Annotated in this window: 37 protein-coding genes (1 of these 37 only partly in view); 28 read left to right on the forward strand and 9 right to left on the reverse strand. The window is 42.8% G+C overall.

Going from position 1 to position 43,286, the window contains the following annotated elements; genetic code table 11:
* The 4 genes from ACWNM1_RS09330 to ACWNM1_RS09345 all read left to right on the forward strand — a co-directional run.
* A protein-coding gene (locus ACWNM1_RS09330) for an ABC transporter ATP-binding protein (RefSeq protein ID WP_283910668.1) crosses the window boundary here: on the forward strand, positions 1-1,367 show its 3' portion. It extends 172 nt beyond the left edge of the window; 1,367 of the gene's 1,539 nt are visible here — the last part of the coding sequence; its start codon lies off the left edge, out of view; the stop codon is at positions 1,365-1,367.
* The gene (locus tag ACWNM1_RS09335; RefSeq protein WP_042125082.1) at positions 1,360-2,433 is read left to right on the forward strand and encodes an ABC transporter permease; all 1,074 of its coding nucleotides are present in this window, start codon (positions 1,360-1,362) and stop codon (positions 2,431-2,433) included. Before ACWNM1_RS09330 ends, ACWNM1_RS09335 begins: the two co-directional genes overlap by 8 nt.
* Complete coding sequence (locus ACWNM1_RS09340; protein WP_449600774.1) at positions 2,434-3,390, forward strand: ABC transporter permease; 957 nt, start codon at positions 2,434-2,436, stop codon at positions 3,388-3,390.
* Positions 3,391-3,589: 199 nt separating this feature from the next.
* Positions 3,590-3,943: a hypothetical protein gene (locus ACWNM1_RS09345; RefSeq protein ID WP_042125087.1), complete on the forward strand. Its 354-nt coding sequence runs from the start codon at positions 3,590-3,592 to the stop codon at positions 3,941-3,943.
* A gap of 22 nt (positions 3,944-3,965) precedes the next feature.
* Here ACWNM1_RS09345 and ACWNM1_RS09350 read toward each other — a convergent pair whose 3' ends face one another.
* Positions 3,966-4,412: a GNAT family N-acetyltransferase gene (locus ACWNM1_RS09350; RefSeq protein WP_042125089.1), complete on the reverse strand. Its 447-nt coding sequence runs from the start codon at positions 4,410-4,412 to the stop codon at positions 3,966-3,968.
* Positions 4,413-5,002: 590 nt separating this feature from the next.
* Between ACWNM1_RS09350 and ilvB the strand changes: the two genes are divergently transcribed.
* The 14 genes from ilvB (at position 5,003) to ACWNM1_RS09420 (ending at position 27,065) form a co-directional block, all read left to right on the forward strand.
* Positions 5,003-6,745 (forward strand): biosynthetic-type acetolactate synthase large subunit, encoded by a 1,743-nt coding sequence (gene ilvB, locus ACWNM1_RS09355; RefSeq protein WP_042125091.1) that lies wholly within the window; start codon positions 5,003-5,005, stop codon positions 6,743-6,745.
* A complete protein-coding gene (ilvN, locus tag ACWNM1_RS09360) occupies positions 6,742-7,230 on the forward strand; it encodes an acetolactate synthase small subunit (protein ID WP_170880323.1) in 489 nt (162 codons plus the stop codon). The genes ilvB and ilvN overlap by 4 nt, the downstream gene beginning before the upstream one ends.
* A 179-nt stretch (positions 7,231-7,409) precedes the next feature.
* The gene (gene ilvC, locus ACWNM1_RS09365; protein ID WP_036679485.1) at positions 7,410-8,402 is read left to right on the forward strand and encodes a ketol-acid reductoisomerase; all 993 of its coding nucleotides are present in this window, start codon (positions 7,410-7,412) and stop codon (positions 8,400-8,402) included.
* Between the two features lie 102 nt (positions 8,403-8,504).
* Positions 8,505-10,046 (forward strand): 2-isopropylmalate synthase, encoded by a 1,542-nt coding sequence (locus tag ACWNM1_RS09370; RefSeq protein ID WP_042125095.1) that lies wholly within the window; start codon positions 8,505-8,507, stop codon positions 10,044-10,046.
* Positions 10,047-10,296: 250 nt separating this feature from the next.
* Positions 10,297-14,214 carry a collagen binding domain-containing protein gene (locus ACWNM1_RS09375; protein ID WP_449600775.1) on the forward strand — a complete coding sequence of 1,306 codons (3,918 nt, stop codon included), beginning with the start codon at positions 10,297-10,299 and terminating at the stop codon, positions 14,212-14,214.
* A 285-nt stretch (positions 14,215-14,499) separates the two neighbouring features.
* Positions 14,500-15,342: an MBL fold metallo-hydrolase gene (locus tag ACWNM1_RS09380; protein ID WP_449600776.1), complete on the forward strand. Its 843-nt coding sequence runs from the start codon at positions 14,500-14,502 to the stop codon at positions 15,340-15,342.
* A gap of 131 nt (positions 15,343-15,473) precedes the next feature.
* Complete coding sequence (locus tag ACWNM1_RS09385; protein ID WP_449600777.1) at positions 15,474-17,213, forward strand: sensor histidine kinase; 1,740 nt, start codon at positions 15,474-15,476, stop codon at positions 17,211-17,213.
* Between the two features lie 2 nt (positions 17,214-17,215).
* Positions 17,216-18,556: a response regulator transcription factor gene (locus ACWNM1_RS09390; RefSeq protein WP_449600778.1), complete on the forward strand. Its 1,341-nt coding sequence runs from the start codon at positions 17,216-17,218 to the stop codon at positions 18,554-18,556.
* Positions 18,557-18,681: 125 nt separating this feature from the next.
* Positions 18,682-20,415, forward strand: a complete 1,734-nt coding sequence (locus tag ACWNM1_RS09395; RefSeq protein WP_449600779.1) for an extracellular solute-binding protein — start codon at positions 18,682-18,684, stop codon at positions 20,413-20,415.
* Between the two features lie 83 nt (positions 20,416-20,498).
* Entirely contained in the window at positions 20,499-21,389 is an 891-nt protein-coding gene (locus tag ACWNM1_RS09400) for an ABC transporter permease (RefSeq protein WP_449600780.1), read from the forward strand.
* A 9-nt stretch (positions 21,390-21,398) separates the two neighbouring features.
* Positions 21,399-22,292 carry a carbohydrate ABC transporter permease gene (locus ACWNM1_RS09405; RefSeq protein WP_042125110.1) on the forward strand — a complete coding sequence of 298 codons (894 nt, stop codon included), beginning with the start codon at positions 21,399-21,401 and terminating at the stop codon, positions 22,290-22,292.
* A 52-nt stretch (positions 22,293-22,344) separates the two neighbouring features.
* The gene (locus ACWNM1_RS09410; protein ID WP_449600781.1) at positions 22,345-23,628 is read left to right on the forward strand and encodes a Gfo/Idh/MocA family protein; all 1,284 of its coding nucleotides are present in this window, start codon (positions 22,345-22,347) and stop codon (positions 23,626-23,628) included.
* Positions 23,625-25,286 (forward strand): DUF4091 domain-containing protein, encoded by a 1,662-nt coding sequence (locus ACWNM1_RS09415; protein ID WP_449600782.1) that lies wholly within the window; start codon positions 23,625-23,627, stop codon positions 25,284-25,286. Before ACWNM1_RS09410 ends, ACWNM1_RS09415 begins: the two co-directional genes overlap by 4 nt.
* 30 nt (positions 25,287-25,316) lie before the next feature.
* Entirely contained in the window at positions 25,317-27,065 is a 1,749-nt protein-coding gene (locus tag ACWNM1_RS09420; RefSeq protein ID WP_449600783.1) for a glycoside hydrolase family 35 protein, read from the forward strand.
* A gap of 194 nt (positions 27,066-27,259) precedes the next feature.
* Here ACWNM1_RS09420 and ACWNM1_RS09425 read toward each other — a convergent pair whose 3' ends face one another.
* The 3 genes from ACWNM1_RS09425 to ACWNM1_RS09435 all read right to left on the reverse strand — a co-directional run bounded on the left by ACWNM1_RS09425 (position 27,260) and on the right by ACWNM1_RS09435 (position 29,327).
* Positions 27,260-28,414 carry a response regulator gene (locus ACWNM1_RS09425; protein WP_449600784.1) on the reverse strand — a complete coding sequence of 385 codons (1,155 nt, stop codon included), beginning with the start codon at positions 28,412-28,414 and terminating at the stop codon, positions 27,260-27,262.
* A 165-nt stretch (positions 28,415-28,579) separates the two neighbouring features.
* Entirely contained in the window at positions 28,580-28,789 is a 210-nt protein-coding gene (locus ACWNM1_RS09430) for an ATP-binding protein (protein WP_449600796.1), read from the reverse strand.
* Positions 28,790-28,874: 85 nt separating this feature from the next.
* Positions 28,875-29,327: a histidine kinase gene (locus ACWNM1_RS09435; protein ID WP_449600785.1), complete on the reverse strand. Its 453-nt coding sequence runs from the start codon at positions 29,325-29,327 to the stop codon at positions 28,875-28,877.
* Between the two features lie 406 nt (positions 29,328-29,733).
* On the opposite strand from ACWNM1_RS09435, the gene ACWNM1_RS09440 reads away from it, so the two are divergent.
* The 4 genes from ACWNM1_RS09440 (at position 29,734) to ACWNM1_RS09455 (ending at position 32,431) form a co-directional block, all read left to right on the forward strand.
* Positions 29,734-30,294 carry an RNA polymerase sigma factor gene (locus tag ACWNM1_RS09440; protein ID WP_449600786.1) on the forward strand — a complete coding sequence of 187 codons (561 nt, stop codon included), beginning with the start codon at positions 29,734-29,736 and terminating at the stop codon, positions 30,292-30,294.
* Positions 30,291-30,743: an anti-sigma factor family protein gene (locus ACWNM1_RS09445; RefSeq protein WP_341147351.1), complete on the forward strand. Its 453-nt coding sequence runs from the start codon at positions 30,291-30,293 to the stop codon at positions 30,741-30,743. Before ACWNM1_RS09440 ends, ACWNM1_RS09445 begins: the two co-directional genes overlap by 4 nt.
* Positions 30,744-30,824: 81 nt before the next feature.
* Positions 30,825-31,322, forward strand: coding sequence for a hypothetical protein (locus ACWNM1_RS09450; protein WP_341147352.1), 498 nt, complete (start codon positions 30,825-30,827; stop codon positions 31,320-31,322).
* A 17-nt stretch (positions 31,323-31,339) separates the two neighbouring features.
* On the forward strand, positions 31,340-32,431 hold the full coding sequence (locus tag ACWNM1_RS09455) for a DUF4097 family beta strand repeat-containing protein (RefSeq protein ID WP_341147353.1): 1,092 nt from the start codon (positions 31,340-31,342) through the stop codon (positions 32,429-32,431).
* An 80-nt stretch (positions 32,432-32,511) separates the two neighbouring features.
* Here ACWNM1_RS09455 and ACWNM1_RS09460 read toward each other — a convergent pair whose 3' ends face one another.
* Positions 32,512-33,492: an aldo/keto reductase gene (locus ACWNM1_RS09460; RefSeq protein WP_042125126.1), complete on the reverse strand. Its 981-nt coding sequence runs from the start codon at positions 33,490-33,492 to the stop codon at positions 32,512-32,514.
* 228 nt (positions 33,493-33,720) lie between these two features.
* Here ACWNM1_RS09460 and leuB point away from each other — a divergent pair, with 228 nt between their 5' ends.
* From leuB to ACWNM1_RS09485, 5 genes are all read left to right on the forward strand, one after another.
* Positions 33,721-34,803, forward strand: a complete 1,083-nt coding sequence (leuB, locus tag ACWNM1_RS09465; protein WP_449600787.1) for a 3-isopropylmalate dehydrogenase — start codon at positions 33,721-33,723, stop codon at positions 34,801-34,803.
* Positions 34,804-34,964: 161 nt separating this feature from the next.
* On the forward strand, positions 34,965-35,504 hold the full coding sequence (locus ACWNM1_RS09470; RefSeq protein ID WP_449600788.1) for a peroxiredoxin: 540 nt from the start codon (positions 34,965-34,967) through the stop codon (positions 35,502-35,504).
* Between the two features lie 229 nt (positions 35,505-35,733).
* On the forward strand, positions 35,734-36,141 hold the full coding sequence (locus ACWNM1_RS09475) for a hypothetical protein (protein WP_042125131.1): 408 nt from the start codon (positions 35,734-35,736) through the stop codon (positions 36,139-36,141).
* A 367-nt stretch (positions 36,142-36,508) separates the two neighbouring features.
* A complete protein-coding gene (locus ACWNM1_RS09480) occupies positions 36,509-37,615 on the forward strand; it encodes an ATP-binding protein (RefSeq protein WP_449600789.1) in 1,107 nt (368 codons plus the stop codon).
* A 123-nt stretch (positions 37,616-37,738) separates the two neighbouring features.
* Positions 37,739-39,244, forward strand: coding sequence for a leucyl aminopeptidase (locus ACWNM1_RS09485; RefSeq protein ID WP_449600790.1), 1,506 nt, complete (start codon positions 37,739-37,741; stop codon positions 39,242-39,244).
* A 106-nt stretch (positions 39,245-39,350) separates the two neighbouring features.
* On the opposite strand, the gene ACWNM1_RS09490 is transcribed toward ACWNM1_RS09485, so the two are convergent.
* The 4 genes from ACWNM1_RS09490 to ACWNM1_RS09505 form a co-directional block, all read right to left on the reverse strand.
* Positions 39,351-39,497 carry a hypothetical protein gene (locus ACWNM1_RS09490; RefSeq protein ID WP_449600791.1) on the reverse strand — a complete coding sequence of 49 codons (147 nt, stop codon included), beginning with the start codon at positions 39,495-39,497 and terminating at the stop codon, positions 39,351-39,353.
* A gap of 103 nt (positions 39,498-39,600) precedes the next feature.
* Positions 39,601-39,780 (reverse strand): FeoB-associated Cys-rich membrane protein, encoded by a 180-nt coding sequence (locus ACWNM1_RS09495; RefSeq protein WP_076286329.1) that lies wholly within the window; start codon positions 39,778-39,780, stop codon positions 39,601-39,603.
* Positions 39,781-39,824: 44 nt separating this feature from the next.
* Positions 39,825-41,837: a ferrous iron transport protein B gene (gene feoB / locus ACWNM1_RS09500; protein ID WP_449600792.1), complete on the reverse strand. Its 2,013-nt coding sequence runs from the start codon at positions 41,835-41,837 to the stop codon at positions 39,825-39,827.
* Positions 41,834-42,055, reverse strand: coding sequence for a FeoA family protein (locus ACWNM1_RS09505; protein WP_042125136.1), 222 nt, complete (start codon positions 42,053-42,055; stop codon positions 41,834-41,836). The genes feoB and ACWNM1_RS09505 overlap by 4 nt, the downstream gene beginning before the upstream one ends.
* Before the next feature lie 285 nt (positions 42,056-42,340).
* Between ACWNM1_RS09505 and ACWNM1_RS09510 the strand changes: the two genes are divergently transcribed.
* Positions 42,341-43,286 (forward strand): aldolase catalytic domain-containing protein (locus ACWNM1_RS09510; RefSeq protein ID WP_449600793.1); only part of this gene is annotated, 946 nt, incomplete at its 3' end.

Here is a 43,286-nt window from a genome sequence, read left to right on the forward strand (position 1 = left end):
AACCAGATGAAGGAAGTATTGAAATCGACGGGAAACCGGTTATAATTGATAATCCCAATAAAGCAATTGAGCTTGGTATTGGTATGGTGCATCAGCATTTCAAGCTCGTGGAACCTTTTACGGTTACTGAGAATATCGTTCTTGGGATGGAGCCGAAGAAAGGTCTTAAAATTGACTATAAATCCGCTGCGGAACAGGTTCGGAAGCTATCGGAGCAATATGGCCTGCAAGTGAATCCTAATGCCGTTATTCATGACATTTCTGTAGGTATGCAGCAAAGGGTAGAAATTATGAAGACCCTGTACCGCGGAGCGGATATTCTCATATTTGATGAGCCGACTGCAGTGCTTACGCCTCAAGAAATTACGGAATTGATGGCGATTATGAAACGGCTTGTTGCAGAGGGGAAATCGATTATCCTGATTACGCATAAGCTTAAAGAAATTATGCAAATATCTGATCGGGTCACCATTATTAGACGCGGAAAAGTAATCGATACCGTAAATACGGCGGAGACTAATCCTAATGAACTAGCTGAGAAGATGGTTGGACGTGGCGTAACCTTCAAGGTAGATAAGAAGGCTCCTGAGGTTGGTGAAACTGTACTTGAGCTGAAGGATGTGAACAGCAAGAGTAAAGATGGTGTCTCAGTGCTGGACGGCCTTAGCTTTGATGTGAAAGCCGGAGAAATTCTCGGAATAGCTGGTGTAGATGGCAATGGACAGAGTGAACTGATTCAGGCCATTACAGGTCTGCGTAAAATTGATTCTGGTTCTATTCAGGTGTCCGGGAACGAGATAGCTAATTTATCCCCGCGTAAGATTACGGAGATGAATGTGTCTCATATTCCAGAGGACCGTCATAAGCATGGTTTGGTGCTTGATTTCTCAGTAAGTGAGAACATGGTTCTGGAAACTTACTATAAGAGTCCATATAACAAAAATGGCTTTATGCAAAATGATGTCATTGATAAATATGCTGAAGGTCTTGTGGAGCAATTTGATGTGCGTACACCTTCAATTCAGACCAAAGCACGTTCTCTATCCGGCGGAAATCAACAGAAAGCGATTATTGCTCGGGAAATAGATAAAGATCCGACATTACTTATTGCAGCACAACCAACACGCGGTTTAGATGTTGGGGCTATCGAGTTTGTTCAAAAGCAGCTTATCGCACAGCGTGACCAAGGAAAAGCTGTATTGCTCATTTCGTTTGAATTGGACGAGATTATGAATGTATCAGACAGAATTGCTGTTATCTATGAAGGCAAAATTGTCGGTGAAGTGTTCCCGCAGGATACGAATGACCAGGAACTGGGTCTTATGATGGCAGGCAGCTTGAAGCGGGGAGGTAAGGCAGTTGAATAAGTTCAAAAAAATCTTCACAACTGACAGCTATATCGTTCCTCTTGTCGCCATCGTACTTGGTTTTCTTGTGGGAGCAATAGTTATGCTTATGGGTGGTTATGATCCAATAACTGCTTACTCCGCACTGTTCTCACGTGTATTTGGTAACTTGTACAACTTTGGTGAAGCCGTGCGCGAAATGACGCCATTAATGCTCACTGGTTTAGCCGTAGCCTTTGCATTCCGTTCAGGGATGTTTAATATCGGGGCAGACGGACAAGTGATGATTGGGATGACAGCTGCGACCGTGGTTGGCATTAAATTTGCAGCCTTGCCAGGATTCATATTGGTTCCGCTTGCTGTTATTATAGCGGGGTTATGTGGAGGTCTGTGGGCTGGCATCGCCGGCTACTTGAAGGCTAAACGTGGGATTAATGAAGTTATTACCACGATCATGTTAAACTGGGTTGCTCTGTACTTGTCGAATTATATTGTAAGAGCATTTCTGTTACTCCCGGGACAGAATCGTTCCGAGGATATTCCAGCTTCACTTTCCATGACGTTCTTGAATTCGTTATTTGACAATGCACGTCTGCACTGGGGAACAGCTATTGCCCTTGCCGCAGCAGTATTCTTCTATGTCTACTTATGGAAGACTAAGCAAGGATATGAAATGCGTGCTGTTGGTTACAATCCTCATGCTGCCGAGTACGCAGGTATGAATGTTGGCCGTAACGTTGTAAAAGCAATGTTCATAAGTGGAGTATTTGCAGGGTTGGCCGGAGCAGGAGAGGTACTGGGTGTATTCCATTATCAATCTGTGTTCGCGGCATCACCAGGATATGGTTTTGATGGTATCGCAGTGGCTCTACTTGGTTTAACACATCCACTAGGTGTTGTTCTTGCTGCGATTCTCTATGGTACGTTGACTTATGGTTCTGCTGGAATGAGTTTTGCTGCAGATGTTCCTCCAGAGCTTATTCGTATCGTTATAGGTTCAATCATATTCTTTATTGCGGCACAAGGGATTGTGCGCTGGGTGCTTAAGCCCTTTTACTTCAAGCGCAAGAAAGAGAAGGTGTTATAGATGGATCTGCAGACGTTAGGTCAACTGCTTAATACAACGCTTGTTTTTTCCACAGCGCTCATTTTTGCCTCACTTGGCGGCATCTTCTCTGAACGCTCCGGTGTCGTAAATATTGGACTTGAAGGTTTGATGATGTTTGGTGCTTTTGCCGCAGCAGTAGGCGGTTATTATGCTCAAGATGCTGGGATGGGTGAATGGGCTCCTTGGATTGGCGTACTATGTGCTATGGCCGTCGGGGTACTTGGTTCACTAATTCATGCAGTTGCAGCTATTACCTTTAAATCGGATCAGACGATCAGTGGTACGGTTATTAACTTTTTAGCCGCAGGCAGTACGCTCTACATGGTAAAGCTGCTGTTTGATGGATCGGCTGAAACTCCACTAATCGATGGGTTTAACAAGGTTGCAATTCCTGGACTCTCCAAAATCCCAGTGATCGGTGAAGGGATATTTAATTCCTATCCGACCACTTATCTGGCCATTGTGCTGGTTATTGTTATTTATTTCGTTTTGTTTAAAACGCCATTTGGACTGCGTTTACGCGCAGTAGGTGAACATCCTAGTGCTGCAGACACCTTAGGGGTCAAGGTGAAGCGGATGAGATATATCGGCGTAATGCTGAGTGGATTGCTGGCTGGTATCGGTGGTGCTACAATCACTCTAACTACAACCGGAACCTTTGGACATAATACGATTTCAGGTCAAGGTTTTATCGCTATTGCAGCGATGATCTTTGGTAAGTGGAATCCGCTTGGTGCCTTTGGCGCTGCTGTATTCTTCGGATTCTCTCAAGCAATCCGTAACTACGTACAATTGTTTGAATGGTCAAAGGACATTCCACAAGAGTTTATCTTTATGATTCCTTACGTATTAACGATCATTGTATTGGTGGGTGCTGTAGGTCGTTCCGCTGCTCCTAAGGCATTAGGTCAGCCTTACGATCCTGGTAAACGCTAGATCTTTTCAGTTTTTGCATATATCATTATCAAGCCGTATTTCCGGACTTTTCCGGAGATACGGCTTTTTTTGTTAGGATCGATATGGATAAACATTAAGAGGTAAGGGCAAGTGTACAGGCGGAGGTGCTTTTGTGCGAATAAACTGTTTTGAAGATGGCGGGAATCAGAGGCATGCAAAACTTTTTGGAGGGGATATTATGACTAAGCCAGTTACGAAAAAGCAGGTTATGAGGCTCATAGGTAAACAGATCATCGCTGTGAAAAAAGATGGCACACAGGTTACAGGAAAGCTGCTTCGTGTATCAGGAAATCGTCTTATTTTGCAACGTGTAAGTGGTAAAAAAGTACAAACTAAAGCAATCATTCCATTAGTGTTGTTTGATTTGCTCGCCATTGGTACTGCCCCTTATGCTTATGGTGGAGGTTATGGCGGTGGCTATGGAGGAGGCTATGGTGGAGCTACACCTTATGGTGGCGGTTACGGATATGGAACTCCTTATGGAGGTTATGGGTACGGAGGCACACCATATTCACCTTTTGGATTCTTTTGAGTTCCGATAAGTGCTGCTTTGGCTAGGAGAATCGTTTCTCAAGCTCGTAACAAAAACTCAGCGATTGATAACGGGCTACGCTGTAGCCCAATTTTCGATAAAAGGCTAGCGCTGCTGCATTCCCTAGATCGACAGATACCTTAGAACGATGACAACCGCGAGAAAGTGCAAATCTTTCTGCCCGATCCATAAGCATATTTCCCAAGTGTTTTCGCCGAGCATCTGGTGCAATGGCTAGCATATCGATGTAGAGTAAATCACCATGCAGCAAGAAATGGACAAACCCGTTTGGATCGCTTTCATAGTCGGGACAGGTGACTAGGGTGATTCCGTGTCCTAGACGACGGGGTAAATCCTTTTTGATTTTAGTGATTTCAGTTTGCGGCAGATGAGATAATGGAACGAGCTGTCGCTCGATTAAATCAAAAATAACAACGTCATCCTGCTTCGGTCGACGATAACGAATCATAGAGCGTCCCCTTTCCACGCATTGTCGTACATCATATGTTGGGAGAGGGGCAGGCGTTCCGAGAGGGTAGAAGCAGAAGTTGTGACGATTTTAAAAATATGGGTATTGACTATCCGTGATAGGAATCATATAATGTGTCTAAACATTTTAACGAACATACATGTATCGGCAATGATGAGGACGAAGTTTTAAGGGCTCTTTTGCTCAGAGAGTGTGAGGATTTGCTGCAACCTCCACCGAAATCCCTTATATACGAGCTCACCTCGGAGCTGTTTCCCTGAAAGGTCCACTGGCTAGAGTGGTGGAATTATTAGGGGGAATCGTTTAGTCCGCGTTACGGACTTCAGGTTACAGAGATTAGGGCCCTTGCCTACATCGATGGATTTTTGTATACCTGATAAGGCGTTGCATCGCGAGATGTAATGCAAACATGGGTGGTACCACGGAAGATCAACCTTTCGTCCCTCACGCGCTAATACTGTGCGTGGGAGGCGGAAGGTTTTTTTGTTTTATAAATAACTATTTGCTGATGTATAGAGGACGGTCCGTCATTTGCATAATGAATGTTAAATATCGGAGGAGGAATACTGATGAGCGCGCAAATACCGGAATTACGGTCTACAGAGCAGCTAAAAGAAAAATGGATGGAGCCGGAAGTTATTACCGGTTCGGAAATACTACTCCGCAGCCTTGTATTGGAGGGTGTAGACACAGTATTCGGATATCCAGGTGGAGCTGTATTGTACATCTATGATGCATTGTACGGTTTTACGGATTTCAATCACGTGTTAACACGTCATGAGCAAGGAGCGATTCATGCAGCTGACGGTTACGCTAGAGCAAGTGGCAAACCAGGGGTGTGTATCGCAACCTCGGGTCCTGGCGCAACAAACCTTGTAACAGGTATTGCTACAGCATATATGGACTCCACTCCATTGGTCGTAATTACAGGTAACGTTTTCTCAAGCCTGATCGGTACAGATGCTTTCCAGGAAGCAGACATTACTGGAATCACGATGCCAATCACTAAACACAGCTACTTTGTAAGAGATGTTGAGGATCTCCCTCGCGTAATACATGAAGCTTTCCATGTGGCGAATACCGGTCGTAAAGGTCCAGTATTGATCGATATACCGAAAGATGTATCGGCAGCAAAGACTTTGTTCACACCAGTGAAGACCGTAAATCTTCGTGGCTACAACCCTTGTACAGTTCCAAACAAACTGCAGCTTGATAAACTGGTTCGTGCGATTGAGGTTGCTGAACGTCCGATTATCATTGCAGGTGGTGGAGTTATCTACTCCGGAGCACATGAGGCTATGTTCGAATTCGTGAAACGGACAGAGATTCCAATAACTACAACCTTGCTGGGACTTGGAGCCTTCCCAAGTGCTGAAGAGCTTTGGATGGGAATGCCAGGTATGCATGGCACATATACCGCAAACAATGCGATTCAGCAATGCGATTTGCTCATTAATATCGGTGCCCGCTTCGATGACCGTGTTACGGGTAGGCTGGACGGCTTCGCGCCAAAAGCCAAGATCGTGCATATCGATATCGATCCTGCAGAAATCGGAAAAAATGTATCACCTGATATTCCGATCGTTGGAGATGTAAAAACTGTACTGGAAATGCTGATTCCTGAGGTTGGCCGTGCATCTAAGGCTGATGCTTGGAGAACGCATATTGCACAGTCGAAGCTTGATCAGCCACTTCGGTATAAAGATTCGGAGACAGAGCTTAAACCACAATGGGTTATTGAAATGATTAATGACACCACTAATGGTGAAGCGATTGTTACTACGGACGTTGGCCAGCATCAAATGTGGGCAGCACAATATTACAAGTTCAATCATCCGCGTTCATGGATTACTTCAGGTGGTCTTGGAACGATGGGCTTCGGATTCCCATCAGCTATCGGTGCGCAAATGGCACATCCTGAACGGTTGGTAGTATCGATTAACGGGGATGGCGGTATGCAAATGTGCTCCCAAGAGCTGGCGATTTGTGCGATTAACAATATACCTGTCAAAATCGTTGTTATTAATAATCAAGTGCTTGGAATGGTTCGCCAATGGCAGAATCTTATCTATGACAAACGTTATAGCTATACAGACCTTGCAGGTAGTCCGGATTTCGTTAAGCTGGCTGAGGCCTATGGTGTAAAAGGTCTACGGGCGACGAATAAGGAAGAAGCACGTGATGCATGGCAGAAAGCTCTGGAAACACCGGGTCCAGTATTGGTAGAATTCGTTGTTCCAAAAGACGAGAATGTCTACCCGATGGTAACTCAAGGTTCAACCATCGATCATATGCTGATGGGGGATGAATAACAGTGACAAGACATACGATTTCTGTACTCGTAAATGACCAGCCAGGTGTGCTTCAACGGGTGTCAGGCTTGTTCGGTCGCCGTGGATTTAATATTGAGAGTATTACAGTCGGCCAATCGGAAGAGGTTGGATTATCCCGGATGGTTATCGTTACTCTTGGCGACCAGCATACCCTTGAACAAATCGAGAAGCAGCTCTATAAGCTAATTGATGTTATCAAAGTTGTTGATCTTGGAGCTAAGCCTATGGTTGCACGCGAGCTGGCTCTGATTAAAGTGAATGCTGATCCAAGTGAGCGTCCGGAAATTTTGGGTGTAGTTGAGACTTTCCGTGCTTCAGTTGTCGATATCGGCAGCACCACTATACTGGTGCAGGTAGTTGGGGAGACACAGAAGATTGACGCGATGATCGAGCTATTGAAGCCTTATGGAATCAGAGAGCTGTCTCGCACAGGTGTTACGGCTATGGTACGTGGCAACTCTTAAATAGTTTATTTTGCGACTTTAACGGATTACTGCTTGATTGCATTAATCTGATATGATATGAATGACATTCCCGCTAAAGAGCGGGGGCTTGAAGAGCAGCTTGATCTAATCGACGAATCCAGTTCTCTTGAAGCACCCGCTCTTTATGATGGGTCTCAAATTAAAGGAGGATATTGACAATGGCAGTTACAACGTACTATGAACAGGATGCAGAACTTAGTGTATTAAAAGGAAAGACAATTGCGGTAATCGGGTACGGTAGCCAAGGACATGCCCAAGCACAAAACCTACGTGACAGTGGTCTTCAAGTTGTCATCGGTCTTCGTGAAGGTAAATCTTTTGAAACTGCGAAAAATGACGGTTTTGAAGTATTGCCAGTAGCTGAAGCAGTATCCCGTGCAGATGTTGTGCAAATCTTAATGCCAGATGAAACTCAAGCATCCGTATATAAAAATGAAGTGGAACCAAACCTCAAAAAAGGCGCAGCTTTGATGTTCTCACACGGCTTTAACGTACACTTCGGACAAATCGTTGCTCCTAAAGATGCGGACGTGCTGCTCGTAGCACCAAAATCTCCAGGTCACATGGTTCGTCGTACTTATGTTGAAGGCTTCGGCGTTCCTGGCTTGATTGCTATCGAACAAGATGCAACAGGTAAAGCGAAAGAAATCGGTCTTGCTTATGCAAAAGGTATTGGTTGTACACGTGCAGGAGTTATCGAAACTTCTTTCCGTGAAGAAACCGAAACCGACTTGTTCGGCGAACAAGCAGTACTTTGTGGTGGTGTATCCGCACTGATCAAAGCTGGATTCGAAACTTTGACAGAAGCAGGCTATGCTCCTGAAATGGCTTACTTCGAGTGTCTGCACGAATTGAAACTGATCGTTGACATGGTATATGAAGGCGGATTGTCCAGCATGCGCGATTCCATCAGTAACACTGCGGAATACGGTGACTATGTAACTGGACCACGCATTGTAACTGAAGATACTAAAAAAGCTATGAAAGCTGTTCTGACAGACATTCAAGAAGGTAAATTCGCTCGTGACTTTATCCTTGAGAACCAATCCGGACGTGCTTTCCTTACCGCTACTCGCCGCAACGAAGCTGCTCACCCAGTAGAAGTTGTAGGTAGCCAATTGCGTGAAATGATGCACTGGATTAAGAAATAGTCATAATCATACTCATGATTAAATAGTATTACCTTCAAATGCGGCCGTGACTTTGCGAGCCGCATTTGAGAGTTTCAGCACAATTTTTGGGAGGTGCTTAGCATGCGGAAAATTTATGTGTTCGATACGACACTGCGAGATGGAGAGCAGTCACCAGGTGTGAACCTCAACACGCGTGAGAAAGTGGAGATCGCTTACCAGTTAGAGAAGCTGGGAATTGATCGCATGGAAGCGGGTTTTCCTGCAGCTTCTCCAGGTGATCTAGCTTCTGTTAATGCGGTGGCAAGAGCTGTGAAGAACGTCACGGTAATCGGCCTTTCTCGTTCTAGAGAGACAGATATTGATGCTGTAAAAGAAGCACTACAGGGAGCGCAGGACCCTTGTATTCATATTTTTCTAGCTACATCTCCTATTCACCGGCAGCATAAGCTGCGGATGGATAAGGCTCAGGTGTTGGAAACTGCACAGTCTGCTATCCGATACGCTAAGAAATATTTCCCTAAGCTCGAGTTTTCATTAGAAGACGCGGGCCGTACGGAGTATGATTTCATGGCTGAAATGGTCGGCATGGCTATCCGGGAAGGGGCTAATGTTGTTAATATTCCGGATACTGTAGGTTATTTGAATCCTTCTGAGTACGGAGCTATCTTTAAATATTTAAAAGAGAATGTGCCTGATATTGAACGCGTACAGCTTAGTGCTCATTGTCATAACGACCTTGGCATGGCTACGGCTAATACGTTAGCCGCGATTCAGAATGGTGCAGATCAGATCGAAGGAACGATCAACGGTATTGGTGAACGTGCCGGGAACACAGCGATTGAAGAAGTGGCATTGGCGCTGGAGACACGTGCTGAATTCTTTGGCGCAAAAACTTCCTTAACGTTGTCCGAGATTTCTCGCACAAGTCGCTTGGTCAGCAAGTTGACAGGTATGGTAGTCCCAGGGAATAAGGCGATTGTAGGAGCTAATGCATTTGCTCATGAATCGGGTATTCACCAGGACGGAATGCTGAAAGAGAAAACCACTTATGAGATCATGACACCGGAGACCATTGGACTTAAAGAGAGCAAGCTTGTACTTGGTAAGCACTCTGGACGCCATGCTTTCCGCGATAAGTTAAGTGATCTAGGGTATGATTTATCTGAAGAAGAGCTTAATACAGCTTTTTCAAGGTTTAAGGACTTGGCGGATAAGAAAAAAGAAGTGTCGGATGAAGATATTTTGGCATTAATTGAAGAGAAACTAATTGATACGCCAGAAGTATTCAGACTTCAGACGATTTACGTTACTTACGGTAATAAAGCTGTTCCAACTGCTAAGGTGATTATCGATGGTCCGGAAGCGGAGCCTATTGTAGCAGAGGCAGAAGGCAATGGTTCTGTAGATGCCATCTACAATGCAATTGATAAAGCCACGGGTGAGGAAGTTACCCTTGGGGACTATTCCATTAAATCCGTCTCCCGTGGTAAAGATGCACAGGGCGAGGTTCATGTAGTACTGTCGCAGGGTGAAGTTGCTGCACAGGGCCGTGGACTTAGCACCGATATTCTGGAAGCAAGTGCCCGCGCTTATATTGATGCGCTTAACAAGCTTCTAGAGAAGCGTAAAACTTACACCAAACGTGACCACGCAAGTATATAAGTGAAATTATATTGTGCAGAAATTTACTAATACTTAGAGGAAGCCCTGACAGTGAACTCACTGTCAGGGCTTTTTTGTTATTCAAAAAATATGCTAATTGAGCCAATTCTGACGAAATTTCAGATCTGTTCAGAAATTGTTCATGTCGGTAAATTACAATCGAAGGGAGATTATTGAAGTATTTGGAGAACAAACAACTTAGAAATAGTCGAGTAAGTACTTTTATAGGAAGAAGGAGGACTTTCGTTTTATGTGGAAAAAGAAAATTGGTTTATGGATGGTAGTAATACTTCTTAGTACGCAGTTTTTCAATGCTTTTGGCTTCGATTCTCAGGTCAAAGCAAAGGCGATTGAGAACAGTGCTAATATCATTACAAGTGTGACGATGTCTGTATATGAGAATGGGGTACAGGTCACAGATTCTGTTTACAAGCTGAGCTCCACCGTGAAGTTGAACTATAACTGGGCGGTTCCAGATGGAAGTGATTACGTTGCAGGTGATACTTTTACATTTGAACTACCAGAAGGGTTTGTGCTCGAGAAAGACTTTTTGAATAAAAAGATTATGATTGAAGGGCAAGAACTGGGGCATTACGACATTATAAAAGGGAGTCCTAACAAAGTTACCTTAACATTCACCGGTGAAGTCGGAGAATATTTCGATGTCAAAGGTGCAATTGAAGTGGAGACTCGTTTCGACACAACGAAGTTTACGGATACTATACCCTATACGATTAAGTTTCCGATAAATGGTGGTGCAGAGCAGGAGTTTACAGTCCAATTTAAACCTGAGGTTAGTTCTACTATTGACAAAGATGGAGTTGCGGTGGGCACTAATCAAGGAAATTATAATGCCAAACAGATTAAATGGACTGTTGATGTGAACAAAGTTATGGATAGTGTATATGGAGCTGTTGTAAGTGATGTAATCCCTACGGGTTTAGCTTTAACTGATATAAGTGAAGTCACAGTCAGTAAGCTTAATGTAGCGTTAAACGGTACTGTATCTCCGGGTGCTCCTTTAAACAATAGTCAATATTCTGCAACTCTAGTGGGGAACACCCTAGAGGTAAAGTTTATTACCCCTGATATTAATACACCTATTACGGAAGCATACCGTATTGAATACGTTACGGATGTTATTGATGATACTAAAACCTCTTTTGTAAACACGGCAACTTTCAAGGGTAATAATACAGGACCTTTTTCAGATAATGCAAAAGTATCTCTTAATCATGGTGAATTATTGAATAAATCTTTCCTAAGATATGATTCCGTGACACAGGATACTTATTGGGCGATTGAATACAATTACGGTGAGAAATCGATCTCTAAGGCAGAGGCCAAGTTAAGCGATTATTATTCGGACTCTCAACAGTTTGTACCTGACTCTATGAAGGTATATAAACTAGATTTCACTAAGTCTAAAACTAATCCTGATAAAGTATTAGTAACTGACTACACAGTATCTGAGAATACTTTAACTCCGAAAGCAGGGCTGAAAAATTTCGAATTATCATTTAATAATAATATTTCGAATGCTTACAAGATCGAGTATCAGACCCGGGCGAAAGATCGCATCGAAGGAGAAACAAAGATTCAGAATACAGTTACTACTATAGTTAATGGTGTTACTAATGACAAGCCTGCGAGCGGGACACTTAAACAAGATATTATCTCCAAGAAGGTTGGACAGGCTAATTACGCTGATAAAACTATAAGCTGGACAATAAAAATTAATAGTGATAAAAAAGTAATGAATAATGTAGTGATTACGGATACCTTCCCTAACAGAGGTTTGAAATTTACTGATGTTGGGTTTGTTATCAAAGATGATAGCGGTAAACTAGTGGACTCTTCTATGTATACTCTTGATGATTCAAAACCTACAGAAGGTTTTACTGTGAAATTCAACTCATCAATAGATAAGACTTATACAATTACTTACAAAACGTATTTCAGTAATGATTGGTTGAAGAATAGTAACGGGACTGTATATGATTGGGTTAAGAACGAAGTGGGATTTTTGAATAGAGCTTCTGTTGTATGGAATGACCCGTCCAAACCTACAGAAACGAAAACCATCACGGTTGAGGATACATTCTATCCTGATTCAAAAGCAAAGAATAATGGCTACAAAAACGGTTCCTATGACGCTCAAACCAAAGAGATTTCTTGGGAAATAGGGATTAACTACAATAGCAAAGAGCTTGATAAAGCTGTGCTTGTTGATACCTTAGAAGATAAACAGCAGTTGATAGAGGGATCTATAAAGGTTTATGAACTTTCGATAGAAAGCAGTGGTAACCCTAAAGTTGGAAAAGAAGTCACTGTTACTGCCAGCTCTGATCCCAAACTATATTCTGTAGATTACAATAAAACGACTAAATTGTTGAAAATAAGCTTTAATGAAAAAATTGCTAAGCCTTATTTGATTAAATTCAGCACCAGCTTAAAGGATCAAGTGGTCGAGAATGGAACGATTTACAATACAGCTAAGCTGTCTGACAATGGTGTGCCTGTATCAAAAGATTTGAAAAGTGAAGTTAGCATTCCAAACGGTGGTAAAAATGATCAATATGTTACCAAGTCAGGAGTACAGGACCCTAAAAATGAGACAAAACTAAACTGGACTTTAAAGATCAACTATAACCAATCTCTTGTAGAAGATGCACAAATCATTGATAATCCGGACGCTAATCAAATGTTCTTGCCGGAGTCATTCCGGTTGCTGCCGACAACAATTTTAAAGGATGGCACAGTCAATGAATCTGGTCCAGCACTCATTCAAGGAGCGGACAAGGATTATACGCTTGAATTTACAAAGGATGACAAGACAGGTGCAGAGCAATTTAAATTGAAGTTCAATAAAACGATTGAGAAACCTTTTATTTTAAAGTATGACTCTATAATTTTAGAGGCGAAAAATGGTGGGAAAATTAGTAACTCTGTTAAATTTAGTGGTAATGGATCCCAAACGGAAACCCAATCCAAAGAATCAAGTGTAACTGTAGTATTTTCGGATTCCAGTGGAATTGGACAAGGGACTAGAAAAGAATTAGCTGTCAAGAAAGTAGATGCAGCAGATAATAGTAAAGTTCTTGAAGGAGCTATCTTCAATTTATATCGCGTGTCTGGATCGGAAGAGGTTTTATTTAGCACATCTATTCCGACAGATCAAGACGGTAAAACAGTATTTAAAGATCTCCGGCCTGGTAAATACTTCTTGCAAGAAAAAACGGCACCTATTGGATATATCAAGGATGCAAATAAATATGAGGTGAAATTTAGTTCAACAACAGTTACAGATATGACTGTAACGAATCAAAAGATAGTGACGCCAACAACAGCACCAACAACAGCACCAACAACAGCACCAACAACAGCACCAACAACAGCACCAACAACAGCGCCAACAACAGCGCCAACAACAGCACCAACAACAGCGCCAACAACAGCGCCAACAACAGCACCAACAACAGCGCCAACAACAGCACCAACAACAGCACCGACGGCAACGCCGACAGCAACACCGACGCCGACAGCAACCCCGACGGAAACACCTGTGTCGACAGTAACACCTACGTCGACGCCAGACAATCCAATTTTCCCTGTGTCGACCCCGACGTCAATACCGGGAGTAATCGTTACGGCTACTCCATCCGCAACACCTGTGGTGGCGACACCAACGGTAGCACCAACGGTAGCACCAACAGCAACACCAACTATAACGTCGGTGCCAACTAGTACGCCTATTGTTCCGAAGGTGACGCCACCTGTAGAGAAACTGACTACAGACGAGGATATTCCTCTTGAAGGTGAAATCCCACTCGGTGGATTACCAAGTATTAGTGATAAGCCAGATCATGGTAAGGTAACAATTACTAAAGATGGCAAGTGGATTTATAAACCAGATCCAGGCTTCATTGGAAAAGACAAGTTCACGATCATTGTGACAGATGAGAATGGAAATGAAGAAGAGATCGAGATCGAGATTGATGTCGAGGAAGTACCGACAGGTACAGTGAAAGAACCAGGGGATAACAGCAATAAACCAACAGAGCTTCCGAAAACGGGAGAAGAAAGTGCACTTCCTATTTACTTAGTAGGTGGAAGTCTAGTTCTTGCAGGTTTTGTGTTAGCTCGAAGATTCAAACGCAGTAATTAATATATCGTAATGACAAGGGTGCTGTCCCGGCACTCAACACCCATAGGATAAAGGTCAACGGAGCAAGGCTCCTCCTGTTATTGGAGGAGCCTTGCTTTTTTTTGGTCTATGCTACTACTCGTTTCATAACCTTCTTCACTTACTACCCAACTCCCAACGAAGTGAACCTTGACGAAAATGGGATTTTCACTCATTATTCGTAATGTAGCGCCAGCGACACTATTTAGCATATATCTTTTTACTAATTAGTAAGCGCTATCACAAAATGCGCTGGGAGATGATACCATGGAATTTATGTATTTAGGAACTGGAGCAAGCGAGGGTTATCCAGCTTTATTTTGTCAATGTGAACGTTGCTCTATGGCGATGGAGCTTGGTGGCAAGAATATTCGCGCTCGTACAGGAGCGCTTATTAACTCTGATTTGCTGCTGGATTTCTCACCTGACATGTATATGAATAAGCTTCGTTACAAATTGGATTTGGGGAAAGTTAATCATTTGATCGTTACGCATTCGCATACGGATCATTTTGCAGCAGCAGAGCTCATGATGAGGCATGAGCATTGGTATTGTCAGCTGCAGGAGAGTGGAAAAAAACTGCATATTTACGGAAATGAAACGGTAGAAGAAACGATGAAATCAGCTCTTCGCTATGATTATGGAACCGATACGATTGAAGATCCTTTTTACGAGTTTCATATCATACAGCCTTTCATGCCCTTCACTCTAGGAGAAGTCACAGTAACCGCATTGCCAGCCCATCACAAGCCGGATGAACACAGCTTTATCTATCTACTTGAGCAGAATAACACAAGATTCTTATACGGCAATGATAGTGGTATATTCAGTGATGAAACCTTCAATTATCTACGTGATAAGCACCTGGACGTTGTTAGTCTGGATTGTAATTATGGGCTAGAGGATAGATATGATTATCATATGGGGATCTCCGGTTGTCGGATTGTAAGAGAACGTTTGCTTGACCAAAATAGTTGTGATACTAGTACATCATTTATTCTGACTCATTTCTCTCACTACAGCGCAGAGTTGCATGATACTTTAGTTAAGAATACAGCAGAGGAGAATTTCACCATTTCCTATGATGGGATGAAAGTCTTCTTAGCATGACGTGATGATAGTCTATCTATAATTAAAAGAATAGTCATTACCCGTAAAATCCTCCCTTGAGGAAAGGACTACTTTACGGGTCTTTTTTTATAGCTTTAAGGGCTCAAAATGAGTAGATACGGAGGTAGAGAATGAAGCTGCTGGCTACGGGAAAAGTAAAATGGTTCGTCTATCAGAAAGTCGTCATCGTATTTATCGTCTTTTTGATTCCGCTCATATCGATGAATATTTGGGTGAATTATAAGGGGATGTCATTCACCAAAAATACGATTTTGGACTCATCCCTGGCTGGGGCGTCATTCTATTCCAAGCAACTGGATAAAGAGATATATTTCATCCGCAATCAACAATTACAATTTCAAGAAGATAAAAACATACAGAAGCTTAGTTTTCGAGGCGAAAGTTTAGAAAAGTATGAAGAGGTAGAATTAATCGGTAATGCTGAAGATCTATTGAATCGGATCATTGCCTCAAGCGAATATGTGGTTAACGCCGGGGTATATATTAAGTCTCTGGGCAAAACGATCTCTGGTAAGACGGGGATCACGTCTATTCCTAATATGGAGTACGAGAAAATTTCTTCGTTACTTAACGTTAAGCAGAAGCCTTCATTCTATCGGAGCGGTGATGCGATTTTCCTTATAGAAACAGGAGATAATGCGGAGCTTTGGTCGTATATTGAAATCTCAAAAGGTAAGCTATTGGAGGCACTAAATCAAATCGCAACCTTATATCAAGAATCGGAGGTATTTCTGGGAAGTAATGAGCTGGGCAATATTCTATCTACTACAGACGATCAGTTAGTATCTACTGAGGTCCTTAGGCTCATCACCAAACAGGATCAGTTTAATTCGGATATCCCAGAAATAAACAAGGTGAACGGTAAAAGTTACTTTATTGCCCATAACTTTATCAGTTCTTTGAATCTATCCTTGATCATGTACGTGAATCAGAATGAAATCACAAGGCCCTTAAGCCAATTTAATACACTACTATATGCTTCTTTCGTCATCGCTATTGTGGTAATGATACTTTATTCTTATTCGGTAAATCTAATGATTCATAGGCCCTTATCCAAATTGGTTAAGACTTTCCGTATGGTAGAAACGGATAATCTTGATTTAGTCATTGAGTCAAAGACCAAAGATGAGTTTTACTATATATTTAATAGTTTTAATCGCATGGCTTCTAGACTTAAGCGTTCTATTGAGGAGAATTATGAACAGAAGATTGCCCTGCAGCATTCGCAGTTGAAGCAATTGCAGTCACAGATTAACCCGCATTTTCTCTATAACAGCTTCTTTAACATTTACATGATGTGTAAAGTAGGGGATTCCGATAGTGCGGCTGAGCTCTCTCAAAAGCTAGGGAGCTACTATCAATACATCACGAGAAGTGGATCGGACGAGGTGCCTTTCTTTAAGGAGTATCAGCATGCGCTTGATTATTGTGAAATTCAGTGTATTCGCTTCTCAAATCGTATTTCTTTCGAATATGAAGAAATACCCGTTTTGGCGAATGCGATTTTAGTACCGAGGCTGATTATTCAGCCGATTGTTGAGAATGTGTTTGAGCATGCTTTCGAAGACGACTCCCGACATGGAGTTGTCTATATTGGTGCCGAATGCGAAGAGGGAATAATAATTATCACGATTGAAGATAACGGCATTCTTTTAAAAGATGAGGAAATAGAGTACTTGCAGAAGAAACTTGCGATGGGTCTGAAACAAGTTGAGAAGACGGGATTAATCAATGTTAATAATAGACTCCAATTGAAGTACGGCCCAGATAGTGGCTTGTTTGTCTCTCGCAGCAAATACGGAGGATTGAGGGCAGAACTGATAGTTAAATACGAGAGTAAGGAAGTGTGATTATGTATAGATTACTAATCGTAGATGACGAGCCTGTGATTGTGAATGGATTAGTCCAACTGTTTCAGGATAACTCAGAATTTGAACTGGATATACGAAAAGCTTACTCCTCAAGCGAAGCTCTTGAAATTGCAAAGAAAACGAAACTGGATATTTTGGTCAGCGATATTCGTATGCCTCAGAAGAATGGTCTCCAGCTCGTGGACGAAATCGTCTATTATTGGCCATTATGCCGAGTGATTTTCCTTACAGGATACAGTGAATTTGATTATGTATACGAAGCGATTCGTAAGAATGTGGACAATTACATTCTGAAAACGGAAGGAATTGAACCTATTTTCCAAGCTGTGAAGGCAGCGATCGACAAGCTAGACGAGGAGAACCGTCGTAGACTTCAATTGGAGAAGGCACAAATGCACTATCAAATCGCTAGTTCCTTCCTGAAGAGAGAGCTGATGGAGCGGGTGCTGAGCGGGGAGTCTATTACTTCTATACTCAATAATGTACGTTACAAGGATGTAGAGTTCGGCATTGCATTAGATCGTCCTTCGTTCTTTCTTGTTGGTATCTTGGATCGACTAGATGATCCGAAATTTAAAATGCCTCCGTCTGTTCAGCGTATTTTCCATGATCACCTGCCTGCATCTATTGCATGTGAAGAAGTGATTTATGATGATCGTGTATTCATATGGCTGCTTCAACCAGATGAAGGGTTGCTGAATCGCTTTCGTAGTGGCTATCCAGATCAAGGGGTGAATTGGCCTGGAATCGTTGCTTATATGAGAGGGATATTAGAGCCTGTACAGAATGAGTGTGATGAGCTGCTAAGTGTCTGCGTTTCATTCGGAATTTCGGGGGACTTACTTAACCATTGGGAATCGATCCATCTTCAAGTTGAAGCAGTGCGCTCTATGATTCTTAAGAGAGCTTTATTAGGTCAGCACATGCTTATCTTAGACCTTGAGAAACTAAGTCAACTTGAGGATACGATGCACAAAGCTGGAGGAATCGAGCAGGAAGATTTCAAGACGCTAATCATCGAACAAATTCACCAATTTGTGCAGGAGAACCTATCTGGAGATTTATCGCTTACCTCAATTGCTGCAGAGGTGCATCTTAATCCGTCCTATTTATCTCGTTATTATAAACAGACGACAGGTCAAAATTTATTAGAATATATCCAGTCGACGAAGCTGCATGTTGCTCTGCAACTGATGAAGAATACAACTCTGAAATTAAATGAAATCGCCATCCGGGTCGGTTTTGAATCACCATCCTACTTTACAACATTCTTCAAACGGAAGATGGGTTTATCTCCACAGGAATATCGAAATTCAAAATAAGTAAATAAAGTGAAAGTGATGTAAAAAAAGTGAAATTGAAAGCGGTTTCCTCTGTGGCTAAAATAATAACTAGGAACACTGATTAACAACAAGAATTGCAGCAAACAAAGGGGGGAAGCGTTCAGATGAAAAAAATGAGACCATGGAAAATGATTTTGTCAGTAACGATGATTCTTTCATTATTGTCAGCATGTGGAAGTCAAGGGAATGGAAATGCGAATGCACCATCTACGCCTAAGGAAGACACTACGAATAGTGCGACAGACAGCGCAACAGCACCTGATCCGCTAGGGAAATACCCGGAAACGGTCACTGTTACAGAAATACTAGGATATAATCCACCAGAAGATCCAAGAACTCCTAGCGGAATAACACCGGAACAAAATGCCTACCTGAAAGATCTCAAAGAGATGATGAATATTGAAGTGAAATACAAATGGACCGTTCCCTCTGCCCAGTTTGAGCAGAAGTTCTCGCTTGCCATGGCATCGGGGGATTTACCCGATGTGATAGAAGTTGATCAGAAGAACTATGAGAAACTTAAAAAGCAAGATATGCTTGCTGATCTGACAGATGCTTATGCACAATATGCGTCACCAGCTCTTAAGGCATATATGGACTCAGATGGTGGATTCGCGATGAAAACGTTCAGTGCGGATGGTAAGCAATTAGGTATTCCTGCATTTGAAGATCCCTTCTTATCCACGCAGCTGCTATGGATTCGTCAAGATTGGCTTAATAATCTAGGATTACAGGCACCGAAGACGATTGATGAGCTTGAGAAGGTTGCACAAGCATTCACACATAATGATCCAGATCAGAATGGTAAGAATGACACCTATGGTATCGCCATGCAAAAGAATCTCTTCTTTTGGGGATTTGATGTCAGAGGTTTCTTTAATGGATTCGGTGCTTATCCTTCCGTTGGTGATAAACAATCGGCTTGGATTAAAGGCGGCGATGACAAATTGTTGCCGGGATTGATTCAGCCTGAAGTGAAGACTGCACTTGGTAAGCTACAAGCATGGTATAAAGATGGAATTATTGATAAAGAGTTTGCACTAAAGGATGAGAATAAGGCTGTAGAAGATCTGACTGCAGGTAAAGTGGGTATTTCCTACGGAGAGTGGTGGTATCCGAACTGGCCGCTTAACTCCAGCGTAGACAAAGATCCAAAGGCGGATTGGATTGCAATTCAACTTCCAGGGATGGATGGTCCAGCTAAATCACTCGTTCCAAAAATTCGCAGCAATAAAATTTTCGTTGTGAATAAAAAGATGAAGAACCCAGAAGCAGCGATTAAGATGCTCAATTTCTACATTGAAGTTGGTAATAAGAAATACAAGGATAAGAACAAAGCGGCAGATGGCTATGTATACAACTGGTTTAACCCACGGATTGCCAACCCTGTTGATATTGATACGATTTACAGGGAAGTAAACAAAGCGCTCGATGCTAATCAGACTGAAATTACAATCGACGATGCAAATTATAAGACCGTTGCGGATACTTTCAAAGCGACTAAGGACTTCCTGGCAGGCGACACATCTAACGCTACCAAAGGTGTAAACTGGGGTCAATATTATAGCCGGGCTGCAAAAGACGGTGGCTGGGGCTTAACACGACAAATTAAAGAAAATCAACAATTTGTATACAACGAGTTTTACGGTCTTCCTACACCAACAGTAGTGGAAAAGGGCGGTCAGCTGGATAAGTTGATGCAAGAGTCCTTTACCAAGATTATCATGGGCGGTTCTCTTGATGATTTCGATAAATTCGTGGATAGCTGGAAGGCACTTGGCGGTAATGAAATTATCGATGAGGTCAATGAATGGTATAGCACGGAAGCTACGAAATAAATCACAAGAAAGCGGGTGAGGTGAGTCGGGTGAGCCGACTCACCTCCCGTTTTAAAATGAGTAAGTTGGTGAGGAGGGCATCTATGAAATCACTGAAGAAAGAATTTCCGCTTCATATCATGTTAATACCAGGTGTGATTGTTACACTGATTTATGCCTACGGACCGATGGCCGGCCTTGTTATGGCGTTTCAACAGTTTGAGCCGTTATCCGGTTTTTTTAAATCCGATTTTGTGGGATTAGATAACTTCCGTTATGTATTTAATTTACCGGATTTCAAGCAAGTACTTTGGAATACGCTAGTCATAGCCATCATCAAAATGGTATTGTCACTGCTTGTCCCGCTCATTCTAGCATTATTATTAAATGAGCTTACTAAGAAATGGTTCGCAGGTTTTATTCAATCCGCCATTTTCCTCCCGTTCTTCCTTTCATGGACTGTACTTGGGGGTGTCATTATTGAATTATTCTCTCTGAATGGACCTATTAATGGCTTAATTTCCACTATGGGTTTAGAGCCTATCATGTTCATGCTTGATAATGGTTGGTTCAGGGGGATTATTATTGGCTCGGATGTCTGGAAAGGCATGGGCTACAATATGATCATCATGCTTGCTGCCATCACAGGAATTAATGCGACGCTGTATGAAGCGGCAGAGGTAGATGGTGCAGGGAAATGGAAGCAAATGCTTAACATTACGCTTCCAGGTATAGCACCGATTATTATTTTACTTAGTGTATTAGGTCTCGGTGGTATTCTTAACGCAGGTTTTGAGCAGATATTGATTATGTATAACCCGACTGTATATGCAGGCGCAGATATAATAGATACATTTGTCTATCGATTGGGGATGTTCAGCCAACAATTTGGACCGGCGGCAGCAGTGGGTCTCTTTAAATCGATAATATCTTTATTTATGGTATCAACAACTTACTATGCAGCGTACAAATTTAACAATTACCGCATATTCTAGGAGGTGGAGATGGTGCTACATAAACAATCATTCAGCAGAAAGTTATTTATTGTGTTCAATACGCTGTTGTTAACTTTCATTACCATACTCGGCATTATCCCATTTGTACACTTACTCTCCATCTCACTTAGCTCGAATACAGCTGCGATGGCTGGAGAAGTGAAGCTTTGGCCCGTCGGCTTTTCCTGGGATGCTTATGTATATTTAGGAGAAAAGGTAGAGTTCTTTCGTTCCTTGGGAGTCTCCGTAAAACGAGTAGTGCTCGGTTCAGTAGTTAACTTGTTTCTAGTATTTATTACTGCTTTTCCGCTTTCCAAATCGAATGATCAGTTTAAATTTAGAACCGTATATGTATGGATATTCGCGATTACGATGTTTTTTGGAGGCGGCTTAATTCCAACGTATATCGTAGTGAAGAATACAGGCTTAATCGATTCCATTTGGGCGCTTATCTTACCAGGTGCATTGAATGTATGGAATATGGTCTTGATGCTTAACTTCTTCAGATCTATTCCAAGAGAATTGGATGAAGCGGCTACGATTGATGGTGCCGGACATTGGAGAGTACTTTGGCAAATTTATTTACCGATATCCCTTCCATCCATCGCAACGATTGGGTTATTCACTATTGTTGGGCATTGGAACGCTTGGTTTGACGGTATCCTTTACCTGAATTCACCTGAGCATTATCCACTACAGACCTATCTTTCTACCTTGATTATGTCTATCAATGCCCAGATGTCATCGATGTCCATTGAGCAGCTCAAGGTGATGGAGAACCTAAGTGAGAAGACGATTCGAACGGCGCAAATATTCATGGGCGCATTGCCAATTATGGTAGTGTATCCATTCTTACAAAGGTATTTCGTAAAAGGAATGACGGTTGGTAGTGTTAAAGAATAAAGAAATAGAGTAAAGACATAGCATAAAGTCTCATATGAAGGAGCAAATTGCGATGAAGAAAGTTACTGTTGCTTTAATTGGAGCGGGCCTGCGAGGAATTAATTATTCAGAATATGCGATTCAGCACCCCGATGAGCTTCAAGTTGTAGCTGTTGCAGAGCCGAATGCGAAGCGGAGAAATAAATTTAAGGCAAGACATAAGCTGGCTGATGACGTGTGCTTTACCCATTGGGATGATTTTTTTGCCTCCCCGAAAGTAGCAGATGCGGTATTTATCTGTACCCAAGACAATCAGCATTATGTGCCGACAATGAAAGCACTGGAGGCAGGGTATCATGTGCTATTAGAAAAGCCGATGTCCCCTGATGCCAAGGAATGTGTACTTATGGGGGAAATGGCCTCTAAAGTGAATCGTGTCTTCTCGATATGTCATGTATTGAGATATACCAATTTCTTCTCTACGATCAAGGAGCTGCTTGAAAGTGGTGCGATCGGACAATTGATGTCCATTCAACATAATGAGAACGTGGGTTACTGGCACCAAGCTCATAGCTTCGTAAGAGGGAATTGGCGCAAAAAGGATGAGTCCAGTCCGATGATTCTCGCTAAGTCCTGTCATGATCTGGACATTCTTTCCTGGTTGACAGATTCAGAATGTGTTCGAGTTTCTTCCTTTGGCTCACTGTCCCATTTCAAATCTAGTGAAGCACCGGAAGGAGCCCCGCTACGCTGCACAGATGGATGCCCAGCAGCAGATAACTGTCTCTATTATGCTCCTAATCAATATTTGACGGAGGATACGGATTGGCCTACATCGGCAATTAGCGATGATCTAAGCTATGAAGCCCGCCTGAATGCTCTTCAGGAAGGACCTTATGGACGATGTGTCTATCATTGTGATAATGATGTCGTTGACCATCAAGTGGTAAATCTAGAATTCGCTAATTCCGTAACTATAGCTTTTACAATGAGTGCGTTTACCAAAGATGTAAGTCGTACCCTCAAGCTGATGGGTACCAGGGGGGAAATTCGCGGTGCGATGGAGAAGAATGAAATTGAAGTGATCCATTTTGGCAGCGGTAAGGTAGAGAGAATCTCGTTCGAGAATGCAGGTGGTCATGTTGGTCATGGCGGCGGCGATATGGGCTTAATCAAAGATTTTGTTAAGCTGGTTCGAGCGGAAGGGAAGATTCAAGGGCTTACATCAGCGAATCATTCCGTTCAAAGTCACCTTATGGCTTTTGCAGCGGAGCAATCTCGCATCGAGGGTAACAGTATTATTCTGAAAGAATTTGCACAAAGTGTCTGTAATGATGAAGAGGTGAAGAAACGATGAATGCTCCGCAGCCATTTCAGACGATGTTATTAAGTTCGTTGGTTAAGGTATTTGCTGACGAAGTACCGAATCATGAATCCTATCACAGTGCAACTGCACTTGTCGGAGAAACATTTTCGTTCCAAGTCGCTTATACCTCAGATACACTTCTAAAGAATATTGAAGTAGAGATAAAGTCATCTCTTCCAGATCTAATATGTATAAGATCCGTTGGACTTGTTCCCTCAGAAATGCCTTGTTTCAAAAATCATGATGACGATGTGCTAAGAACTACGCCGGGATTATATCCAGATCCATTGTATACGCTGGATCAACAATCTATTTCATCGATCCCGGGACAATGGCGATCTTTATGGGTGACGATAACCTTGGATGAATCAATGAGTACGGGGCTTCGTTCTATTCAGATCCTCTTCCAATCATCTGAAGGACAGATGTTAGGTGAATCGGATGTATTCGAGTTAACCGTTATCCCTGCAACACTACCGCCGCAACAGTTAATTCATACGGAATGGTTCCATGTGGATTGTCTTGCTACAAAGTATGGTGTCGAAGTATTTAGTGAAGCGCATTGGGGCCTTATAGAACGTTATGCAGATACGATGGTTAAGCATGGCATGAACATGATCTTAACTCCGTTGTTTACACCGCCTTTGGATACAGCCATTGGTGGAGTACGTCCAACCGTTCAATTGATTTCCGTGACTAAAGCGGGAGATCGTTATGAATTCGGATTTGATCTGCTTACTCGTTGGGTATCGATGTGCCGCCGACTTGGCTTCAAATACTTTGAGTTCTCTCATTTATTTACTCAATGGGGTGCAAAATGTGCACCCAAAATAATGGTAACCATTCAAGGTGAAGATCAGCAACTATTCGGCTGGGATACGGACGCATCCTCGGCGGAATACCGTAGTTTCTTGGATCTATTTTTACCTTGCTTAGATCAATATTTGAAAGAGCAGGGAATAGACCAGCAAAGCTGGTTCCATATTTCAGATGAACCAGGAGAGGAACATTTGGAATCGTACCGAGCTGCAAGTGAGATCATTTATAAACATTTATCAAGTTATCCGATTATGGACGCTTTGTCCGAATTGGAGTTGTATGAACAGGGCCTGGTGAAAAGGCCGATTCCTGCGAATACGCATATTGAACCGTTCTTAGAACATCAGGTCCCAGACCTTTGGACGTACTATTGCTGCGCTCAAGGTGAACAAGTATCCAACCGGTTTTTCAACATGCCGTCTGCTAGAAATCGTATAATCGGGTTTCAATTGTATAAATTCGGATTACAGGGCTTCTTGCATTGGGGTTATAACTTCTGGTACTCGCAATATTCATTGAATCAGCAGCTGGACCCTTATCGTACGACTGACGCTGAGCATGCATTTCCCTCAGGAGATGCCTACTTGGTCTATCCGGGAGAAGAAGGCCCGATTGAATCCATTCGACTGGAAGTTCTATATGAAGGGTTGCAGGATTTGCGCGCACTAGAATTACTTGAGCAGAAAATCGGCAAGAAAGCAACGATAGCCATTATGGAAGAGGGTCTGAGTACAGCGTTGACCTTCTCTGTATACCCGAGGGATCAGGGAACATGGCTCTTAGAGGCAAGAGAGCGGATCAATCAAGCGATAGCAAGTTATTCTACTTAAGTGATCATACCATTACGAGGTGTTGAGAATATGGCAACTTTTCATTATTCAGGATCTTCCTTTTATTATAACGATCAGGCGATACGGCTTATCTCAGGGGCCATCCATTATTTTCGGACTCTGCCGGAACATTGGGAAGACCGTCTTATCAAATTAAAAGCTTGCGGCTTCAATACGGTTGAAACCTATGTGGCATGGAATTTACACGAGCCGAAGAAAGGCCAACTTCAGTTTGAAGGTATGGCAGATGTAGTCCGGTTTATTGAATTGGCTGGAGATTTGGGTCTGCATGTCATCGTTCGTCCCGCACCTTATATTTGTGCAGAATGGGAATTTGGTGGACTGCCATCTTGGTTGCTAGCTGATTCGGATATGCGTCTTCGATGCTACCATAAGCCATTTCTAGATCATGTAGATGCGTATTATGATGTATTGCTTCCCAAATTACAACCACTGTTATGTACAAATGGTGGCCCGATCATTGCTATGCAGATTGAGAATGAGTACGGAAGTTACGGCAATGACAAGCGGTATTTGACTCATTTAAAAGACAGCATGATTTCCCGTGGGATAGATGTACTACTATTCACTTCCGATGGACCTGAAGACGCGATGTTACAGGGAGGTATGGTCCCAGGTGTGCTGGAGACGGTGAACTTTGGATCACGTCCAGTAGAAGCATTCAACAAGCTCCGTGAATACCAACCAGAGGCTCCAATCATGTGTATGGAATACTGGAACGGTTGGTTTGATCATTGGCGTGAGGAGCATCATACGCGTCCGGCTGAGGATGTAGCGAAGGTATTGGATGAGATACTTAGTTTAGACGCATCCGTTAATTTCTATATGTTCCATGGTGGAACCAACTTTGGGTTCTACAACGGAGCGAATAGACATACTTTTGACAGCTATGAACCAACAATTACTAGTTATGACTATGATTCCTTACTGAGTGAATCCGGTGAGCCGACAGCTAAATATTATGCAGTTCGTGAAGTGATCTCCAAATATGTAGATCTCGGACCCCTTGAGTTGCCAGCTCCTGTCGCTAAGAGAGCATATGGGAGAGTAGAGATGAAGGAGCAGACTTCACTTACCGCAAACTTGAATCTCATTTCTGCACCCATTCACTCTGCATACCCTGAATCAATGGAGAAATTGGGTCAGGATTATGGCTTTATACATTATAGTACGTTCCTTACAGGACCCCGCCCCAAAGATGAGTTCTTCATCCAGGATTTACATGATCGTGCATTAGTCTTTCTGAATGGAGAGCTCACTGCAACCTTAGATCGTGTAGAGCCAGAGGTGAAATTAGAGTTCGAGGTTCCGGCCGAAGGGCTGCAGGTTAGTATACTTGTGGAGAATTTAGGACGCGTCAACTATGGTCCTTTTATGAGAGATTGTAAAGGGATTACTGAAGGGGTACGTTATGGACGGCAGTTTCTGTCGGAATGGACGATTTATACGTTGCCATTAACAGATTTATCTGGTCTGCAGTTTGAAGGTTTATTCAGGCAAGTGGAACCTAGCTTCTTCCGCAGCACCTTGGTTGTGGATGAACCTTGTGATACGTTCTTGAGCATGGAAGGATGGACTAAAGGCGTCGTGTTCATTAATGGATTCAACCTTGGTCGCTATTGGAATATCGGACCACAGAAAACAATGTATGTGCCAGGTCCTCTATTGAAACAAGGCGACAATGAGATTGTCATCTTTGAATTGCACAGCACTTCAGATACCGCTGTTACCTTCGTAGATCAACCGGAACTAGGATAATAGGGCATAGCTCTGCCAACAACATGTTAGAATTGCGGCTTATTGAACAATGTCTGAATTTGCTTCGGACAAGTTTGTTCAATCTTGCATAATTCGCTAGCTTCGTTTGACTAGCTGTTTCAAACGCAGCAATTAATATATCGTAACAACAAAGACACCCGAATAGATCCGGGTGTCTTTTTGATAAATAGAAACTATTTCTTGCTGCGTATTCTAAGGTTATGTAGTTCCCATTGTTCATACCAATCTTGAACAACGGCAGGAAGACCAATACTTAGATCGCCTTTCAATAATTCCGTCAGATTCTTGTATTGTTCTTCCACTGCGGATCGTTCCCCAATACTGTCGTAGACCTTCATCAATCCTAAATGTCCTTGTTCAAAATAGGGCTGAAGCTGTACTACCTTTTGATACACAGTGACAGCTTCGGGAACTCTGTTGTTGTCGATATAGAACTGGGCCATTCCCATAGCATGGTGTAGCCAAATGGTGCGCAGACGTTGCCGTTCGCCCTCCGCCCACAAATAATCGTAATCTCCAAAATAATCCCCTGAATAAAGTTCAAATAAGCTTTGATGTTCTGCACAATTGTCCTCTCCGATGGATTCGAGTGCAAGAATGCTGTGCTCCCACTGGGCTGCATCGATTAGAAGCGGCCCGGTCTCAAGCGTATACCCTTCCCCGCCACTGACGTTGCTGATATGCAGATCTACCTCACTCTGCTTTAAACATTGTCGTACTTGATAAATGGTTGTGTAGAGATGAGTAGAAGCCTTTTTATGGTTGAAATCTGGCCACAGTAGGTCAATCAGGGTATCTTTACTGACGAATCGATTGCGATTATGAAGCAAGAAAGCAAACAATTCTTGTGCCTTAGAAGTTCTCCAACGGAGATTATTTAAAGGTTGTCCTCCTCGTTCAAAACGCAGCGATTGAAAACAACGAATCGTTAGTTCATGTGCTACCTCTGTGCTTTTTGGTGCAAACCTCAATCTGTCCTCCAAGCGTTGTACTGTTTTGAATAAACGGTCATGTCGCACGGGCTTCAAAATATAATCAATCGCATTTAACTCAAAGGCTTCCACTGCATATTGGTTATACGCGGTCACGAAAACGATATTAGCGTTTGGATAGACCTCTTGCAGAATTGCGGCAGCTTGAAGTCCGCTCACTTCAGGCATTTCAATATCAATAAAAATAACGTCAGGCTCCAAGGCTGGAGCTTCTTGTATAGCTTGAACAGGATCTGTATAGGACGCGATGATATGAACAGCTTCCATTTCTTTTAACATGAATTCTAACTTTACGAGAGCAAGGCGTTCATCGTCCACCAATACTGCTTGAATCATTGTTATTTCACCACTCAATATAGTATTTTTTAGCAAAAAACAATAAACTCTTCTTTATTTTTCGGTTCATTATAGTCTGTCTGTGACTAGGTATTTTTGTGATTCATATTTCTTTTTTCAGAAGGGATTATGAAACTTACTGAAGTATCTAGCCCTTCCTTGCTTTTAAATTTGCAAACCCTTAGCATAGACACGTAACAAGCGTTTATGTATGTTAAGAAATCCAATCCCTCTTGTTACATTAGACTGACTGCTCAGCAGTTGCTGAAGTTGCTCTGAAGTCATACCTTTACCATTATCAGCGATTGTAATCTCGATGTCATCAGCTAGTTCTTTGATGGATATTGAAAGTGTAGATTTTCTGTTAAATCCCAGTTGATGGTCATCCTGTCCTCAAAGCGCTCTTTCTCTATGTACAGATAGGCACGGACAAGCTCAAGCTCGTATTCAATCGGTATCATCACTCAGCGTTCAAGAAGTTAAAGCTTAAGCGTAAATAAGAGCTAAAGACATCAATAAGGTGACTCATACGCTGTGTATCAAAAGATGCCAGAGCAGATATAGAATTTAATGTGTTGAATAAGAAATGTGGTTGTATTTGCGCTTGAAGATACGCTGCTTCCAGACGAAGCCGTTCATTTACGGACTGTTTTAAGTCTGTTAAGGAACGTACCCGTCCTCTTAGCTCCATAGCGTTCATGGGTTTCATTACATAGTCGTTCGCGCCCGAAACAAATCCGGTGTAGATAAGCTTGTCATCATCAATGAGTACTGTAGTTATAGCGGAAATTACCAACAGAAAAAAATAGATCAACATCTTTTGCCGCGGACCAATGGTATATAATATTGCTGCATAGACTGCATGAAGTAGAAGTGGCAGATGGAGAACCTGAATTTCCTTGTAGTTCACCATTGATATAAATTTCCGAAGCAGTCCGAACCCCGGATATGAGTATGCCATAAGACTGCTTTTCGTTTTTATCTACAAGAATTCGTAATGATAGGAGCCGTAGCCAAAAGCAGATTTTTCGCCATTATGAAGGGCATCGTTCCACTGATCCGGGATTTGTATATATGTTTTAGGGGGAGCTTTGTTTAGAGATTCTTTATTGAAGTGGGAAGCAGCGTATTAGGATAGAACTCCCATTGGCCTTTTAAGGTAAGGAGCTTGTCTTGATTCAATTAGAAAGAGTTTTCTTTTAGTCATAGTAATTAAACATTATTCGACAAAAAACAATATATTCCTTTCCCAAAAACATTTCAAAAATTAAAAAAAAGTTGCAGGGGATTAGAATTGGCTGGCGTCTAACGTTATGTAGGTGAAGGAGGGGAGAAAGCTGGAAGAGGCGGAATGGATTTCTGCTGTGCTGAACGGTGAACATCAGGACTTTGGGCATTTGGTGACACGTTATCAAGGCATGGTATACAGAGTGTGCGTCAAGATTACTGGAGAAGCCGAATCGGCCAAAGATATGGCCCAAGAGGTTTTTATAAAAGCATACAAAGCGCTCCCCTCCTTCAGAGGACAGTCTACCTTCTCGACATGGCTTTATCGGATAGCCTATCGAACCTGTCTGGACTGGAAACGGGCCAATGATAGGGAGTGGAGGCATCGGAGTGCAGCTGATTACACTGAGAATGATTGGGTAACGTCTCAAACACCAGAGCAAGAGGTGCTAGAGCAGGAACAATCAGCTGAGCTGGGTGAGAATGTGAACAGCCTTGCGGAACCGTACCGGTCGGTCGTACAGCTGTACTATTTTCAGCGAAATTCTTATCAAGAGATAGCGGAGCAAAAAGGTGTTTCCGTTAAGACTATCGAATCGCAGCTTTATCGTGCCAGACAGATGATGCGTAGACAAAGGGAGGAATTGCGATGAATTGTGCAATAGTGAAGGAATGGATGCCACATTACATTGACGGCCTACTGTCTCCAGATATGGAGCTGAGTATCCGGTTGCACATACAATCCTGTCCTGATTGCGCGCAGTGGCTGGAGGAAGCTAAGGAAATGTCCGCTCTTTGGTCAGAAATGCAAACGAACAGTGAATATCAGCATGAACAGATGGACTTTCCAGATCTCGCAGCAGGTGTTATGGCCCATATTGAACAGCTCGAAACAGGACGCAGAGAGCGAGCGGTTAAAGCGACAAGCGTAAGACGTCGTTATGCTCCTAGAACATCTTGGATGCATTATGCGGTGGCTGCCTGCTTAAGCTTCTTATTGTTACAGTTTGGAGTTTTTGAGAATTTGGCTTATGGGATTACTGAAATTAATGGTCATGTGTCGAATTCGGTGACCCAATGGTTTGGTGGTTTTAGAAAATAGTCATAAAGAGATTTATAAATAATAGATGGATTCAGGTAAACCGAAAAAGTTTATGCTATCCAAAATTTAGGAGGATGTATTATGATTAAGAAGAGACGTTGGCTCACTTTTATGTTAGCTATGGTTCCTGGTGTAGGCCATTTATACTTAGGCTTCAAAAAGCAGGGGCTGCAGTTTATGATCGGGGCTTCCTTATGTATTATGTTTATACCGTCCGAGCCCATGATCTTCCCTTTTGCGCTAGCTGCACTATGGTTTTACCAATTGTTTGATGCTCTGCAGAAAGCGGCTTGGATGAAAATAACTGCAGCCGAACATGAGCGTATGATGTTTCATCCTGACAGCTTCGGAGAACCTTGGACGATGGGAATATCCTCTATGCCGGGTTACCCACATGAAGATGTGAATCCGGCTTGGGTCGGTGTCGGATGTGTTGTTGCTGGGTTCCTTATGCTGGTGATTTCAGCATTTCCGACGCTTTGGAGAATGTTAATCGAGATTAACATTGGTACGATCTTGTTATCACTGGGTCTGATTGCGTACGGTCTGAAGATGCTAAGAAACAATACGAGAGCGTAAGAAACGGGGATTTGACTATGGGGAGATGGAAAATCGGGAGCTTCACTGCAGCTATAGGCTGCATTGCACTTGGTGTCATTATTGTGATGGCTCAGTATAATATGATCAGCTATGAAGTGCTTGGTTATTTATGGCCAGCACTGTTGATCTTGTTCGGACTCGAGATGTTGCTAAGATTGTTTATCAAATCCGATGCCAAAAGTCGTGTGAGCGGTTGGGCAATCCTTTTGATTATCCTGTTGGTTGGAGCAAGCGGTGCTCAGTCAGTAATGGCCGGCGGCTCACTTAGCAGTCTAATCGGAAATACACATTTGACTCCTCTAAGTGGGAATGTCGAAGTGAAAGACAATATTACGACGTTGAAAATCGTGCTTCCAAGTGGAAAAGTAAAGGTCGAGGGAATAGATGGAAGCGCATTGGATTATGAGGGAAGCTTACTCTTACCTGGAAAATCGCAAAGTGAAGCTGCTAGTGCGCTGGAAAAGAAATGGAAAGTTAAAACTGAGGGAGATACAATGATTATGGAGCTGGATACAGATCATAATTGGTTCTCTAATATTCAGTTTGGATTTAATACTAAAAGCCCTTATTTAAATGTAAGTGTACCTAGCAGCCTTGCTGTTGAGGTAGATACTAGCGATGGGTCAATAGAAGCCTGGGATTTAAAGTCTGGCTTAGTGGCTGATACTAGTAACGGGGTTTTAAATATTCATGATGTGGCTGGCGGAGTAGAGGCACATACCAGCAATGGATCTCTGACGGTTCAGAACATCCAAGGTGGAGCGCAGCTCAAAAGCTCTAATGGAGCTATTACATTGGACAATATAGATGGAGCTTTAACCGCAAAGAGCAGCAACGGCAAGATCACTATTAATTCAGCAGTGACTGGAAAATGGAAATGTTCGTCTAGTAACGGAAAGATTACGGTGGGATTGCCTTCCGTCTCCGATGTGAAGATTACAGCGGATACCAGCAATGGTTCGCTGAAGGGGAATGTACCCTGGAATCGAGATGGGGACAGCTATGGCACGGCCACTCTCGGTAAAGGAACCCATAGTGTGGACCTAAGTACGAGTAATGGAAGCGTGACCGTGGACACGGCTGAATAAGCACGAACAAAAAAGGGAGTTAAGGCTTCAGCGATTGGCTCTGCTGAAGCCTTAACTCCCTTTTTCAAATTATAAGAGACCTACCAAGCGTAAGCTTTAGGAGCTTCCCCGCCCGGTCCTGGGAAGATCTCATCCAGCCGTTTAAGTACTGACTCGTCTAGCACAATCTCAAGACTGCGCAGTGCACTCTCGAATTGCTCTAGTGTGCGTGGTCCAATAATTGGTGCGGTTACAGCAGGATTGGCTAATAACCATGCTAGTGCTACATTATCTTGTGGTTCCCCAAGCTCCATACATAAGCTTGCAAAAGCCTCAAGCTGATCTTTGTATTGCTCTACGCGCTCAGCATTTCCTCCACTGCGGCTGCCTTCTATTTTCTTAAGTGCATTGCGTCCAAGAAGACCTCCATCCAGTGGGCTCCAAGGAATAACGCCTAATCCATGATGGAGAGAGGAGGGTAATACTTCAAGTTCAGGAAGGCGACAGGTGAGGCTGTATTTATGCTGCTCAGAAATCAAACCTAAAAAGCCACGTGCCTTCGCTTCTTGTTGGGCCACAGCGATATCCCATCCCGCAAAGTTACTGGAGCCGACATAACCAATCTTTCCTTGGTTTACAGCAAGCTCGAAAGCCCCCCACAGCTCGTCCCAAGAGACACTACGGTCAACATGATGCATCTGGTACAATTCAATATGATCGGTCTGGAGACGCTGCAGAGACCCCTCTAGATGGCGGCGTATAATATAAGATGATAGTCCACCCTCATCATTAGGGCCATCGAGCTTATCGCTCATTGCACCGTATACCTTGGTAGCTAACACGACCTTTTCACGTCGCCCACCACCTTGCTTAAACCAACGACCAATAATCGTTTCTGTTAAACCGGAATTCTCACCCCAACCATAAATGTTAGCGGTATCAAAAAAATTAACACCTGCGTCGAGTGCAGCGTCCATAATACGGAAGGCTTCTTGTTCATCTGTTTGTGGGCCGAAGTTCATTGTTCCAAGACATAGCCGACTGACCTTCATACCGGATTTACCAAGCTTAGCATATTGCACTTCGCATTCACTCCTTAGGTAGATGATTTCAACTTAATTGTAAACATCTTCAGAAATAAGAGCAAATATGAAGCGGCAATTTGGATAAGTTGTCTTATCTCATTGAATTATAGGCTATGCCTATCAGCTCAATAGAATCTATATCTTTGTCCTTTACGACTGGGTATGATACAACAATATAAAGAAGAACTATGTCTGTTAGAGCAGACCACTTGAGGAGTGACTGAGATGAGTGAGGTTAAAAAAATCGCCGTAATCGCAGGGGACGGTATTGGACCTGAAGTAGTAGCAGAAGCAGAAAAAGTATTGAAAAGAACGGAAGAAGTATTTGGTTATGCTTTTGAAACGGAGCACGCTCTATTTGGAGGCATTGCTATAGACGAAAGAGGCACACCGCTGCCGGAAGATACACTGGAAATCTGTCGCAGTGCTGACGCCGTATTACTGGGCGCTGTAGGCGGACCGAAGTGGGATAACAATTCTAAGGAGCTTCGTCCTGAAACCGGATTGCTTGGCATTCGTAAAGCGCTTGGATTGTTCTCAAACTTACGTCCAGCAGTCGTATTCGATTGCCTTAAGGATGCTTCGACATTGAAGCCAGAAGTGCTGGAAGGAACCGATCTTATGGTCGTTCGTGAGCTGACTGGTGGAATTTATTTCGGAGATAAACTTCGTCGTCAAGGTGAACATGGTGAAGAAGCAGTGGATACCTGTGTATATAACGTAATGGAAGTGGAACGAATTGTGCGTCAGGCTTTTGAGATTGCTGGCAAGCGTCGGAATAAGCTGGCAAGTGTTGATAAAGCGAATGTACTTGAAACTTCACGTTTATGGCGTGAGGTCGTAAATAAGATTGCTCCAGAATATCCTGAGGTAGAAGTAGAGCACGTGCTCGTTGATAACTGCGCAATGCAGCTGCTGCGCCGTCCATCCAGCTTTGATGTTATCGTTACTGAGAACATGTTTGGTGACATCCTGAGCGATGAGGCTGCGATGTTGACAGGCTCTATCGGTATGCTTGCTTCAGCTTCGATGGGCGATGGTAACTATGGTCTCTACGAGCCCGTTCACGGCTCCGCACCTGATATTGCCGGACAAGGGCTTGCAAACCCGATTGCAACAATTTTATCCTTAGCACTGATGTACCGTTTAACCTTTGGTTATGAGGACGCGGCTGCTGCGATAGAGGCTGCAGTGGCTGAAGTATTGGATGCAGGACACCGTACAAGTGATATTGCCGTAGATAAGAGCAAAGCGCTTAGTACATCTGAAATGGGCGACCTGATCGTAGCAGCAATCCGCAAAGCGTAATAAGATCTAATTTGTAATTACGATTAAAGAGAAATTTGCCTAAGATTGACTTTGATTTTGTGCGATGATACCATTTGATATGTAGACAAGATGTAAATTATTCCAGCATATCACGACAAGAAATGGTTAGTTTCTTACATAATCAAAGGAGGATTTTGGCAATGGCTGAACGTTTAGTAGGTAAACCAGCTCCAGACTTTACTATGCAAACCGTATCAGGTGATGGTAAAGATTTTGGTAAAGTAAGTCTGTCCGACTATCGTGGCAAATGGCTGGTATTCTTCTTTTATCCTCTGGATTTCACTTTTGTATGTCCGACTGAAATCACAGCTCTTAGTGATGCTGCTGCGCAGTTCGAAGCGCTTGATACAGAAATTCTCGGCGCAAGTATAGATTCGATCCACAGCCACAAAGCATGGATCAACACACCTAAGGATTCCAATGGTCTTGGCCGTTTGAATTTCCCGCTTGCTGCTGATATTACTAAACAAGTTGCTAAAGACTACGGCATTCTGATTGAAGAAGAAGGTATTGCATTGCGTGGATTGTTCATCATTGATCCTGAAGGTGAATTGAAATATCAAGTCGTTAATCACAATGATGTAGGTCGCAGCGTAGAAGAAACACTTCGTGTCCTTCAAGCCCTGCAATCTGGTGGCTTATGCCCAATGAACTGGAAACCAGGTGACAGAAACCTTTAAATGTTGTTCTGCTATTATCTGATCTTTGATATTCTGATTTGGACCTCCTTGCAGAAGCTTTTTCTGTAAGGAGGTTTTTTGCTCCAAAAAAGTCTTAAATAAAAAATGGATTTGAAAATAGGCGTGAAAAGTTATATTATGTCCTCGAGTGGAGGAATCTCCATTGGGGTAATGTAATACAATAATAAAAACTCAAATGGGTTAGTTATTCTAAGGAGGGTGAACAAATATGAGCTTCTGCTGTGGAGCGAGTATGGTAGGAACAAAGGGAACCCTTAAACATTATCGCACGCAAGTCCATAATGTTCCCCTGCTTTTTTGTCCAGTATGTCATCGTGTAGAGGTTCACTATAAGGTCGAGAATGAGTATGAGATCTTGGCGGAATACGCACATGGAGACGGTGTTACTGATGTGGATTTTCAGGACTATGTCATGGAAGACGAAACTGCAATATTCGAGAATGTCATTAACATCGAGAGTGAAGAGCCTCTAGCTATTGTGCGGAGTCAGATCGATATGGCGCTTGACCTGCTTGCTGTAGCCAAACAGATTGAGGATACGAAGTGGGAACGGGAATTGAAGAAAAGATTAGCTGTGATGAGTCAAAGACGCCTTCGTCTGCAACAGAAAGCGTAAGATTATTTACAATTTGGGTCAGACCCATTTCTCTATCAAGGCCTTCGCTACTGCGAGGGCTTTTAGCTTTTTCTAAATTTTTTTAAACGTGTTTAAATCAATTGAACGAATTAATAGTAATAAATATAATTTGATGTGATTTTTTATATGTCTTTGGAATCATTTTATGAATTTTTTTATCATTCGACAGTTTCTCTGATTGCGTTGTCTACTTCACTTGGATATGATTGGAATATAATTGAACCGGTTGGAAAAAGTGCAACGATTACCGAATGTTCTGGCGGCTTCGTCATATACTCAAATACATAGTAATTTGATGTCGCTTTAGCGTCTTCGTCAAATGCAGTAAAAGGGGGAACTTCGTATCGTGATTAGCCAATATCAAGAAAGTCTTCTATTACCGGGAAGAACCTATCAGTCAGGGCCTGTGGATACTACATACGAGGATGTACTAGAGAATATTGACAGCGGAATCATGCTTTTTGATGAAGAGGGAGTTATAAGTTTTGTGAATAAGCAAATGTACGGGATGCTAGAATTAACCCGTCACTCCCTTGTCGGCTGTACAATATCACACCTATTATCTAACGTTAGACTAAGCCGCTTTAAGAAAAAGCAAGTACTGCAAAGCTATAGAGAGATGGTATACAAAGGAAAATCAAATTATGAATTTTTAGACGAGTATGGCCGTTACTGGAAGGTTACATTATGCTGTGGAGAGCAAATGAAGGGTTGTTATTTGTTTACAGTTAAAGAAATCTCCGATTATAAGTTGATTGAGCAAACGGCTTACCAGAACGATAGTTTGGCTATGCTAGGTAAATTATCTGCATCTATTGCACATGAAATCCGCAATCCATTAACTGCAATTCGTGGATTTATTCAATTGCTTCACCCGCATCTACAGCAGCTTGGGAAGCAGGAATACGGCAAGATAATCTTGGCGGAGATCGATCGTGCGAACGATATCATTCATGAATTCCTTACTTCCTCCAAGCCGTCAGTTCCTCAAGTGGGGATGATTCCTGTGTCAGCTTTACTCAAGGAAGTAGTGCTGCTTACAGAGAGCGAAGCCCTGATGAAAGGTTGCCAGATCAATCTACATCCATTTCAGGAGGGAGATATGATGATTTCTGGAGATGTAAAACAAATGAAACAGGTAGTCCTTAACCTGATTAGAAACGCTATGGAGGCCGTTGCGGATAGAGCAGATGGTTTAATGGGTAAAATAGAGGTCGGAGCCCACAGAGAGGGTTCTGAGGTCCGTATGTTCATTTCTGATAACGGTAAGGGCATGGATATCCGTACACTGGACAGGTTATTCAATCCATTTTTTACGACAAAAGAGAATGGGACTGGGCTTGGGCTATCCGTGAGTGACCGAATCATTAAAAATCATGGCGGATGTATCTCTGTCAGTAGTAGAGTTAACGAAGGTACTCATTTTGTAATCTCATTGCCATTAATCCATTAGTACATTCGAATAGAATATAAAGTGTTTAAGAGGCTGATCCCTGCGGATAATACAGATGCAGAGATCGGCCTTGCTTATGTTACAATGGGGGTTGGTTTTGGGAGACAAATGGAGGTAGACACAATGAATATAGAATTTAATAGTGGCAGTGCTATTAATGAAATACAGGGTGATGCCCTTATTCTTATCATCTCTGAGTCGGAAGCCCAACATGGCGGCCTCTCAGAGAAGTGGAATGACAGAATTCGATTATTAGGAAAGTCAGGTCTCTTTAGTGGGAAGCTGAATCAGACTTATGTACTGCCATTAGATTATCCATCTGGTTGTCCTGTAGCTATTTTAGTTGGAAAAGGGGACCAATTACTTAGTACTGAAGACCTACGTCAAATGGCGGTTCAGATAGCACGTGCAGCACTTCGATTGAAGGCAATACAGCTAGTGTTTCAGTTGCCTGAAGGTGTTCAGGAGCTAACAGAAGATAAGGATATCGTATCTAATGCCTATGCGTTGTCTGAGGGGTTGTCACTTGGTTCCTATCGTCGTCCCACATATAAGCAGGAGCAATCTCAATATACAGGTCCAAACTCGGTTATTTTTACTATCGAGAAGAAGCCAGCGGATACTTTCGAGCGTGACTGGAATCTGGGTATGCAGAGAGGGCTGGCTTTTGGTGAGGCTACGAATCTGGCACGGAACTTGACGAATATGCCCGGCAATCTGCTGACTCCGTCTGACCTAGCTATAGCCGCTATAGAAGTTGCTGAACGTTATGGATTTCCTTCCGAAGTGCTGGATGAACGGGAAATTGAGCAAAAAGGAATGGGCGGATTGCTCGCAGTCGGAAAAGGAAGTGTAAACCCTCCTCGAATGATCGTCATTCGTTACCAGGGAACGGGGCACTGGGATAATGTAGTGGGGCTGGTCGGTAAAGGGATTACTTTTGATACGGGGGGAATTTCCTTAAAAAGAGCCTCAGGCATGGAAGAGTTAATCAGTGATATGGGAGGCGCAGCGGCTGTGCTTGGAGTCATGGAGGCATTAGGCCGATTACGTCCACGAATTAATGTCGTAATGGTCATTCCATCCGCTGAGAATATGCCATCTGCTAATGCCTTTAAACCCGGGGATATCATTACATCAATGAGCGGAAGAACCATAGAAGTATTGAATACCGATGCAGAAGGCAGACTTGTACTTGGGGATGCGCTGACCTATGCCCGGGAATGGGGAGCAAAACGTGTTATTGATGTCGCTACGCTGACAGGTGCAGTGTTGTCCACATTAGGAGATATAGCTACAGGTGCTGTTACTAACAACGAGGAATTTATGGAGCAGTTTATGATAGCAGCTAATGTTTCGGGTGAAAAAATATGGCAACTTCCGGCTTACCAGGAATTCCGCGAAATGTTAAAGAGCGAAGTGGCCGATATCCGTAACACCGCAGGAAGATTCGGGGGAGCCACTACCGCTGGGTTATTTGTAGGTGAGTTTGCGGAAGGTCTGCCGTGGATACACCTAGATATTGCTGGAACCGCATTTCTTTCTAAAGAACGTGGAGTTAATCCTAGAGGCGGTACAGGAGTCATGGTTCGCACATTAGTTCAGTGGTTGCTCAGCGAAAGCGAATGATTAGCTCTTCATAATCAACAAAAAGAAACCTCGCCCTAGGACAATGGATGGAAGACCGACCATTCCCTAAGGCGAGGTTTCTTTGCTTTTGTAAGAATGTTGAAGATTAAATATTGCCACTGGATTTTTTAGCCTTTAATTGAGAAGTAAAGGATTGAATACTGTTCATTATTTTATCGCGAGTTCCCTTATTCTTCAGTAAATAGGCTACGCCCAATGCGGCTGTTGTGAAAAATGTTTTTTTTGTGTTCATAGTGATTACCTCCTTAGGTATAGTCTGTAGTTGCTTATAAGAAACATACCCGAAAGCAATGAAAGCTAAACTATGAACCCTTTCATATAACGGTTAGGCAAGCCTACTTCTTCTTATTAACAGGTGTTGAGCAGCAGGAGAGGGGAGAATCTAAAGACGCTGCAGAACAGGTCTTGCCCTTATCACAGCCAGCGCAAGCGCCTTGCTTGCCCTTTTGCACATGTCGATAGATGATCCAGCCTGAATAACCGAAGATCAGAGTGACGATTAGAACATTTATCATTACGGTGCCCCACTTTCTTTAAGAGAATCAACGAATTACAAGTTCTATGACCAGCCTAATAATCGCCCACCTTGGAAAATAACAAAAGATACGATATATGCCAGAGTAAGAGAATAGCCAATGGAGAAGAAAGTCCATTTCCAAGAGGCTGTTTCTTTTTTGATAACCCCTACAGTGGCCAGACAAGGAATATATAACAGGATAAAGGCCATAAAGCTAATTGCACTCAGCGGTGTAAAGACTTGTGAAATTTGATTCTCTAATCCAGCGGTATCTGGTGCGTGATAGATGATATTCATCGTAGACACAACAACCTCTTTCGCTAAAAATCCTGGGACCAAGGTAGAGCCAGCCTGCCACGTTCCGAAACCAAGCGGTTCCAGTAGTGGTGCAATCATGCCTCCGAATTTAGCTAGATAGCTATGATCCATTTCTACATCAAATCCGCCAGGACCAGCATAAGACATAAACCAAATAATGGCTGATCCAGCTAGAATAATCGTTCCCGCTTTACGAAGGAACCCTTTGCCCTTCTCCCAAGTGCTGCGCGATAAGGTTTTGATCTGCGGCATACGGTAAGGAGGAAGTTCGATGATGAAGACGGAGGATTCATTTTTGAATAAGTATTTAGAGAATACCTTACAAAGGATTAGGGCAAAAACAATACCCATAACATACATAGAGAGAACGGCAAACGCTTGTTGCTCAGGGAAGAATACAACTGCGAATAATGCATAAACAGGTAATCTTGCAGAACAAGACATCAGCGGCATTAACAGGGTTGTCAGCATGCGGTCTTTGGGCTGTTCGATGCTTCGCGCCGCCATAATGGCCGGTACATTGCAACCAAAACCAATGATAAATGGAATGAATGCTTTTCCGTTCAGTCCCATTCGTTCCATGGTGCTGTCCATCAGCAAGCAGACCCTTGCCATGTATCCGGAATCCTCTAGGAAGGAAATGATCAGAAAGAGAATGAAGATTTGCGGAACAAAGACCAGTACGCCTCCTACACCGCCGATGATGCCATCCACAATCAATGCATGCGTGAAGCCTGAAGCTCCAATGGTCTGAAGCAGTGAGTTCGTTCCATCACTAATAGGGCCGGATATCAGGCCATCTAGGATATCCGATAGGGGGCCGCCAACCCAGTCAAATGTAGTCTTAAAGAGAGCATACATAAAGAAAATGAATAAGGGCAGTCCCAAAAAGCGATGAGTCAATACCGAATCTAATCTTTCAGTTAAGTTATGGGGCTTCTGAGCTGTCGTATCAAGGACTTCGACACAAATATTGCGAATATACTCCATACGGTTCGAGCGAATCCATTGCGGGAGTGTCAGGGCGAGTTTTTTGATTTGTAGCTCACTCTGACAAGACTCACAGATATTTAGCAGTCCCGTAACATCTATACGCGACTTCAGAAACTGAAGTATAACCGGATTCTGCTCCATTAGCTGTAGAGCGACCCAACGATGATTGGGCAGATCTTTTATAGAACGTAATTCCTTTTCTATAGAAGATATCGCTCGCTCGACGACCTCACCATAATTCAGCTTGAACTTTACAGCAGGAATAGCTGACGACTCCTCGAGGATGCTGAGCATCTGTACGCTGCCTTTACCGGTTCTTGCTATAAGTGGGAGGATGGTGACACCCAATCTTGATTGTAAAATGGTTTGATTGATACGAATACCACGCGCATTAGCGACATCAATCATATTAAGACCGAGTACAGTAGGCTTGCCATACTCAAGTAGTTGAAGCGTAAGCAGCAGATTACGTTCCAGCTGGGATGCATCCACGATATTGATTAATGCTTCTGGGGATTCTTCTATCAGATATTGGGCCGCGACCCCTTCATCACGGGAGAGTGGGTGAAGTGAATAGATGCCGGGCAAATCAATGAGCTTGCCTGCCCCGTTCTTCAGATTTCCGATCTTTTTCTCAACCGTAACGCCTGACCAGTTACCTACATATTCGTATGAAGTCGTTAATGTATTGAAGAGAGAGGTCTTACCTGTGTTGGGATTGCCGACAAGAGCTATAGAACTCAAGATACGTTCACCTCAATCAGAGAAGCTTCTTTGCGGCGTATGGCGAACAGCTGGCCGTTACATTCTAGCGTAATCGGCCCCCAAAAAGGTCCCTTTCCTTTAAGACGGATGTTCACACCCTCTGACACTCCGAGATCAGCAAGACGACGGCGTAGAACGGGGTTCATTCCTTCTATTTTATGAATACAGCCGGCAGAACCAGGTTGTAGTTGTAGCAAGGTACAGCAGGTAGAAGTAGCTATTGTAATCCCTCCAAAAGAGACTGATAATCAATCTCAACTGTTTAGTTGTAATGTAGCATTTTTAAGTGTTTGTATACTGTGATATTTGTCGCAGACATAATGTGATAATAACATCTATGAGTTAAAGGTGAAATAACCTTTACAATTTATTCTTCATTAAAGTATGATTGAACGATATAAATTGCATAGTAAAGCTATGCTAGCGGTTATAATGATTGCAATAGCGGCTACGATGATTGCAGGAATTGAAGGGAGATAATTATGAAGACTAATCAATGTAAAATTGTTGACTGCACCATTCGCGATGGGGGGCTCGTTAACAACTGGGATTTCAGCGTGGAATTTGTGCAAAATTTGTATGCCGGCTTGAATGAGGCTGGTGTTGACTATATGGAAATCGGTTATAAAAACTCCCCTAAACTGCTCAAAGGAGCAGAAGGTGCTGGACCATGGCGTTTTCTGAACGATGACTTCTTACGTAAAGTTATCCCGCAAAAGGGACATACGAAGCTTTCCGCTTTGGTTGATATCGGTCGTGTGGATGAGAATGATATTTTACCTCGCAGCGAAAGTATGCTGGATCTGATTCGGGTAGCTTGTTATAGCAAAGATGTGGAGAAAGCCTTACAACTGGTACAAACCTTCCATGATCTAGGCTATGAGACAACGATCAATATTATGGCTTTGTCGAATGTAATGGAGAATGAATTATTAGAAGCTTTCGAAATGATTCGTGAGAGTGTAGTTGATGTGGTATACATTGTGGATTCATACGGTAGTCTAGATCACAACGACATCAATTACTTAGTTGAAAAGTTCAAAACTCATTTGCCAAACAAACGCCTGGGCGTACATACCCACAATAATCTTCAACTCGCGTTCTCCAATACGTTGATTGCTGCTGAGAAAGGTGTAGAACTGCTGGACGCTTCCTGTTATGGAATGGGACGTGCTGCGGGGAACTGTCCTACAGAGCTGCTAGTGACTCATTTGAAGAATACACGCTACACATTGCGCCCTGTAATTGATATCATTGAACGCCTGATGATTCCTTTACGTGAAAAAGAAGAGTGGGGCTATATCATTCCTTACATGATCACTGGAACGCTTGATGAGCATCCACGTTCGGCTATGGCGCTTCGCGCATCGGCGGATAAGGATAAAGCGGTTGATTTCTATGATAAGCTTACAACACCAGAGGTTAACT

It is taken from the genome of Paenibacillus sp. Marseille-Q9583, assembly GCF_976954365.1.

Coding starts and splice junctions, on each gene's coding strand:
- ACWNM1_RS09340 (WP_449600774.1), top strand. CDS start 2,434: ATGGATCTGCAGACGTTAGGTCAACTGCTTAATACAACGCTTGTTTTT.
- ACWNM1_RS09345 (WP_042125087.1), top strand. CDS start 3,590: ATGACTAAGCCAGTTACGAAAAAGCAGGTTATGAGGCTCATAGGTAAA.
- ACWNM1_RS09350 (WP_042125089.1), bottom strand. CDS start 4,412: ATGATTCGTTATCGTCGACCGAAGCAGGATGACGTTGTTATTTTTGAT.
- ilvB (WP_042125091.1), top strand. CDS start 5,003: ATGAGCGCGCAAATACCGGAATTACGGTCTACAGAGCAGCTAAAAGAA.
- ilvC (WP_036679485.1), top strand. CDS start 7,410: ATGGCAGTTACAACGTACTATGAACAGGATGCAGAACTTAGTGTATTA.
- ACWNM1_RS09370 (WP_042125095.1), top strand. CDS start 8,505: ATGCGGAAAATTTATGTGTTCGATACGACACTGCGAGATGGAGAGCAG.
- ACWNM1_RS09375 (WP_449600775.1), top strand. CDS start 10,297: ATGTGGAAAAAGAAAATTGGTTTATGGATGGTAGTAATACTTCTTAGT.
- ACWNM1_RS09380 (WP_449600776.1), top strand. CDS start 14,500: ATGGAATTTATGTATTTAGGAACTGGAGCAAGCGAGGGTTATCCAGCT.
- ACWNM1_RS09385 (WP_449600777.1), top strand. CDS start 15,474: ATGAAGCTGCTGGCTACGGGAAAAGTAAAATGGTTCGTCTATCAGAAA.
- ACWNM1_RS09390 (WP_449600778.1), top strand. CDS start 17,216: ATGTATAGATTACTAATCGTAGATGACGAGCCTGTGATTGTGAATGGA.
- ACWNM1_RS09395 (WP_449600779.1), top strand. CDS start 18,682: ATGAAAAAAATGAGACCATGGAAAATGATTTTGTCAGTAACGATGATT.
- ACWNM1_RS09400 (WP_449600780.1), top strand. CDS start 20,499: ATGAAATCACTGAAGAAAGAATTTCCGCTTCATATCATGTTAATACCA.
- ACWNM1_RS09405 (WP_042125110.1), top strand. CDS start 21,399: ATGGTGCTACATAAACAATCATTCAGCAGAAAGTTATTTATTGTGTTC.
- ACWNM1_RS09410 (WP_449600781.1), top strand. CDS start 22,345: ATGAAGAAAGTTACTGTTGCTTTAATTGGAGCGGGCCTGCGAGGAATT.
- ACWNM1_RS09415 (WP_449600782.1), top strand. CDS start 23,625: ATGAATGCTCCGCAGCCATTTCAGACGATGTTATTAAGTTCGTTGGTT.
- ACWNM1_RS09420 (WP_449600783.1), top strand. CDS start 25,317: ATGGCAACTTTTCATTATTCAGGATCTTCCTTTTATTATAACGATCAG.
- ACWNM1_RS09425 (WP_449600784.1), bottom strand. CDS start 28,414: ATGATTCAAGCAGTATTGGTGGACGATGAACGCCTTGCTCTCGTAAAG.
- ACWNM1_RS09435 (WP_449600785.1), bottom strand. CDS start 29,327: ATGGTGAACTACAAGGAAATTCAGGTTCTCCATCTGCCACTTCTACTT.
- ACWNM1_RS09445 (WP_341147351.1), top strand. CDS start 30,291: ATGAATTGTGCAATAGTGAAGGAATGGATGCCACATTACATTGACGGC.
- ACWNM1_RS09450 (WP_341147352.1), top strand. CDS start 30,825: ATGATTAAGAAGAGACGTTGGCTCACTTTTATGTTAGCTATGGTTCCT.
- ACWNM1_RS09455 (WP_341147353.1), top strand. CDS start 31,340: ATGGGGAGATGGAAAATCGGGAGCTTCACTGCAGCTATAGGCTGCATT.
- leuB (WP_449600787.1), top strand. CDS start 33,721: ATGAGTGAGGTTAAAAAAATCGCCGTAATCGCAGGGGACGGTATTGGA.
- ACWNM1_RS09470 (WP_449600788.1), top strand. CDS start 34,965: ATGGCTGAACGTTTAGTAGGTAAACCAGCTCCAGACTTTACTATGCAA.
- ACWNM1_RS09475 (WP_042125131.1), top strand. CDS start 35,734: ATGAGCTTCTGCTGTGGAGCGAGTATGGTAGGAACAAAGGGAACCCTT.
- ACWNM1_RS09485 (WP_449600790.1), top strand. CDS start 37,739: ATGAATATAGAATTTAATAGTGGCAGTGCTATTAATGAAATACAGGGT.
- ACWNM1_RS09490 (WP_449600791.1), bottom strand. CDS start 39,497: ATGAACACAAAAAAAACATTTTTCACAACAGCCGCATTGGGCGTAGCC.
- ACWNM1_RS09495 (WP_076286329.1), bottom strand. CDS start 39,780: ATGATAAATGTTCTAATCGTCACTCTGATCTTCGGTTATTCAGGCTGG.